This window comes from Streptomyces sp. CNH287 (assembly GCF_000424825.1).
Genome location: NZ_AUKQ01000018.1, coordinates 113,747 through 168,858 on the forward strand (window position 1 = coordinate 113,747; position 55,112 = coordinate 168,858).

General features: G+C 72.9%; 57 protein-coding genes, 1 pseudogene and 1 riboswitch (2 of these 59 running past the window's edge). Of the genes and pseudogenes, 32 read left to right on the forward strand and 26 right to left on the reverse strand.

Going from position 1 to position 55,112, the window contains the following annotated elements; all coding sequences use genetic code 11:
• The 5 genes from cobN to H299_RS35085 all read right to left on the reverse strand — a co-directional run.
• Nucleotides 1-1,226: the start of a cobaltochelatase subunit CobN gene (cobN, locus tag H299_RS0119435; RefSeq protein WP_078512874.1), read on the reverse strand. It extends 2,440 nt beyond the left edge of the window; only the first 1,226 of its 3,666 coding nucleotides appear in the window; the start codon lies at nt 1,224-1,226; its stop codon lies beyond the left edge, outside the window.
• Nucleotides 1,227-1,267: 41 nt separating this feature from the next.
• A complete protein-coding gene (locus H299_RS0119440) occupies nt 1,268-2,857 on the reverse strand; it encodes a cobyric acid synthase (protein ID WP_027749764.1) in 1,590 nt (529 codons plus the stop codon).
• A complete protein-coding gene (locus H299_RS35080; protein ID WP_051262637.1) occupies nt 2,854-3,864 on the reverse strand; it encodes a cobalamin biosynthesis protein in 1,011 nt (336 codons plus the stop codon). Before H299_RS35080 ends, H299_RS0119440 begins: the two co-directional genes overlap by 4 nt.
• 164 nt (nt 3,865-4,028) lie before the next feature.
• Nucleotides 4,029-4,156, reverse strand: a riboswitch (cobalamin riboswitch).
• A gap of 191 nt (nt 4,157-4,347) precedes the next feature.
• Nucleotides 4,348-4,560: a hypothetical protein gene (locus tag H299_RS0119450; protein ID WP_027749765.1), complete on the reverse strand. Its 213-nt coding sequence runs from the start codon at nt 4,558-4,560 to the stop codon at nt 4,348-4,350.
• Nucleotides 4,561-4,579: 19 nt separating this feature from the next.
• Nucleotides 4,580-5,920, reverse strand: a complete 1,341-nt coding sequence (locus H299_RS35085) for an inorganic phosphate transporter (protein WP_078512875.1) — start codon at nt 5,918-5,920, stop codon at nt 4,580-4,582.
• A 184-nt stretch (nt 5,921-6,104) separates the two neighbouring features.
• Here H299_RS35085 and H299_RS35090 point away from each other — a divergent pair, with 184 nt between their 5' ends.
• The 3 genes from H299_RS35090 (at nt 6,105) to H299_RS0119470 (ending at nt 9,659) form a co-directional block, all read left to right on the forward strand.
• The gene (locus tag H299_RS35090) at nt 6,105-6,845 is read left to right on the forward strand and encodes a class II aldolase/adducin family protein (RefSeq protein WP_078512876.1); all 741 of its coding nucleotides are present in this window, start codon (nt 6,105-6,107) and stop codon (nt 6,843-6,845) included.
• 40 nt (nt 6,846-6,885) lie between these two features.
• Nucleotides 6,886-8,106, forward strand: coding sequence for a prolyl oligopeptidase family serine peptidase (locus tag H299_RS0119465; RefSeq protein ID WP_027749766.1), 1,221 nt, complete (start codon nt 6,886-6,888; stop codon nt 8,104-8,106).
• A 110-nt stretch (nt 8,107-8,216) separates the two neighbouring features.
• Nucleotides 8,217-9,659 carry a hypothetical protein gene (locus H299_RS0119470; RefSeq protein WP_078512877.1) on the forward strand — a complete coding sequence of 481 codons (1,443 nt, stop codon included), beginning with the start codon at nt 8,217-8,219 and terminating at the stop codon, nt 9,657-9,659.
• A gap of 127 nt (nt 9,660-9,786) precedes the next feature.
• Here H299_RS0119470 and H299_RS0119475 read toward each other — a convergent pair whose 3' ends face one another.
• Nucleotides 9,787-10,200: a VOC family protein gene (locus tag H299_RS0119475; protein ID WP_037759729.1), complete on the reverse strand. Its 414-nt coding sequence runs from the start codon at nt 10,198-10,200 to the stop codon at nt 9,787-9,789.
• 217 nt (nt 10,201-10,417) lie between these two features.
• Here H299_RS0119475 and H299_RS0119480 point away from each other — a divergent pair, with 217 nt between their 5' ends.
• The 8 genes from H299_RS0119480 to H299_RS0119515 all read left to right on the forward strand — a co-directional run bounded on the left by H299_RS0119480 (nt 10,418) and on the right by H299_RS0119515 (nt 16,110).
• The gene (locus tag H299_RS0119480; protein WP_027749769.1) at nt 10,418-12,016 is read left to right on the forward strand and encodes an ABC-F family ATP-binding cassette domain-containing protein; all 1,599 of its coding nucleotides are present in this window, start codon (nt 10,418-10,420) and stop codon (nt 12,014-12,016) included.
• A gap of 417 nt (nt 12,017-12,433) precedes the next feature.
• Nucleotides 12,434-12,655, forward strand: coding sequence for a helix-turn-helix domain-containing protein (locus H299_RS0119485; RefSeq protein ID WP_027749770.1), 222 nt, complete (start codon nt 12,434-12,436; stop codon nt 12,653-12,655).
• Between the two features lie 70 nt (nt 12,656-12,725).
• Nucleotides 12,726-13,511 carry an enoyl-CoA hydratase/isomerase family protein gene (locus H299_RS0119490; RefSeq protein WP_027749771.1) on the forward strand — a complete coding sequence of 262 codons (786 nt, stop codon included), beginning with the start codon at nt 12,726-12,728 and terminating at the stop codon, nt 13,509-13,511.
• A gap of 127 nt (nt 13,512-13,638) precedes the next feature.
• On the forward strand, nt 13,639-14,136 hold the full coding sequence (locus H299_RS0119495; protein WP_027749772.1) for an Asp23/Gls24 family envelope stress response protein: 498 nt from the start codon (nt 13,639-13,641) through the stop codon (nt 14,134-14,136).
• A gap of 31 nt (nt 14,137-14,167) precedes the next feature.
• Nucleotides 14,168-14,374, forward strand: coding sequence for a hypothetical protein (locus H299_RS0119500; RefSeq protein ID WP_027749773.1), 207 nt, complete (start codon nt 14,168-14,170; stop codon nt 14,372-14,374).
• Nucleotides 14,375-14,391: 17 nt separating this feature from the next.
• The gene (locus H299_RS0119505; protein WP_051262648.1) at nt 14,392-14,805 is read left to right on the forward strand and encodes an Asp23/Gls24 family envelope stress response protein; all 414 of its coding nucleotides are present in this window, start codon (nt 14,392-14,394) and stop codon (nt 14,803-14,805) included.
• Entirely contained in the window at nt 14,802-15,452 is a 651-nt protein-coding gene (locus tag H299_RS0119510) for a DUF6286 domain-containing protein (protein WP_027749775.1), read from the forward strand. Before H299_RS0119505 ends, H299_RS0119510 begins: the two co-directional genes overlap by 4 nt.
• Nucleotides 15,453-15,462: 10 nt before the next feature.
• The gene (locus H299_RS0119515) at nt 15,463-16,110 is read left to right on the forward strand and encodes a hypothetical protein (protein ID WP_027749776.1); all 648 of its coding nucleotides are present in this window, start codon (nt 15,463-15,465) and stop codon (nt 16,108-16,110) included.
• Between the two features lie 68 nt (nt 16,111-16,178).
• Here the strand turns inward: H299_RS0119515 and H299_RS0119520 are convergent, their stop codons facing one another.
• From H299_RS0119520 to H299_RS35100, 3 genes are read right to left on the reverse strand one after another with little or no spacing between them, the layout of a single operon-like run.
• Entirely contained in the window at nt 16,179-16,934 is a 756-nt protein-coding gene (locus tag H299_RS0119520) for an SDR family oxidoreductase (protein WP_027749777.1), read from the reverse strand.
• A gap of 56 nt (nt 16,935-16,990) precedes the next feature.
• The gene (locus tag H299_RS35095) at nt 16,991-17,941 is read right to left on the reverse strand and encodes an SURF1 family cytochrome oxidase biogenesis protein (RefSeq protein ID WP_078512883.1); all 951 of its coding nucleotides are present in this window, start codon (nt 17,939-17,941) and stop codon (nt 16,991-16,993) included.
• A gap of 26 nt (nt 17,942-17,967) precedes the next feature.
• Nucleotides 17,968-19,032 carry a DEDDh family exonuclease gene (locus tag H299_RS35100; protein ID WP_037759672.1) on the reverse strand — a complete coding sequence of 355 codons (1,065 nt, stop codon included), beginning with the start codon at nt 19,030-19,032 and terminating at the stop codon, nt 17,968-17,970.
• Nucleotides 19,033-19,275: 243 nt separating this feature from the next.
• On the opposite strand from H299_RS35100, the gene H299_RS35105 reads away from it, so the two are divergent.
• Nucleotides 19,276-20,217, forward strand: coding sequence for a sterol desaturase family protein (locus H299_RS35105; protein ID WP_051262650.1), 942 nt, complete (start codon nt 19,276-19,278; stop codon nt 20,215-20,217).
• Between the two features lie 113 nt (nt 20,218-20,330).
• Here the strand turns inward: H299_RS35105 and H299_RS0119540 are convergent, their stop codons facing one another.
• On the reverse strand, nt 20,331-21,377 hold the full coding sequence (locus H299_RS0119540) for a M14 family zinc carboxypeptidase (RefSeq protein ID WP_027749778.1): 1,047 nt from the start codon (nt 21,375-21,377) through the stop codon (nt 20,331-20,333).
• A gap of 242 nt (nt 21,378-21,619) precedes the next feature.
• Nucleotides 21,620-23,185: a S8 family serine peptidase gene (locus H299_RS0119545; RefSeq protein WP_027749779.1), complete on the reverse strand. Its 1,566-nt coding sequence runs from the start codon at nt 23,183-23,185 to the stop codon at nt 21,620-21,622.
• Nucleotides 23,186-23,419: 234 nt separating this feature from the next.
• Here H299_RS0119545 and H299_RS0119550 point away from each other — a divergent pair, with 234 nt between their 5' ends.
• The 3 genes from H299_RS0119550 to moaA all read left to right on the forward strand — a co-directional run bounded on the left by H299_RS0119550 (nt 23,420) and on the right by moaA (nt 26,512).
• The gene (locus tag H299_RS0119550; RefSeq protein WP_027749780.1) at nt 23,420-23,770 is read left to right on the forward strand and encodes a DUF485 domain-containing protein; all 351 of its coding nucleotides are present in this window, start codon (nt 23,420-23,422) and stop codon (nt 23,768-23,770) included.
• The gene (locus H299_RS0119555) at nt 23,767-25,392 is read left to right on the forward strand and encodes a sodium/solute symporter (RefSeq protein WP_027749781.1); all 1,626 of its coding nucleotides are present in this window, start codon (nt 23,767-23,769) and stop codon (nt 25,390-25,392) included. Before H299_RS0119550 ends, H299_RS0119555 begins: the two co-directional genes overlap by 4 nt.
• 130 nt (nt 25,393-25,522) lie before the next feature.
• The gene (gene moaA / locus H299_RS0119560) at nt 25,523-26,512 is read left to right on the forward strand and encodes a GTP 3',8-cyclase MoaA (protein ID WP_027749782.1); all 990 of its coding nucleotides are present in this window, start codon (nt 25,523-25,525) and stop codon (nt 26,510-26,512) included.
• On the opposite strand, the gene H299_RS0119565 is transcribed toward moaA, so the two are convergent.
• Nucleotides 26,495-26,788 carry a hypothetical protein gene (locus tag H299_RS0119565; RefSeq protein WP_051262639.1) on the reverse strand — a complete coding sequence of 98 codons (294 nt, stop codon included), beginning with the start codon at nt 26,786-26,788 and terminating at the stop codon, nt 26,495-26,497. The two genes, moaA and H299_RS0119565, sit on opposite strands and share 18 nt — an antisense overlap.
• A 161-nt stretch (nt 26,789-26,949) precedes the next feature.
• Complete coding sequence (locus tag H299_RS0119570) at nt 26,950-27,306, reverse strand: DUF3099 domain-containing protein (RefSeq protein WP_027749784.1); 357 nt, start codon at nt 27,304-27,306, stop codon at nt 26,950-26,952.
• A gap of 193 nt (nt 27,307-27,499) precedes the next feature.
• On the opposite strand from H299_RS0119570, the gene H299_RS0119575 reads away from it, so the two are divergent.
• On the forward strand, nt 27,500-27,787 hold the full coding sequence (locus tag H299_RS0119575) for a GlsB/YeaQ/YmgE family stress response membrane protein (protein WP_027749785.1): 288 nt from the start codon (nt 27,500-27,502) through the stop codon (nt 27,785-27,787).
• A 145-nt stretch (nt 27,788-27,932) separates the two neighbouring features.
• Here the strand turns inward: H299_RS0119575 and tyrS are convergent, their stop codons facing one another.
• The 6 genes and pseudogenes from tyrS to H299_RS0119600 form a co-directional block, all read right to left on the reverse strand.
• On the reverse strand, nt 27,933-29,357 hold the full coding sequence (gene tyrS / locus H299_RS0119580; protein ID WP_027749786.1) for a tyrosine--tRNA ligase: 1,425 nt from the start codon (nt 29,355-29,357) through the stop codon (nt 27,933-27,935).
• A gap of 78 nt (nt 29,358-29,435) precedes the next feature.
• Nucleotides 29,436-30,818 carry a metallopeptidase TldD-related protein gene (locus H299_RS0119585; protein ID WP_027749787.1) on the reverse strand — a complete coding sequence of 461 codons (1,383 nt, stop codon included), beginning with the start codon at nt 30,816-30,818 and terminating at the stop codon, nt 29,436-29,438.
• Nucleotides 30,815-32,341 carry a TldD/PmbA family protein gene (locus H299_RS0119590; protein ID WP_027749788.1) on the reverse strand — a complete coding sequence of 509 codons (1,527 nt, stop codon included), beginning with the start codon at nt 32,339-32,341 and terminating at the stop codon, nt 30,815-30,817. Before H299_RS0119590 ends, H299_RS0119585 begins: the two co-directional genes overlap by 4 nt.
• A 127-nt stretch (nt 32,342-32,468) precedes the next feature.
• Nucleotides 32,469-34,403, reverse strand: coding sequence for a tetratricopeptide repeat protein (locus H299_RS0119595; RefSeq protein ID WP_027749789.1), 1,935 nt, complete (start codon nt 34,401-34,403; stop codon nt 32,469-32,471).
• 50 nt (nt 34,404-34,453) lie between these two features.
• Nucleotides 34,454-34,837 (reverse strand): annotated as a pseudogene (locus tag H299_RS40525) (hypothetical protein); the annotation flags it as partial.
• Nucleotides 34,838-34,983: 146 nt separating this feature from the next.
• Entirely contained in the window at nt 34,984-35,619 is a 636-nt protein-coding gene (locus H299_RS0119600) for a Uma2 family endonuclease (RefSeq protein ID WP_027749790.1), read from the reverse strand.
• A gap of 208 nt (nt 35,620-35,827) precedes the next feature.
• Here H299_RS0119600 and H299_RS0119605 point away from each other — a divergent pair, with 208 nt between their 5' ends.
• The 3 genes from H299_RS0119605 (at nt 35,828) to fabI (ending at nt 38,001) form a co-directional block, all read left to right on the forward strand.
• Nucleotides 35,828-36,337 (forward strand): DUF1203 domain-containing protein, encoded by a 510-nt coding sequence (locus H299_RS0119605; RefSeq protein ID WP_027749791.1) that lies wholly within the window; start codon nt 35,828-35,830, stop codon nt 36,335-36,337.
• A gap of 177 nt (nt 36,338-36,514) precedes the next feature.
• On the forward strand, nt 36,515-37,234 hold the full coding sequence (fabG, locus tag H299_RS0119610; protein ID WP_027749792.1) for a 3-oxoacyl-[acyl-carrier-protein] reductase: 720 nt from the start codon (nt 36,515-36,517) through the stop codon (nt 37,232-37,234).
• A gap of 5 nt (nt 37,235-37,239) precedes the next feature.
• Nucleotides 37,240-38,001 (forward strand): enoyl-ACP reductase FabI, encoded by a 762-nt coding sequence (gene fabI, locus H299_RS0119615; RefSeq protein WP_027749793.1) that lies wholly within the window; start codon nt 37,240-37,242, stop codon nt 37,999-38,001.
• A gap of 106 nt (nt 38,002-38,107) precedes the next feature.
• On the opposite strand, the gene H299_RS0119620 is transcribed toward fabI, so the two are convergent.
• Nucleotides 38,108-38,515: a YciI family protein gene (locus H299_RS0119620; RefSeq protein ID WP_027749794.1), complete on the reverse strand. Its 408-nt coding sequence runs from the start codon at nt 38,513-38,515 to the stop codon at nt 38,108-38,110.
• A gap of 152 nt (nt 38,516-38,667) precedes the next feature.
• Nucleotides 38,668-39,354 (reverse strand): FCD domain-containing protein, encoded by a 687-nt coding sequence (locus tag H299_RS0119625; protein WP_027749795.1) that lies wholly within the window; start codon nt 39,352-39,354, stop codon nt 38,668-38,670.
• 76 nt (nt 39,355-39,430) lie between these two features.
• On the opposite strand from H299_RS0119625, the gene H299_RS0119630 reads away from it, so the two are divergent.
• The 4 genes from H299_RS0119630 to H299_RS0119645 all read left to right on the forward strand — a co-directional run bounded on the left by H299_RS0119630 (nt 39,431) and on the right by H299_RS0119645 (nt 41,847).
• Entirely contained in the window at nt 39,431-40,762 is a 1,332-nt protein-coding gene (locus tag H299_RS0119630; protein ID WP_486587346.1) for a CynX/NimT family MFS transporter, read from the forward strand.
• A 17-nt stretch (nt 40,763-40,779) separates the two neighbouring features.
• Nucleotides 40,780-40,896 (forward strand): SGM_5486 family transporter-associated protein, encoded by a 117-nt coding sequence (locus tag H299_RS40530; protein ID WP_486587347.1) that lies wholly within the window; start codon nt 40,780-40,782, stop codon nt 40,894-40,896.
• A gap of 163 nt (nt 40,897-41,059) precedes the next feature.
• Complete coding sequence (locus H299_RS0119640; protein ID WP_027749797.1) at nt 41,060-41,263, forward strand: hypothetical protein; 204 nt, start codon at nt 41,060-41,062, stop codon at nt 41,261-41,263.
• 65 nt (nt 41,264-41,328) lie between these two features.
• On the forward strand, nt 41,329-41,847 hold the full coding sequence (locus tag H299_RS0119645) for a SixA phosphatase family protein (protein WP_027749798.1): 519 nt from the start codon (nt 41,329-41,331) through the stop codon (nt 41,845-41,847).
• Nucleotides 41,848-41,901: 54 nt separating this feature from the next.
• Here the strand turns inward: H299_RS0119645 and serB are convergent, their stop codons facing one another.
• Complete coding sequence (serB, locus tag H299_RS35110; protein WP_051262640.1) at nt 41,902-43,176, reverse strand: phosphoserine phosphatase SerB; 1,275 nt, start codon at nt 43,174-43,176, stop codon at nt 41,902-41,904.
• 266 nt (nt 43,177-43,442) lie between these two features.
• Here serB and H299_RS0119655 point away from each other — a divergent pair, with 266 nt between their 5' ends.
• The 4 genes from H299_RS0119655 (at nt 43,443) to H299_RS0119670 (ending at nt 48,502) form a co-directional block, all read left to right on the forward strand.
• Nucleotides 43,443-46,097, forward strand: a complete 2,655-nt coding sequence (locus tag H299_RS0119655) for an FHA domain-containing protein (protein WP_078512879.1) — start codon at nt 43,443-43,445, stop codon at nt 46,095-46,097.
• A 176-nt stretch (nt 46,098-46,273) separates the two neighbouring features.
• Nucleotides 46,274-47,485, forward strand: a complete 1,212-nt coding sequence (locus H299_RS0119660; protein WP_037759678.1) for a GAF domain-containing sensor histidine kinase — start codon at nt 46,274-46,276, stop codon at nt 47,483-47,485.
• Nucleotides 47,478-48,122, forward strand: a complete 645-nt coding sequence (locus H299_RS0119665; RefSeq protein ID WP_027749801.1) for a response regulator transcription factor — start codon at nt 47,478-47,480, stop codon at nt 48,120-48,122. Before H299_RS0119660 ends, H299_RS0119665 begins: the two co-directional genes overlap by 8 nt.
• Before the next feature lie 137 nt (nt 48,123-48,259).
• Nucleotides 48,260-48,502, forward strand: a complete 243-nt coding sequence (locus H299_RS0119670) for a chaplin (protein ID WP_037759738.1) — start codon at nt 48,260-48,262, stop codon at nt 48,500-48,502.
• A gap of 76 nt (nt 48,503-48,578) precedes the next feature.
• Here H299_RS0119670 and H299_RS0119675 read toward each other — a convergent pair whose 3' ends face one another.
• Nucleotides 48,579-49,478: a hypothetical protein gene (locus H299_RS0119675; protein ID WP_027749803.1), complete on the reverse strand. Its 900-nt coding sequence runs from the start codon at nt 49,476-49,478 to the stop codon at nt 48,579-48,581.
• A gap of 104 nt (nt 49,479-49,582) precedes the next feature.
• Here H299_RS0119675 and H299_RS0119680 point away from each other — a divergent pair, with 104 nt between their 5' ends.
• The 4 genes from H299_RS0119680 to H299_RS0119695 all read left to right on the forward strand — a co-directional run bounded on the left by H299_RS0119680 (nt 49,583) and on the right by H299_RS0119695 (nt 52,710).
• Complete coding sequence (locus tag H299_RS0119680) at nt 49,583-50,374, forward strand: ABC transporter ATP-binding protein (RefSeq protein ID WP_027749804.1); 792 nt, start codon at nt 49,583-49,585, stop codon at nt 50,372-50,374.
• Nucleotides 50,375-50,395: 21 nt separating this feature from the next.
• On the forward strand, nt 50,396-50,818 hold the full coding sequence (locus H299_RS0119685; RefSeq protein ID WP_027749805.1) for an NfeD family protein: 423 nt from the start codon (nt 50,396-50,398) through the stop codon (nt 50,816-50,818).
• Nucleotides 50,819-50,914: 96 nt separating this feature from the next.
• Complete coding sequence (locus H299_RS0119690) at nt 50,915-51,847, forward strand: SPFH domain-containing protein (protein WP_027749806.1); 933 nt, start codon at nt 50,915-50,917, stop codon at nt 51,845-51,847.
• A gap of 95 nt (nt 51,848-51,942) precedes the next feature.
• Complete coding sequence (locus tag H299_RS0119695) at nt 51,943-52,710, forward strand: sulfite exporter TauE/SafE family protein (RefSeq protein WP_027749807.1); 768 nt, start codon at nt 51,943-51,945, stop codon at nt 52,708-52,710.
• A gap of 46 nt (nt 52,711-52,756) precedes the next feature.
• On the opposite strand, the gene H299_RS0119700 is transcribed toward H299_RS0119695, so the two are convergent.
• Complete coding sequence (locus H299_RS0119700) at nt 52,757-53,275, reverse strand: HNH endonuclease (RefSeq protein WP_027749808.1); 519 nt, start codon at nt 53,273-53,275, stop codon at nt 52,757-52,759.
• A 401-nt stretch (nt 53,276-53,676) separates the two neighbouring features.
• Complete coding sequence (locus H299_RS0119705; RefSeq protein ID WP_027749809.1) at nt 53,677-54,216, reverse strand: YbhB/YbcL family Raf kinase inhibitor-like protein; 540 nt, start codon at nt 54,214-54,216, stop codon at nt 53,677-53,679.
• 265 nt (nt 54,217-54,481) lie between these two features.
• Between H299_RS0119705 and H299_RS0119710 the strand changes: the two genes are divergently transcribed.
• Nucleotides 54,482-54,913 (forward strand): barstar family protein, encoded by a 432-nt coding sequence (locus H299_RS0119710; protein WP_027749810.1) that lies wholly within the window; start codon nt 54,482-54,484, stop codon nt 54,911-54,913.
• A 40-nt stretch (nt 54,914-54,953) separates the two neighbouring features.
• On the opposite strand, the gene H299_RS0119715 is transcribed toward H299_RS0119710, so the two are convergent.
• A protein-coding gene (locus tag H299_RS0119715; protein WP_027749811.1) for a sporulation protein crosses the window boundary here: on the reverse strand, nt 54,954-55,112 show its 3' end. The gene runs 624 nt beyond the window's last position; 159 of the gene's 783 nt are visible here — the last part of the coding sequence; its start codon lies off the right edge, out of view — the gene reads right to left on this strand; its stop codon occupies nt 54,954-54,956.

Consider the following 55,112-nt stretch of genomic DNA (forward strand, 5'->3'; position numbering starts at 1 on the left):
ACCCGCGCGGTGGAGGCGGCCAGCTGCTCCTCGGTCAGCCACTCCACGTCGTGGCCGCCCGCCGCGATCAGCCGGTGGATCAGCTCGTCGCCGCCGTCCGGGTACCCGCTGATCCCGTACCCGGCGGCGCGGAGCGCGTCCAGCAGGGCGACGGCGGAGGCGGGCGTGTCCAGGCCCACCGCGTTGCCGACCCGCGAGTGCTTGGTCGGGTAGGCGGTGAAGACGAGCGCCAGCCGCTTCTCGGCGTTCGGGGTGTGCCGCAGCCGGGCGTGCCGTACCGCCGTACCCGCGACCCGCCTCGCCCGCTCCGGATCGGCGGCGTAGACCGGCACGCCGTCCGGGCCGTCCTGCTTGAAGGAGAACGGCACGGAGATCAGCCGCCCGTCGAACTCCGGGATCGCCACCTGCATCGCCGCGTCCATGGGCGAGAGCGCGGCGTCCGAGTCCTGCCACGCCTCGCGGGAGGTGGTCAGGCACAGGCCCTGGATCAGCGGCACGTCCAGTTCGGCGAGCGCGCCGATGTCCCACGCCTCGTCGTCGCCCCCGGCGGAGGCGTCGCTCGCGCGGGTGCCGCCCGCCGCCAGGACGGTGGTCACCAGGGTGTCGGCGCGGGCCAGCAGCTCGTACAGCCCCGGATCGGCGCCGCGCAGCGAACCGCAGTACACCGGCAGCGCGTTGGCGCCCGCCCCCTCGATCGCCTCGCACAGCACGTCGACGAACGCGGTGTTCCCGGACAGCTCGTGGGCACGGTAGAAGAGCACCCCCACGGTCGGCCGCGCGGCGTCGTACGCCCGCGCCCCGTGCAGCCCGTACGCCGGCATCCGGTGCGGCGGGGCGAAGCCCTCCCCGCTCATCAGCACCGTGTCGCTGAGGAAGCGGGCCAGCTCGGCGAGGTTGTCCGGGCCGCCCTCCACCAGGTAGCGCAGCGCCTCCGCGACGACCCCGGCGGGCACGCTGGAGTCGGCCATCAGCTCCGCGTCCGGCACCGACTCGCCGCCCAGCAGCACCGTGGGGATGCCGGAGGCGCGCAGCGCGGCGAGCCCGTCCTCCCAGGCCCGCTTCCCGCCGAGCAGCCGTACGACGGCCACCCCCGCGCCGTCCAGCAGCCGGGGCAGCTCCTCGGCGACGTCGAGGCGGTTCGGGTTCGCGATCCGGTACGGGGCGCCGGACGCGCGCGCGGCGAGCAGGTCCGTATCGGCGGTGGACAACAGCACAACGGTGCTCATGCGGCTCCCAGGAGGGTCGGTCGGCGGGTGAGCGGTGGCGTTCATGGCGCGCCCGGGGGGACGAACGGCAGCCCGGCGGGCGCGCCGTGCTCGATCAGCCGCAGCAGCGCCGCCGTGTCGGCGTGCTCCTCGATCAGATCCCCGAGGCGGTCGAGCTGTTCCTCGCGCAGTACGGCGAAGCAGGTGTCGGGCGCGGGGGTGAAGTCCCGTCCGGCGTCGCGGGCGATCCGGCTCAGGAAGGCACGCCGGAAGCCGTCGCTCTCCAGCGAACCGTGCCAGTGGGTGCCCCAGACGGAGCCGCTGCGGCAGCCGTCCAGCGGCGTGCCGCGCGCGTCGCGCAGGAAGCTTTCGCCGCCGAGGACCTCGGCGACGCCGTGATGGATCTCGTACCCCTCCACGCGCTCGCCCAGCGCCTCGCCCACCGGCCGGGCCAGCGTCTTGGCCGCCTCGAACCGTACCCGCACCGGCAGCAGACCCAGCCCCGGCACGACGCCCGCGCGGGACTCCACCTCGTCCTCGATCCGCTCGCCCAGCAGTTGGAAGCCGCCGCACACGCCCAGCACCGGGCGGCCCTCGGCGGCCCGGTGCGCCAGCGCCCGCGCCAGCCCGCGCTCGCGCAGCCAGGCCAGCGCCCGTACGGTGCCCCGGGTGCCGGGGACCACCACGAGATCGGCGTCCGCCAGCTCCTCGGGCCGGTCGGTGAAGCGCACCGAGACGCCCGGCTCGGCGGCCAGCGCGTCCACGTCGGTGAAGTTCGACATCAGGGGCACCGGCAGCACGGCGACGCGCAGCACGTCCGCCCCGTACGGTGCGGCGACGCCGCTCTCGCGCACCGTGCCGCGCAGCGACAGCCGCAGGCCGTCCTCCTCGTCGATGCCCAGCCCGTGCGCGTAGGGCAGCACGCCCAGCGGCTGCCGGCCGGTGAGCCGCCGCAGCATCTCCAGGCCCGGCTCCAGCAGGCTGACGTCGCCCCGGAACTTGTTCACCAGATAGCCGGCGACCAGCTCCTGGTCCTCGGCGGAGAGCAGCGCGGTGGTACCGAAGAGGGAGGCGAAGACGCCGCCGCGGTCGATGTCGCCGACGACGACCACCGGCAGGCGGGCGGCGCGGGCGAGGCCCATGTTCACGATGTCGCCGTGCCGCAGGTTGATCTCGGCGGGGCTGCCCGCTCCCTCGCAGATCACCGCGTCGTGGGTGGCGCGCAGCTGCTCCAGGCAGTCGGTGACCGTGCCCAGCAGCGCCCGCCTGCCCTCGGGGCGCGGGCCGTGGGAGCCGCCGGGGCTGGCAGCGCTGCCGGGGCCGCCCGGTCCGAAGTAGCCGCGGGCGCTCAGCTCGCCGACCGGCTTCCCCATCAGCACGACCTGACTGCTGTGGTCACCGCCGGGCTTGAGCAGTACGGGGTTCATCAGGGCGCTGGGCTCGACGCGCGCCGCTGCCGCCTGCATCGCCTGCGCCCGCCCGATCTCGGCGCCCTCACGGGTGACGTACGAGTTCAGCGACATGTTCTGCGCCTTGAACGGCGCGACCTTGAGGCCCTGGCGGGCGAGCCAGCGGCAGATGCCGGCCGTGACGACGCTCTTGCCCGCGTCCGAGGTGGTCCCCGCGACCAGCAGTCCGTGCGCGCCCCTCACCGCCGTGCCTCCCCGGGCTGCGCCTTCGGCGGGCACGGGGCCGGGGGCCGCGCGGCCGGGAGCCGGGCCGCCGCCGCGCGGGCGGCGAGGGTCACCGCGAGTGCCAGCGCACCGACGCGCCGCCCCAGCGCCACGGCCCGCTCGATGTCGGCCGGAGTGACCGCCCGGCCACCGGGGTTGAGCAGCGGCCGGTGCTCGACGCGGCCCCCGTACGCGAGGGTGCCGCCCAGCCGGACGCCCAGCGCGCCCGCGAACGCGGCCTCCACCGGCCCCGCGTTGGGGCTGGGGTGGTGCCGGGCGTCCCGGCGCCACGCGCGCAGGGCGCCCCCGCCGTCCGGTCCGGCCAGCGCGGCGAGCGCCGCGGTCAGCCGGGCGCCGGGGCAGCCGAGCACGTCGTCCAGGCGGGCCGCGGCCCAGCCGAACCGGCGGTAGCGCGGGGACTTGTGGCCGACCATCGCGTCCAGGGTGTTCGCCGCGCGGAACGCGGCCAGGCCCGGGACGCCCGCCAGCGCGCCCCAGAACAGCGCGCCGACCACCGCGTCCGAGGTGTTCTCCGCGACGGACTCCACCACGGCGCGCGCGAGCGCGTCCGCGTCCAGCGCCTCCGGGTCCCGGCCGCACAGCCGGGGCAGCAGCGCGCGGGCCGCCGCCAGGTCGCCGGCCTCGAGCGCGGCGCCCACGGCCCGCGCCTCCCGCGCCAGCGAACTGCCGCCCAGCACGGACCAGGTGACCGTCGCGCTCACCGCGGCGGGCCACACCGCCCCGGCCCCGGCGGTGCCCTTCGCCGCGGCGGTCGCCGCGGCACGGGCCAGCGCGGCGGCCCCGCCCACGCACAGGGCGGTGTGCAGCGTCCCGGCGCCGCGGTGGTCACGCCACAGCGCGCGCTCGGCCCGTGCCGCCGCGCGCCCGAAGGCCGCCACGGGATGGCCGCGTCGAGGGTCGGCGAACACCAGATCGGCGAGGTAGCCCACGGCGGTTCCCCAGCCGTGGGCGGTGTGAGCCCGCATCCGTCAACGCGCCGTCGCGCCCCGGCGGAACGGGCCCGGCGCGCGCCGGCGTGGCGGCGTACCGGGGGAGGGGGCGGCTTGGGCAGGGCGTGCGGCGGGGAAGCCACGCATGGCGTTTGTCCTCACTCAGGGTCCGCGCCCTGGTTCGACGTGACCGGCGACGAGAGTCTCCTGGCTCCCGGATCGACGCGTCCCCCGGCCTTCCAGCCCCTGACGGGACCGTGACGCTGGGTGGGGGAGCGCTCCCCGGTGACAGTGGCGGGACCGCGCCGGATTCACACCGGACTTCCTCTCCTGCCGCCGTATGGCACGGGAAGTTCACCACGTGCGCCATCGGCCGTCAACTCGGCCTTGACCTGCGACGGGAGAGTGTGAGGAGGCACACGGGAAGGGGTACGGGCGATGCCCGTACCCCTTCGTGCCGTGTCCTCGCCGTGCCTCAACCGTGCTCCGGACCGTGCTTCAGGCCGTGCTTCCGGCCGGTCAGGCGGCGATCAGATAGATCCCGTACGCCACGGCCAGCGCGCAGACGGCGAAGCAGACGTACGCCCCCGTGCGGGGCAGCGCGGCGGCGGAGGTGCCGTCCGCCTTGGAGGCGGTCCCCATGATCCCGAGGGTGAAGATGCCCACCAGGCCGACCGTCGCCACCAGGCTGACGCCGAAGACCTGGCCGAGGGCGGCCCAGTCGATGTCCATAGCTGTGTCCCTGCTTCTTTCAGGAGAGGCTGGAGGCGGGTGAGGTGGAGTGCGAGACCGTGCCGGCCTGGTGCGGAATGCCTTCCGCCCCCTCCGGTCCCGCCTCGGGCTGCGGCTGCTGCGCCTCGGCGTCGGGCAGCGGCGCCGACTGCTCGGCGCGGCCCGCGGTGGGAGGCGGTGCGACGGCCTGCATGGCCGTGGTGACCACGCCCGCGGGCTCGGTGCCGCCTGCGGGGGAGCCCCCGTCGGTGTCCTCCGGCAGGTCGTTGACGTTGGTGTGGTCGACCACCTCGCGGCGCGAGGCGATCCAGATGGCGGCGCTGCTGACGACCAGGAGCACCGCGACCGTGGTGACACCCCAGTCGCCCTGCTCGGCCAGCACCGCGGAGGCGCCCGCGATCAGACCGGCCGCCGGGATGGTCAACCCCCAGCCCGCGACCATGCGGCCCGCCGTCGACCAGTGCACGACGCCGCCCTTGCGGCCCACTCCCGAGCCCATCACCGCACCGGAGCACACGTGGGTGGTGGAGAGGGAGAAGCCGATGTGCGAGGAGGCCAGGATGGTGGCCGCCGCGCTCGTCTGGGCGGAGAAGCCCTGCGGCGGCTTGATGTCGGTGATGCCCTTGCCCATGGTGCGGATGATGCGCCAGCCGCCCAGGTAGGTGCCGGCCGCGATGGCGATGCCGGCCGAGGCGACGACCCACATGGGCGGGTCGGCGTCGGCGCCCAGGGCGCCGCCGGAGATCAGCGCGAGCGTGATCACACCCATGGTCTTCTGCGCGTCGTTCGTGCCGTGCGCCAGCGAGACCAGCCCGGCGGAGGCGATCTGCCCGGCCCGGAAGCCCTTGGCCGTCTGCTTCTCGTCCACACGCTGGGTCATCCGGTAGGTGAGCCGCGTCGCGAACAGGGCGGCCAGACCGGCCACCAGCGGCGCCGCGAGGGCCGGGATGAGGACCTTCATGATGACGACCTCGCCGTTGACGGCGCCGAAGCCCACCGAGGCGACGGTCGCACCGAGGAGGCCGCCCATGAGGGCGTGCGAAGAACTGGAGGGGAGCCCGGCGAGCCAGGTCAGCAGATTCCAGATGATCGCGCCGACGAGCGCGGCGAAGATCACTTCGGGTTGGATTCCGGAACCTTCGTCGATCAGTCCGGAGGAGATGGTCTTGGCGACCTCGACGGACACGAAGGCGCCGATGAGGTTGAGGACCGCCGACATCGCCACCGCCGTCTTGGGCTTGAGAGCCCCGGTGGAGATGGTGGTGGCCATGGCGTTGGCTGTGTCGTGGAAGCCGTTCGTAAAGTCGAACACCAAGGCCGTGACGATCACGATCCCGATGAGAAGCGTGATGTGTTCCATTCACCCAGGCAATCAGTTCGAAGGTCAGTGACTTGGTGAACGTAAGGATCGTGAGTGAACGGAAGATGAACTCAGGCGGGCATCGGGGTGTCACTCGGCGAGGCTTGTTGTGACCAAGCTGCTACATAGCGTAACAGGAGATTCACGGAGCGCCGCCCGCTAGTCTGCGGGGCTGGAGGTGCACATGCGACGAACCCTCGCGGACGCCTGGGAAGCAGTGGTGGAGACGGCCCGCAGGACGGTCACCGACGGCCTGGTCGTGGGGACTTCGGGGAACGTCTCGGTGCGGGTCGGGGACACGGTGCTGGTGACGCCGACCGGGGTGCCCTACGACCGGCTCGGCCCGGACGACCTGTGCGCCGTCGATCTCACCGGCGCCCCCGCGGGCCCGGCGTCCGGGCGGCAGCCGCGGCCCACCAGCGAACTGCCCATGCACCTGGCCGTGTACCGCAGCTCCGACGCCCGCGCCGTGGTGCACACGCACGCCGTGCACGCCACCGCGGTGTCCACCCTCGTCGACGAACTCCCCGCCATCCACTACATGGCCGCCGCACTGGGCGGCGTGGTGCGGGTCGCGCCCTACGCGCCGTACGGCAGCGACGAGTTGGCCGCACACATGCTCGCGGCGCTGGAGGGTCGCAGCGGCTGCCTGCTGCGCAACCACGGCACCGTCGCGTACGGCGCCACGCTCGACCAGGCGTACGACCGCACCGCGCAGCTGGAGTGGATGTGCCAGGTCTGGCTCACCGCCGCCTCCGTACCGGGGCACACCCCGGCCCTGCTCACCCGCGCCGAGATCGACCGCACGGTCGTCCGGCTGCGCGGATACGGCCAGCCGGGGCCGCCCCGCGCGGAGCCGGCGCAGCCCGCCTCGGACGGCCCGGCCGCACCCCCGCCCGCAGCCGCCTCACCCGACCGCCGCTGACCGCTGGCCCTCGCGCGCCCGCGGGCCGACACTGGTGAGGATGCGCCTGCTGACGAGGGCGGCCCTGGCCGCCACCACCGTGCTGGGTGCCGGGGCGGCCGTGGTGGCCGCCGGACGGTGCGCCGCCGACGCTGCCCTGAGACCGGCCCGCGCCCGTCCGGGCCACCCGCCGCTGCCCGCGGGCTTCGCCGGACCGCCGCTGACCGTGCACTCCTTCACCGAGGGCGGCCCCGCCGCGGACCCTGCCGTCGGCGAGGGCCAGGGCGAGGGGCGGATCGCCCTCACCCGCTCGCTGACCGCCCTCCTGCCGGGCGTCTACGGCTTGACCGGCCGCGGCCTGCACGCGGTCGCGGGCCCGGTGCTGGACGCGTCCGCGCCCCCGGCAGGCGCGCGCGAGCCGGGTACGGCGGCGGACACCGTCGTACGCCGCCTGGTGCGCGTGACGCACGGGAGCATCACCACCGGCACCAAGGTCCGCGTCACCCCGCTCGTCCACCTGGGCGACCCGCGCGGCGCGCTCGGCCTCGACTACGCCGAGGTGGCCGTCCCCGGGGACACCGGCGAACTGCCCGCCTGGTTCGTACCCGGCGACCGCGACACCTGGGTCATCACCGTGCACGGCCTCGGCGCGACCCGCGAGCAGCCGCTGTGCGTCCTGCCCTTCCTGCACGCCCAGCGCTTCCCCGTCCTGGACCTCGCCTACCGGGGCGACCGCGGGGCCCCCGGCACCGCGAACGGCACCGGGCATCTCGGCGACCGCGAGTGGCACGACCTCGACGCGGCGATGCACTACGCGGTCAGCTACGGCGCCGAGCGCCTCGTGCTGCACGGCTGGTCCACCGGCGCCACCATGGCCCTGCACGCCACCGCCAACTCCGCCCTGCGCGACCGCGTCAGCGGACTCGTCCTGGACTCGCCCGTCCTGGACCGGCGGGCCACCCTGCGCGCCTTGGCCGCCGCACGTGGCGTTCCCGGCGCGCTGCTCCCGCTGGCGGTACGGGCGGCCGAGGGGCGCGCGGTGCTCGGCCAGGGCCCGCCGCCCGAACTCGCCGATCCGGCCCGGCTCGCCGTGCCCACCCTCCTCTTCCACGGCCCCGACGACACCGTCGCCCCCTGGGAGCCCGCCCGCCGGCTGGCCGGCCGGCACCCGGAACTGGTCACCCTGCACACGGTGCCGCACGCCCCGCACGGCGCGATGTGGAACGCCGACCCGGCAGGCTACGAGGAGGCACTGCGCCGCTTCCTCACCCCGCTCATGTGACCCCGCCCGCGCCCGGCACGCGCCCGGGCCCGCAGCCCCGTGAGCGCCGCTCAAGTGAGCGGAAAAGACTTCCGTTTGGGTTTTCCCCTCCCAGGATGAAGACTGCCCCTGTGACGTCCCGTACTCCGCGAGACACCCGGCTGCGCCTTGTCCCCCGACGACCCATCGCCGCCGCCCGCCGCACCGCGACCTCGGCCGGCCGCGGGCGCGCCTGGCCCGCGCCCGGTGCCTCCGGGCCCAGGCCGCCCGAAGGCACCCCACCGCCCGCCGTGCTCGCCCGACAGGCCCGGGCCGTACTGGGCGGCGCGGTCCGGATGGCCCGCTGGGCGGCGGGCGAACCGCCCAGCGCGGGCGTGCCCACGGCCGAGGCGTTCGAGCGGGCCGCCGCCCAGCTGCGGCTCACCCCGGACCAGGTCCGCGCCGACTGGGACCGCGCCCGCCTCGCCGGGCTCATCGAACTGCACGGGGACACCGCGCGCCCCGGCTGGCGGCTGCGCGCCTGGGAACGCGACGACAGCGCCGTACTGCGCGGCTGGGTCGCCCTCTTCGACGGCTGGTCGCTGGCCCGGCCCGCCCCGGCCGAGGCGGCCGACCCGCTGCTCGTGGGCGAGACAGTGGTGGCCATGCCGCAGCTCCTCTCGCTGCTGCACCTGTCCGCCGGGCCGGTGACCGTACCCGCGCTGCTGGACCTGCTCGTCCAGCGGATCACGGAACTGCGCGCCGAACTGCGTACCGACCGCGATCCGGGCCAGGCCGATCCGGACCAGGAGGCGGACGACCCCGCCGTGCTGCTGCCCGTGCTGCTGGACTGGGCGCTGGACGGCCTCGTCGCCGTCGGCGCCCTGACCCGCTGCTCCGACGGCGACGACGCGCGGGCCGACTCGGCCGTGCTCACCTCGCTGGGCAACTGGGCGGTGTGGACCAAGCTGGAGCAGATCTGCGTGGCCGCCCAGAGCCCCGCGGGGAACATCGAGCAGTCCGCCGAGGACATGCTGCGCGGCTGCGCCCGGCTCACCCCCGGCCCCGCGCGGGCCGAGTACCGCGCCTGGCTCGCCGCCCGCACCTCCGGCCCGGCCGTCACCGGCCTGCTGGAGGCCGCCCGTGGCGAGGACGCCCTCATCCGCGGCCTCGCCTTCGAGGCGCTGCGCGTCGTCGGAGCGCCCGCCGAGCCCGACGTACGCGCCGCGGCCGAGGAGCCGACGCTGCGCCCGTACGCGCTGCTCTGGCTCGCCGAGCAGGAGGGCGCCGACCCGGAGGAGCTGGCCGGGGGCGCGCACGGCGTGCTCACCAGGGAAGAGGCCACCTGGCTGTGGGTGGACACGGCCGCCGCCGTGACCGACCACGGCGAGGGGCGGCTGCTGGTCGACCACCTCGACACGGCGGTGCAGGGGAGCGTGCCGCAGCTGCTGGAGGAGGTACGGGCGGCCGGGCATCCGCGCACGGTGCAGGTGCTGGTCGCGCTCGCCGCGGCGCACCCGGACCCGGCGCTGGCCAAGGCGGTCCGGCGGGCGGCGTTCCAGGTGCACACGGGGCACGCGGACGACCGACGCTAGGGCGTGCCGGGCGTTTGGGGGCACCCGTCCCCAGGCCCAGGGGAGGCCCCCGTCTCGCTGCCTTGTCGGAGTCGGCTTCCCGGGGGCGGGACGAAGCGGGTGGAGCGGGCGCAGTGCACCCGACGCTTCAGCCCGCCCCGTCCGCCCCGGCGCCCGGCGCGTACGTGCCGAAGCTCCAGATGTTGCCCTCGGCGTCCCGGGCCATGAAGTCGCGGGAGCCGTAGTCCTGGTCGGTGGGCGGCACCAGGATCTCCGCGCCCGCCCGCTCGGCCCGCCGGTAGGCCGCGTCGCAGTCCTCGACCACGAGATACACCCCCGCGGGCCCGCCCCCGGCCATCGCCGCGTCGAACGCGCCGCCACGGCCCCTGGTGCCGAGCATCACGGTGCCGTTGCCGAACGTCAGCTCAGCGTGCTCGACCACACCGTCCTCGTTCTCGTACACCACGTGCTCGGTGAAGCCGAAGGCCTCCGTGAGCTGCCGGATCGCCGCCTTCGCGTCGCGGTAGAGCAGGGTCGGACACACGGCGGGGACTTCACTCATCCCACTCACCACCTTTCCGTCGGGGATCGTGCCGGCGGCGGGAGCCGCCATGGTCACTCCCGTGTCGGGTACCGGGCACCGCCTGGGGGAAACGCATTTGCCTGTCGCCGCTAGACTTGCCCCCATGGCTTCTCTCCTTGTGCATTGACGTCCGTACGTCTGCGCCGCCCGGTCCCCTCGTACGTACGTCCTTCACACCTGCCCTGGAGCTAGTCCCGTGATCACCGTTTCCGGCCTCGAACTGCGTGCCGGCGCACGCATGCTCATCGAATCCGCCACCTTCCGCATCGCGCAGGGCGACCGCATCGGCCTGGTGGGCCGCAACGGCGCCGGCAAGACCACCCTCACCAGGTGCCTGGCGGGCGAGGCCACCCCCGCCGCCGGCACCATCACCCGTTCGGGCGAAGTGGGGTATCTGCCGCAGGACCCGCGCACCGGCGACCTCGACGTGCTCGCCCGCGACCGCATCCTCTCCGCGCGCGGCCTCGACGCGGTCATCCGCAGGATGCGCGAGAACGAGCAGCGCATGGCGACCGGCCAGGGCGCCACCCGCGAGCGCGCGATGAAGAAGTACGAGCGCCTGGAGACGGAGTTCCTCACCCGCGGCGGGTACGCCGCCGAGGCCGAGGCCGCCACCATCTCGGCCAGCCTCGGGCTGCCGGACCGGGTGCTCGGCCAGGCGCTGCACACCCTCTCCGGCGGTCAGCGCCGCCGCGTCGAGCTGGCCCGCATCCTCTTCTCCGACGCCGACATCCTGCTGCTGGACGAGCCGACCAACCACCTCGACGCCGACTCCGTGGTCTGGCTGCGGGACTTCCTGCGGACCTACCGGGGCGGCCTCGTGGTGATCTCCCACGACGTCAACCTCGTGGAGACCGTCGTCAACAAGGTCTTCAACCTGGACGCGAACCGCTCCCAGATCGACCTCTACAACATGGGCTGGAAGCAGTACATCACCCAGCGCGAGTCGGACGAGAAGCGGCGCAAGCGCGAGCGGGCCAACGCCGAGAAGAAGGCCGCCTCGCTGAACTCGCAGGCCGACAAGATGCGCGCCAAGGCCACCAAGGCCGTGGCCGCGCAGAACATGGCGCGCCGGGCCGAGAAGCTGCTCTCCGGGCTGGAGGCGGAGCGCCAGTCGGACAAGGTGGCCAAGCTGCGCTTCCCGGACCCGGCGCCGTGCGGCAAGACCCCGCTGATGGCGCACGAGCTGTCCAAGTCGTACGGCTCACTGGAGATCTTCACCGACGTCGGGCTGGCCATCGACCGGGGTTCCCGGGTCGTCATCCTCGGCCTCAACGGCGCGGGGAAGACCACCCTGCTCCGGCTGCTGGCCGGGGTGGAGAAGCCGGACACCGGCACGGTCACCCCGGGGCACGGGCTCAAGCTCGGGTACTACGCGCAGGAGCACGAGACGCTCGACGCGAACCGCACGGTCCTGGAGAACATGCGGTCGGCTGCGCCGGACATGGACCTGGTGGCCATCCGCAAGACGCTCGGCTCCTTCCTCTTCTCCGGCGACGACGTGGACAAGCCCGCCGCCGTGCTCTCGGGCGGCGAGAAGACCCGGCTGGCGCTGGCCACGCTGGTGGTCTCCTCCGCCAACGTGCTGCTGCTGGACGAGCCGACGAACAACCTGGACCCGGCCAGCCGCGAGGAGATCCTCGGCGCCCTGCACAGCTTCACGGGCGCGGTGGTGCTGGTGACGCACGACGAGGGTGCGGTGGACGCACTCGAGCCCGAGCGGATCATCCTGCTGCCGGACGGCGTCGAGGACCTGTGGGGCCAGGAGTACGCCGATCTGGTCGCGCTCGCCTGAGCCCGGCACCGCCGCGCGGCGGTGCCGGAGGGCGCGGGGGCCGGTCCGCCTGGACCGGCCCCCGCGCGCTTGATCATCTCCGCTGGATCATTCGGCCTACGGGTGATCCATCATCTGAGTGAGAGCGGCTCGTACCACGGCGCCGTCCGTCCCCCGGGCGCCCCGTGCCGTGCAGGCCCGCCCGCCGGCCCCGCCGCCGCGCCCGCCGCCGGCCCGCCGCAAGCCGCTGACCTGCCCGTACGTGCCGCACCTCGCGCGCTCGCTCGCGCGCGAGGGCCGACGGCGGGGCGCTGGGGAGCCCCGTCCCGGGCGCGGCGCGTCCACCGAGTTGCACGGACCTTGCCGAATGGGTGGCCAGATGCCGGTGGAGGGGTGATCATGAGAGTCACAGAGCGCACTTCCCATGAGGAGGCACGGGTGGCCGAGACTCTGAAGAAGGGCAGCCGGGTGACCGGCGCTGCACGCGAGAAGCTCGCGGCAGACCTCAAGAAGAAGTACGACTCCGGAGCGAGCATTCGGGCGCTGGCCGAAGAGACCGGTCGCTCCTACGGCTTCGTGCACCGGATGCTCAGTGAGTCCGGTGTGTCCCTGCGCGGTCGTGGCGGGGCTACCAGGGGAAAGAAGTCCGCCTCGTCCTGACGAGGTTTCCGGGGCTCCGGGCCGGTGGTTACTCTTCAGTCAACTGCTGAGTAACCACCGGAGGATTTTCATGTCCGACCCTCTGCTCGACCAGGACGGCGTGCTGCTCACCACGGACGGCGAGGTCGCCACCGTCACGCTGGCGAACCCGGCCAGGCGCAACGCCCAGACGCCCGCGATGTGGCGGGCCCTGACCGAGGCGGGGCGCCTGCTCCAGGGCGGCGTCCGCGTCGTGGTGCTGCGGGCCGAGGGGCCGTCCTTCTCCGCCGGGCTGGACCGGCAGGCGTTCACTCCGGAGGGGTTCGAGGGCGAGCCGTCCTTCCTGGAGATGGCGCGCGGCTCCGAAGCGGAGCTGGACGCGCTGATCGAGGAGTACCAGCGGGCGTTCACCTGGTGGCGCCGCAGCGACGTGGTGACCATCGCGGCTGTCCAGGGGCACGCGGTCGGCGCGGGCTTCCAGCTCGCGCTCGCGTGCGACCTGCGGGTGTGCGCGGAGGACGTGCAGTTCGCGATGCGCGAGACCAGCCTGGGGCTCGTCCCCGACCTGGCCGGTACGAAGCCCCTGGTGGACCTGGTCGGCTATGCCCGGGCCCTGGAGATCTGCGCGACCGGCCGCTTCGTGCACGCCGAGGAGGCCGAGCGCTGCGGCCTCGCCAACCTGACGGTGCCCGGCGCGGAGCTGGACGCGACCGTCGCCGACCTCGCCGCCGCACTGCTCGCCGCCCCCCGGGACGCGGTGATCGAGACCAAGGCGCTGCTGGCGGGCGCGGGCGACCGTACCCATCAGGAGCAGCGCGTCGCCGAACGGGCGGCTCAGGGGCGCCGGCTGCGCGACCTGGCGGGTCTCTCGGACTGACGGCCCCTCCCGGGGGCAGGGTCACCCGTTCGGTGCCGTGTGTGCCAGGCGGGGTGCAGCGGGCAGATCTAACGTGGGTGGGGGAGTGGCGGAATCTGCCATTCCACCCCGAGGTGAGGTGAAGGCCATGTCCGATACGGAACAGCGCAGGCCCAAGGAGCCCCAGACCGCGCAGTCCTCCGGCGCGAGCACCCAGCAGACGGTCGGAGGGCGGGGCGCACAGGACGCTCCGGCCGACCGGGGGCGGACGACCATCGCGGACGGCGTGGTCGAGAAGATCGCCGGGCTCGCGGCCCGCGACGTCGTCGGCGTACACGCCATGGGCAGCGGCCTCGCCCGTACGTTCGGCGCGGTCCGCGACCGGGTACCCGGCAGCGGCAAGGCCGTCGCCAGAGGCGTCAAGGCAGAGGTCGGTGAGGTGCAGACGGCCCTCGATCTGGAGATCGTGGTCGAATACGGCGTCTCGATCGCTGAAGTGGCGCGCTCCGTCAGGGAGAACGTGGTCTCCGCGACCGAACGGATGACCAGCCTGGAAGTCGTCGAGGTGAACATCGCCGTCAGTGACGTGAAGCTCCCCGACGAGGAAGATGAGGACGAGGAACCGGACAAGCCGCGCCTCCAGTAAGGCCGGAGTCCGCTGAGCGAAGGAGCGCACGATGAACATGGCCGTGGTCGGTCTGATCACAGGTATGGCGCTGGGCTTCGCCGGATACTTCGGCGGTTTTGGCGCCTTCCTGCTGGTGGCGGCGCTGGGCGCCGTGGGTTTCGTCGCGGGGAGGCTGCTGGAGGGAGATCTCGAACTCGGAGACTTCTTCCGCCCCCGCGACGGCTCGCGCGGCGATGACCGGCGCCGGACGCGGTGACGGGCCAGGACGCGGCGGTGAGCCAGAACGCCGCGGCGCAGACGGAGACGGCGGGGACGGCGGCGGCGCCCGTGGTGCCCGCCGCGGAGCGGGGCGCGCTGCGCGTCGCCGACCGGGTGGTGGCCAAGGTCGCGGCGCAGGCGGCGAGTGAGGCCCTGCGGGCCGGTCCCGAGGCGCACAAGCTGCCGCCCGGCAAGGGCTCCGCTCCCCAGGCCACGGTCCGCGTCCGGGACCGCTCCGCGCGGGTCAAGCTCTCCCTCGCGCTCGGCTACCCGTCGGACATCGCCGCCCAGTGCCGCGCCGTGCGCCGGCACGTCGCCGCTCGGGTGGCGGAGCTGGTCGACCTGGAGGTGCCGGAGGTGGCTGTCGGCGTGGACCGGCTGCACCCGCCGCAGGCGGAGGGCGCGGACTCGCCCAGGAGGGTCCGGTGAAGGCGCCGGAGCCGGCGGCGCGGCCCGCCCTGGAGCAGTCCGCCTCCGCCGCCGCGTACGACGCGGGGAGCCGCCGCGGGCAGGACGACGGGCAGAGCGGCGGGCACCGCGCCGGCAGGTTCTGGTCGACCCGGCGGCTGCCCGCCCTGATCGTGGCCGCGCTGCTGCTGGCGGGCGTGGGCGTGCTGCTGTTCGACCTGGTGTCCGTACGGGCGGACCGGCCCGGCATGGCCTGGCGCCGGACCCTGGCCGACGAACTGGCCGGCCGGCCGCTGGACGACGTCTGGGTGCGGGTGGGCGCGGCCGCGGCCGTGCTGCTCGGCCTCTGGCTGATCGTGCTGGCGGCGACCCCGGGCCTGCGCGGCCTGCTGCCCATGCGCCGGGACGAGCCGCGGGTGCGCGCCGGACTGGAGCGCACCGCTGCGGCGCTGGTGCTGCGGGACCGGGCCATGGAGGTGGCCGGGGTGCGGTCCGTACGGGTCGCCGTCGGGCGCCGCCGAGTCCGCGCCCGCGCGCAGGCCCACTTCCGCGATCTGGACGAGGTGCGCGGAGACTTGGACACGGCGCTCGGGGACGGCATCCGGCAGCTCGGCCTGGCCCGGCAGCCGGGCCTGTCCGTCCATGTCCGACGCCCGGCGAAGGGATGAGGTGGCCGCCGTGCTGCGGACGGTGAACCGCGTACTGCTCGGCCTGACCGGCGTGCTGCTGCTCGCGGTGGGCGTGGTGGTGTTCGCGGGCAGCCTGGACCTCCCGCAGCGCTGGAACCTGGGCCTGGGCTCGGACTGGCGCTGGGCCACACCGGACGACGTGCTGCTCACCGACGCGGACCGCACCCGGTGGCGCGCGGAGGGCTGGTGGTGGCCGGTCGTCTTCGCCTCGCTGGGCGTCCTGCTGGCGCTGCTGCTGTGGTGGCTGCTCGTCCAGCTGCGGCGCCGGCGGCTGGCGGAGGTGCTCGTCGCGCCCGCCGGTCCCGAGGGGGCGGGCGAGCCGGACGGGGAGGACGAGGACCCTCCCGGCGACGCCCTGGGCGCGCTGCTGCGCGGGCGGGCGCTGGAGGAGGCGCTGGCGGCCGAGGCGGAGACCCTGGAGGGCGTCGAGCGGGCGCGCGTCGCCCTGCGCGGGCGCCGTACGGAGCCGCGCGTCCGGGTGAGCCTGCTGCTCGCCCCGCACGCGGAGCCGGACCTCGCGCTGGAGCAGCTGCGCACGGTCGCGCTGGAGCACGCACGGACGTCGGTCGGCCTCGCCCGGCTCCCGGCCGAGGTGCGGCTGCGCTGCGTACGGCACCGCGCCGAACGGGTCAACTGACCGGCGCTGCTCCGTTCGTCCGACCTGCGCTCCCGGCGGGGCGCCGCCGCGTTCCCGGCCGCGCTCCGTCAGAAGCCGTGCCCGGCGCCGCCGTCGACCGGCACCATCACCCCGGTCAGATAGGACGCGGCGGGCGAGAGCAGGAACGCCGCCGTACGGCCGAACTCCTCCAGGGTGCCGTAGCGGCGCAGCGGGATGGTGGCGCAGTGGCGGGCGCGGGCCGCGTCGGCGTCGCCGGAGAGTCCGTCCAGCTCCCGCACGCGGTCGGTGTCGATGCGCGAGGGCAGCAGGCCCAGCACCCGGATGCCGCGCGGGCCGACCTCGCCGGCCAGTGTCTTGGCGAAGCCCGCCAGCCCCGGCCGCAGGCCGTTGGAGACGGCCAGCCCCGGGATCGGCTCGTGCACCGAGCCGGAGAGCACGAAGCCGATCACCCCGCCCTCGCCGAGTTCGGCGGCGGCGCTACGGGCGAGACGCACCGCGCCCAGGAAGACGGACTCGAAGGCCGTCCGCCACTGCTGGTCGGTGATCTCCTCGCCCGGCCCCGCGGGCGGGCCGCCGACGCTGATCAGGACCCCGTCGAAGCCGCCGAAGCGTTCGCGCGCCGCCTCGACGAGCCGGGCGGCGGTGGCCGGGTCGGCGTTGTCGGCGGCGAGGCCCGCCGCGCCCGCGCCCAGCCGCGCGGCGGCGCCCGCGGCGGACTCCGCCGTACGGCCGGTCACCACCACCTTGGCTCCCTCGGCGGCCAACTGCTCCGCGGCGGCGAAGCCGAGCCCGCGGGTGGCTCCGGTGACGACATAGACACGGTTCTTCAGCCCAAGATCCATGGGCCCAGTCTGCCGTGCGGGGAGCCGGGTGTCTGGGGGCGGGACGGGGGCGGGTCCTACTCGACGGTGGTCCGTGCGGGGGCCGAGGGGGTGGTGGCGGGGATGCCCTGGTGCTCGTCGGGAGCCCCCTGTGGGCCCCGCTCCCTGTCCGCCCCCGCCCCGTCCGGCCCGTCCGCCTCGGCTGCGGGCTCGGCGCCGGTCACCCCTGGCTCGTCCCGGGCCTCCGCCCCCTCCGCAGCGGCCTTCGCCTTCGCCGCCAGCTGGTCCCGGCGTTCGCGGCGGACCAGGATCACCCAGCCGACCGGGACGAAGGCGGTCAGGAGCCACCACTGCACGGCGTACGCCATGTGTGCGCCGATACTGCCGTGTTCCGGCTCGGGCAGGCGCTGCGGCTGCTTGCCGGCGGGTGCCGGCACGGACTCCGTCAGCTGGATGTGGCCCCGCAGCACCGGCTTGTCCAGCGCCTCGGACTGCTGACGGCTGTTGATCAGCATCACCTGACGGTCCGGCAGGCCGGGCCTGTCCTTGATGCCGCTGTCTCCGGTGGTCTCGTCGGCCATGATCCGGCCGGTGACCGTGATCTCCCCCCGGGGCGCGGCGGGCACCTCGGGGAACTTCGTCAGGTCGCCGCCCGCCTCGATCCAGCCGCGGTTGACCAGAACGGCGCTGCCGTTCCGCTGGATCAGCGGGGTGACCACGAAGTAGCCGATGGACTGCTCGTCGGCGGCCGTCCGCTGCCGGACCACCACCTCGTGCTCCGTGTCGTAGCGGCCGGTCGCCGTCACCGAACGGAAGCGTGCGTCGTCGGCGGGTCCGCGGCGGACACCGGTCAGCTCGGCGACCGGCACGGCGGGGGCGTCGAGGCTCTCGGCGATCAGGTCGTTGTGCGCCACCCGCGCCTCGTGCCGGTGGAGCTGCCAGAAGCCCAGCTCGACCGTCACGGGGACGAGCGCGAGGGCGAGCAGGGTGAGACACACCCACTGCCGGGTCAACAGGAAGCGGTACACGGTCACCGACGGTATCGCGCGGCCCCTCAGCGGCCGGGCGCGGGGGCCACCTCCCGCAGCAGCTGGCTGAAGGCGGCCTCGTCGATCACCGGGGTGCCGAAGGCGCGCGCCTTGTTGACCTTGGAGGTGAAGGCGTCCGGGTCGTTGGTGACGACCACGCTGGTGAGCCGGGACACGCTGCCGGCGATGTGCAGCCCGGCCTCGGTGGCGCGGTCCTCCAGCAGCTCGCGCTCCACCGAGGTGTCTCCGGAGATGGCCACCCGCATGCCCTGGACGAGCGGCCCACCCGGCTCGTACCGCCCGGGATTGGGGTAGGGGCACGCGGGCCGCCTGCGCGCGGGGCGCCAGGTCCCGTACGCCCGGGAGCCAGTACGGGCGGCGGAGCCGCCGCCGGTGCTGAGGGCGTCCGTCCACTCGGTGAGCGGCTGGCAGGCGAGCAGCGGGAGCTGCACCCGGGTCTCCGCGGCCAGGTGCAGGCTCGGCCGGAAGGACTCGGCCAGCACCCGGGCGTCGTCGAGCGCGTGGTGCGCGCGCTGCTGGACGACGCCGTAGTGCGCGGCCAGCGACTCCAGCTTGTGGTTGGGCAGCGGGAGGCTCAGCTCCTTGGAGAGCGCGATGGTGCACAGCCGCTGGCGGACGGGCGCGGTGCGCCGCGCCCGCGCGTACTCCCGCGCGATCATCGACCAGTCGAAGATCGCGTTGTGCGCGACCAGCACCCGGCCGTCGAGCCGCTCGGCGAAGTCGTCGGCGACCTGCTCGAAGAGCGGGGCCTTGGCCAGCACGTCCGAGGTGAGGCCGTGAATCCAGGTGGGGCCGGGGTCGCGCTGCGGGTTGACCGGCGTGTACCAGTGGTCTTCGACGTTGCCGCGGGCGTCCAGCCGGTAGACGGCCGCGGACACTATCCGGTCGTCGCGCGCGAGGCCGGTGGTCTCCACGTCGACCACCGCGTAGCCGTCCGGATAGCCCGACGGCCAGTCGGCGCCTGGGGGCGTGGTGGCGCCGTACGCGCTGTCGCTGCCGGTGGTGGACTGCGCGGGAATGTGTGCCGCCCCCGCGCTCTCATCCGGACGTGCCGTCTGGTCTTCGAGCATGGTCCCAGAGGATACGGCCCGGCACTGACAGTGCCGGACACGAGCCCGGCCCGAAGCGGCCCCGGCGGCGGGTGATGCGAACGCCCGTGCTATTGGCGGCTGTTCGCGCGCATCGCCCCGGCGCGGCGGCGGCCTGGTGCCCGCCCCTCGGCCGCGTCGGCGGGGCGGGGTGCGGGAAAGCATCTTCCTACTTCTCGGTAACAACCTCTGGCCGTGGGCCGGGAGGAGTCCTACCGTGTGCAGATGGCTCCCCATCTGCCCGATGTCGTGCTGTGGTCGATCCCCGCCTTCCTGCTGCTGGGCGTCGTCGAGGTGGTCAGCTACCGGCTCCGCCCGGACGAGGAGGCGGCGGGATACGACGCCAAGGACGCGACCACCAGCGTCACCATGGGGCTGGGCAGCATCGCCTTCGACGCGCTGTGGAAGATCCCCATCGTCGCGGTCTACTCGGCGGTCTACGAGCTGACGCCCCTGCACATCCCGCTGCTGTGGTGGACGCTGCCGCTGCTGCTGCTCGGTCAGGACTTCTGCTACTACTGGTCGCACCGGGGGCACCACGTCATCCGGATTCTGTGGGCCTGTCACGTGGTGCACCACTCCAGCCGCAAGTTCAACCTCACCACCGCGCTGCGGCAGCCGTGGACGACGTGGACGGTCTGGCCCTTCTACCTCCCGCTGATCGCGCTCGGCGTGCATCCGGCCGTGCTGGCGTTCCTGTCCGCCGTCAGCCTCGTCTACCAGTTCTGGATTCACACCGAGCGGATCGGCACGCTGCCGCGCCCGGTCGAGTTCGTCTTCAACACGCCGTCACACCACCGCGTCCACCACGCCTCGCAGGGCAGCTATCTGGACCGCAACTTCGGCGGCATCCTGATCGTCTGGGACCGCCTCTTCGGCTCGTTCGTGCCGGAGACGGAGGACTGCGTGTTCGGCCTCACCAAGAACATCACCACGTTCAACCCGCTCCGGGTGGCCACCCACGAGTACGCGGCGATAGCGCGGGACGTCCGGGCCGCCCGGGGCTGGTCCGAGCGTGCCGGGCGGGTCCTGCGCGGTCCGGGATGGCAGCCGGGGGAGCGGGGGCACCCAGGGGAGCCGGGGCGGCGGCCTCCCGGGCTCCCGTCATCGGCGCCCTCTCCGGCGCCGGTGACGTCCGCCGTGCGGCTGCCCGAGGACACCCCCTAGAACCCCGTCCGACAAGTGGCGCCGTACGCCCGCAGGGCGTCGCACGCCGGGCGGCGTGTGTCGGACGCGGCCTGGCGTCGTCCGGCGCGGGGAGGCGGGCCGCGGCGCCCGGTTCAGCAGGGCGGCTCGACCTTCTCGCCGCGCTCCGGCCAGAGGTCGGCCCGCGCCGGGTCGGCGTCGTCGAAGGAGCCGTCGGCCATCGATTGGGCGACCGCTTCCATCGAGGTCTGCGCCTCCCGGATCAGCGGTCCGGCACCCTTCTGCCCGGCCTCCTGCTGCCCCCTCTGCTCGAGCAGCAGGGTCGGGTACCCCTCCAGCGCGAGGCCGTTGCGGCCGGTGCTGGCCGTGTCGCTGCGCGGGTACAGGGTGAGGTTGGACCGCTGGTTTCCGGCGAGTGAGTCCCCGACGACGACGGCCGCGCGGCGTCCGTCGGCCGCGACCTCGGGCGCGACGCCGGGATGGGTCGCCCACAGCATGGACATGGTCACCATTCGCCCGTCCGGCGTCGCGTAGGTGACCTGGTGGTGGTAGTCGAGGACCAGATCGGGTTCGACCCGCTTGATCACCTTCTGCACGGCGGCCGCCTCGGGGGCGAGCGCGAGGTCGTACTCGGGCTCCGGGCCGAACATGCGGTTCAGGTCGACCCCGTTGGAGTTGCGGCGCGGGTCGATGCCCTCCCGGAAGTCGGGGTCGTGATAACGCTCCCAGCCGTCCGGGTTGACGCGCGGCAGGACCACGAGGGTGACCTCCTCGCGCAGTTCACGCGCCTCCCGGCTGTTCCCCGCCACCTTCTTGAGCATCCGCAGCGCCGCCTCGGTGCCCAGCGGCTCGTCGCCGTGCGCCTGGGTCATCACCAGCAGCTTGCGGTCGCCGGTGCCGACGGTGGCCGAGTACAGCGGGCGGCCGTCGACCGAGCGTCCGATGGTCTCGAGGTCGACCGTACGGGGGTGCTTGAGCGCGAGCTTCCACAGCTCCAGCGACAGTTCGAGGTTGCTGGTCAGCTTGTCCAGCTTGATCTCTTCGTCCGCGCAGACCCAGGGTCCCGGGGTGAGCGGCGGCCGGGTGTCCGAGCCGGGGGCGGCGCTGGCGGGCAGCGCGGCGAGTGGTGCGGCCAGCAGCGCGGTGGCCAGCACGAGGGCGGCACGGCGTCTCGTTCTCACAGAGTTCTCCTGTAGGTATCGCTGTGTGTCAGGCGGAGGCCGTCCCCTCGCACCCCGGCACATGCCAGCCCTTCCGCCGGTTCGGAACTGTGTCATCCGCCTGTTGCACCGTCAATGACCTGCGCAGAACGTGATCCGGGTACCACGACCGCCCCGCCGGGCGCATCCGGCGGGGCGGTCGGCGGTCGGCGGTCCGTGGGTTCCGCCGGCTCAGCGCGGCCGGTTCGCCGCGTGAGCGCGCGTCACTTCCGTACGGCGTCCAGCGCGTCGACGATGCCGTAGCCGTAGAAGCTGTTGATCTTCTGGTGGCCCGTGCACTCCGCGTTGACCTCGCCGTCGCCGTCCGGGTCGTACGGCTCGGTCGGGCAGCCGGGGTTGTCCGCCCATGCCTTCATCCGCCACTGGAGTTCGTGCGGGGTGGCCTTGCGGTGCTTGCTCTTGATCAGCGCGGCCACTCCGGCCACGTGCGGGCCGGCCATCGAGGTGCCCTGGAGGAAGGCGTAGTCGCCGTCCGGCATGGTGGAGAGGATGCCGCCGTTCTTGGCGTCGCCGCCGGGAATCTGGTACTTGTCGCCGCCGGGCGCGGCGACGTCGATGACGCCCTGGCCGTAGTTGGAGTAGTACGACTTCAGCGGCTCGGCGCCGGTCGCCGAGACGGTGACCGCGCCGGGGAGCTGGGTGGGCACGTCCGTGCACTCGGACGGGTCGATGGTGCGGGTGACCGGGGTGGAGTCGTTGGGGCTGGTGTCGTCGGTGATCTCGTCGGCGGCCAGGTCGTGGCTGGAGTTGCCGGCGGAGGTCACGTTGAGGACGCCGCCGCGCTGGGCGTACTGGGCGGCGCGGCCGACGGCGTCCGCGATGGCGGCCTGGTCGGCCTGGTCCGGGCAGTTGAACAGCCAGGGGTCGACGTAGTAGCTGTTGTTGGTGATCTCGACGCCGTGCTCGGCGGCGAAGGTGAAGGCGCACACCACGGCCTCGGCGTAGAAGAGGCTCGTGTCCTGCTCCGACACCTTGATCGAGGAGACCTGGACGCCGGGCGCCACGCCCGCGACGCCGACCCCGTTGCGCGGCGCGGCGATGGTGCCCGCGACGTGCGTGCCGTGGTAGCTGCCGCCCTCGGCGTACGGGCGCCACGCGCCGGGCGTGGTGTCCGCGGTGCCGCCGACGCAGCTGGCGGACTGCCGCTCGGAGAAGTTCGGCTTCAGGTCGGGGTGCGTGTCGTCCACCCCGGTGTCGATGACCGCGACGGTGACCTTCTTGCTGCCCTGGCTGACGCGGTGCGCCTTGTCGGCCTTTATGGCCGGGATGTTCCACTGGAGGGACTCCAGCGGCTCGGTCCGCGCCCCCCCGCCCCGCAGCGAGCTGTCGGCGCCGTCCCCGCCCTTGCCGCGCGCGAGCTTCCTCGCGAGCGCCTCGGGGTCCTTGATGTACTGCGGCTCGCCGACGTCGGTGCTGGACGCGGCCTTGAGCGGCGCGGTACGCGTGGCCCCGGCCGAGTCGACGCCCTCGATGCCGCGCAGTGTCTCGCCGAACTCCGGATTCGCGGAGTGCGCGACGATGACGCCGATCCGGTCGTACGACGTGACGACGGTGCCGTCGGCGGCCGAGATCTCGCGCTGGACTCGTTCGAGGGTCTCCTCGGCCGTGTCGGTGTTGACGACATAGCTGAGTTTCTCGCCGGATTTCGCCGTGGACGGCGCCTGGGCGAGCGCCGTGCCGGCGCCCGGCAGTACGGCGAGCGAGGCGGTCAGAGCCAGCCCGAGCGGCAGCGCCAGTGCGCGCCGTCCTCTGAAGGGCTTTGAATCCATGGGGTCTCCATGTCCTTGAGGGAGCCAAGCAGGTGACGGGAAGTTATCGCTGTTGTGTACGTGACAGCAATGGAGTCGCAAAGCGGCCCGCCGCGACTGTGCGTGCCCACTACAGATTTTCGACCACCGACCTCTGGTTGCGCGGACCTCCGTCCCTCTACGATGCGCGGACGGTGTGGCCGAAAGTGATCCAGGACACACCACTCGTCCCCTCTTGTTCTGTCTGGAGTCGCAGTGGGCACCCCACCGCAGAAAGCGAGTTCCGGTCCGCCGCCGGAGCGCCCTGATTTCCTCGAGGTACAGCAGAGCACCGAGTTCGGCGAACTGCGCCGGGCTCAGCGCTCGTTCGCCTTTCCCGTCACCGTCGCGTTCATCGTCTGGTACCTCCTCTATGTCCTGCTGTCGAACTACGCGGGCGATTTCATGGGGACCAAGGTGCTGGGCAACCTCAATGTCGCCTTTGTGTTCGGTATTGCCCAGTTCGTGACCACGTTCGCCATTGCCTGGTGGTACTCCCGGCACGCCGAGGCCAAGCTCGACGCCCGTGCCGAGGCCATCAAGAAGCGTCTGGAGGGCGGCGCATGAACTCCGTCGTACAACTGTCCGCCGAGGGTGCCGGCGAGCACCGCACCCTGATCATCACGCTCTTCTCGGTCTTCGTCGCCGCCACCCTCGGCGTCACCGTGTGGGCCGGCCGGCGTACGAAGGACGCCACCGACTTCTACGCGGGCGGCCGGTCCTTCACCGGCTTCCAGAACGGCCTCGCCATCTCCGGCGACTACATGTCCGCGGCGTCCTTCCTGGGGATCGCCGGCCTTATCGCCCTGTCCGGATACGACGGCTTCCTCTACTCCATCGGCTTCCTCGTCGCCTGGCTGGTCGCCCTGCTGCTGGTCGCCGAGCCGCTGCGCAACTCCGGCCGCTTCACCATGGGCGACGTGCTCGCCTACCGGATGCGCCAGCGCCCGGTGCGTACGGCGGCCGGCACCTCGACCATCGTGGTGTCGATCTTCTACCTGCTGGCCCAGATGGTCGGCGCGGGCGCCCTGGTCGCCCTGCTGCTCGGGGTCACCGGCGACCTGGGCAAGAACCTCATCGTGGTGCTGGTCGGCATCGTGATGATCCTCTACGTCACGATCGGCGGAATGAAGGGCACCACCTGGGTGCAGATGATCAAGGCGTGCCTGCTGATCGTCGGCACCCTGCTCATCACGGTCCTGGTGCTGCACAAGTTCAACTGGAACATCTCCACCCTGCTCGGCGCCGCCGCGGACAACAGCGGCATGGGGGCGGCCTTCCTGGAGCCGGGGCTGAAGTACGGCGTCAGCACCACCTCGAAGATCGACTTCATCTCGCTGGGCCTGGCCCTGGTCCTGGGGACCGCCGGCCTGCCGCACATCCTGATCCGCTTCTACACGGTGCCCACGGCGAAGGTGGCCCGCAAATCGGTCAACTGGGCGATCGGCATCATCGGCGTGTTCTACCTGATGACCATCGCCCTGGGCTTCGGCGCGGCGGCGCTGCTGTCCAACAAGGAGATCACCGACTCGGACGCGGCGGGCAACACCGCGGCTCCACTGCTGGCCCAGGAGATCGGCGGCGGCGCGGACTCGGCGGGCGGCGCGACACTGCTCGCCCTGATCTCGGCGGTGGCCTTCGCCACGATCCTCGCGGTCGTCGCGGGGCTGACCCTCGCCTCCTCCTCGTCCTTCGCGCACGACATCTACGCCAACGTCATCCGCAGGGGCAAGGCCAAGGAGAAGGAGGAGGTCGCGGCGGCCCGGCTGGCGGCGATCGCCATCGGAGCGGTCGCCATCGTGCTCGGCATCTTCGCGGGCAAGCTGAACGTGGCCTTCCTGGTGGCGCTCGCCTTCGCCGTCGCCGCCTCCGCGAACCTGCCCACGATCCTCTACAGCCTCTTCTGGAAGCGGTTCAACACCCAGGGCTCCCTGTGGTCCATCTACGGCGGCCTCTTCTCGTCCGTCTTCCTGGTGTTCTTCTCGCCGGTCGTCTCCGGCAGTGAGAGCGCCATGTTCTCGGGCGTCGACTTCCAGTGGTTCCCGCTCAGCAACCCCGGCCTGATCTCCATCCCGCTCGGGTTCCTGCTGGGCTGGCTGGGGTCGGTCCTCTCCAAGGACGAGGACCCGGACGGCAAGAAGTTCGCCGAACTGGAGGTGCGCTCCCTGACCGGTACCGGCGCGCACTGAGTCCGGCCCCGGCCTTCGGCGCCGGGGCGGCCCGGCTCCCGCGGACACCTGTGACATTCAACAAGCTGTTGAATGTCACAGGTGTCCCGTACGCTGCGAAGCACGTAGCAACCCCTGGGAGGGCCGCCGCATGCTGCTCGACACATACGGCAGGGTCGCCACCGACCTGCGCGTCTCGCTGACAGACCGCTGCAACCTGCGCTGTACCTACTGCATGCCCGAAGAGGGGCTCCAGTGGCTGGCCAAGCCCGATCTGCTGACCGACGACGAGATCGTCCGGCTGATCGGCCTCGCCGTCACCCGGCTGGGCATCGAAGAGGTCCGCTTCACCGGCGGCGAGCCGCTGCTGCGCCCCGGGCTGACCGGCATCATCGAGCGCTGCGCCCGGCTCGACCCGCGCCCCGCGATGTCCCTCACGACCAACGGCATCGGCCTGGAGCGTACGGCCGAGGCCCTGCGCGCCGCCGGCCTGGACCGGATCAACGTCTCGCTCGACACCCTCCGCCCCGAGGTCTTCCAGAAGATGACCCGCCGCAAGCGGCACGCCGACGTGCTGCGCGGTCTCGCCGCGGGCCGCGCGGCCGGGCTCGACCCGGTCAAGGTCAACGCCGTGCTGATGCCCGGGCTCAACGACGACGAGGCTCCCGAGCTGCTCTCCTGGGCCGTCGAGCACGGCTACGAGCTGCGGTTCATCGAGCAGATGCCGCTCGACGCGCAGCACGGCTGGCATCGCGAGGGCATGGTGACTGCGGGCGACATCCTGGCCTCGCTGCGCACCCGCTTCACGCTGACGCCCGAGGGGGAGGGGACGCGCGGCTCCGCCCCCGCCGAGCGCTGGCTCGTCGACGGCGGGCCGCACCGCGTCGGCGTCATCGCCTCGGTGACCCGCCCCTTCTGCGCCGCCTGCGACCGCACCCGGCTCACCGCCGACGGTCAGGTGCGTACGTGCCTCTTCGCACAGGAGGAGTCGGACCTGCGCGGTGCCCTGCGCGGCGGCGCGTCGGACGAGGAGATCGCCGCGCTGTGGAAGCGCGCGATGTGGGGGAAGAAGGCCGGCGCGGGGATCGACGACCCGTCGTTCGTCCAGCCCGAGCGGCCGATGTCAGCCATCGGCGGCTGAGCCGCCGCCCGCACCGCCGGTGCCGTCCGCCGACTCCCAGTCGGCCAGAAGCACGACGTCCTTGAGGAAGCCGCGCATACCGAGGAACGACGACAGGTGCTCGCGGTGCTCGTCGCAGGCCAGCCAGGTCTTGCGCCGCTCGGGCGTGTGCAGCTTGGGGTTGTTCCAGGCGAGCACCCACACGGCGGACGCGCGGCAGCCCTTGGCGGAACAGAGAGGCACTTCGGGATTTTCGGCAGGGATCACGGCCCCATCCAACACCCGGGCCCCACACATGGCGACGCCGGGCAGCCACGGGGGGAGCCGCCCGGCGTCGGTCCGTCGCTCCGACGGGGGATGCGGAGCGCTCCAGAAGTATGGCACGCGGGGGCATGCGGAGTGCACCGGAACCGCACTATTACTCCGAGGTTTTCGGGCTTCTCGCAGAAGTCCGCAGCTCAACGCCCTTCATCCGGCGCCCTGTTGGGCCGGTCACCCACGGTCTCGTGGGGGAGGACCGTCCCTTCGAGCGCCGGGCGGACGGGCATCGGGACGTAGGCGGAGGGCAGCGCGGGAGCGTTCTCCCGGCCCGCGTTGGCGATCACCACGGCGATGTACGGCAGCAGCACGCCGAGCGCCAGGGTGCCGATGGCGAGGGGGCGCTGGACATTCCACAGGAGGACTGTCAAGACCACGGAGAGTGTGCGGATGAGCATGGAGATCACATAGCGCCGCTGCCTGCCGCGCACGTCGTCGACCAGTCCCTGCCGGGCTCCGGTGATCCGGAAGACCTCGGGACTCTTCTGCTTCCGCATCGTGATCCACCACCTGATCGAGCGCGGCCATCTGGCATCCGGACGACTCCTACCGTACGCCGCACCCCGGACATCCTCACGACCGGGGCGGGGCTCCCGCCGTGCGCCGCGGCCTTTGCCGTACGACACTGGCGGTGTGTGCGCAGGCAGGTGCACGGATGCGTACGCGAGCCCGCTGAACGCGGAGGCGAACATGAGCTGGCTGTGGGCGATCCTCGTGGGACTGGTGCTGGGCATCCTCGCCCGGGCTGTCCTGCCCGGCAAACAGGACATCCCGATCTGGCTGACGGCGATCTTCGGCATCCTGGGCAGCATCCTGGGCAATGCGGTCGCCGCCGGGATCGGCGTCGACGACACCAAGGGAATCGACTGGATTCGGCATCTGCTCCAGCTGGCCGGAGCGGTGCTGGTGGTGGCCCTGGGGACGCCGCTGTGGGCGATGGTCAGGGGGAAGGGCAAGGGCGGCAGACAGCGAGCCTGACCACCGCCCCGGCACCCCCCCCGTCCGCTCCACGGCCGCCCGCGTCTGCGGGCGGCCGTGGGTGAGGGGAAGGCGCGCCCAGGGCCCCACGCCCGGCCCGCCGCCCGTCCGCATCGGGAGCCGGCCGCGCCGCCACCCGCCGGGCTCAGGCCCCGGGCTGCACGGCCCCCCGCACCTCGGCGATCTTGCGCCCGGCCTTGAGGTACACCGCGCCGCCCCCGCCCGCCTCGGCCAGCTTCTCCGGCACCACCTCGCCCAGCGGACGCAGCGCGTCCGCCTCCGCCAGCACGAACGCCTGCTGCGCGCCGCCGGTCTCCACGACCAGCCGCAGCCCGTTCTGCTTGGCGATCCGGCGGGCGGCCGACGCGCTCGGGGTGAACTCCAGCACCTTGCTCAGCAGCGCGGCGATGCCCTCGCCGCCGTGCTCGGCGAGATCCACCGACGGCAGCGCGCCCACCTCCGCGAAGGACTTGCGGGAGAACTGCGCGGCGAAGCCCGCCCGTGCCGCCATCGCCGCCTTGATGCCGTGCAGCGCGCTGACGACGTCACCCGCCAGGACGCGCTTGAGGTCCATCGGGTGCAGCGTCTTCGCCTCGATGCGGGCGAGCGCGGCCTCGATCTCGGGGTCGGTCCACTCCGTCCAGGCCCGCAGGTACGGGGCCATCAGCCGGTCCGGGATCGACATGATCTTGCCGAAGACCTCCTCGGCGGAGGCGTTCAGCGCGACGTAGTTGCCCTTGGACTTGGACATCTTGGCACCGGACCCGTCGGTGCCCTCGATCAGCGCGTTGGTCACGATCAGCTGCGGCCGCTGCCCGTAGATCTCCATCACCTTGCGGCCCATCTGCATGTTGAGCAGCTGGTCCATGCCGCCCAGTTCGATGTCGGTCTCGATCTCCGCCGAGTCCACCGCCATCGCGACCGGGTAGATCAGCTCCGACATCGTCAGGCCCGAGCCCGCCGCCAGCCGGGTGCGGAAGTCGTCCCGCTGGAGCAGCTGGGAGGCGGGCACCTGGGAGAGGATGCCGATCAGCTGGGGGAAGGTGAGCCGGGCCAGCCATTCGCTGTTGTGCCGGAAGCGCACCTTCTCGAAGTCGAAGAACGGCTTGACCTGGTCGCGGTAGCCCGCGAGGTTCTCGGCGATGTCCTCGTCGGTCAGCGGCGGGCGCTCGGCCGTACGGCCCGAGGGGTCGCCGATCTTTGCGGTGATGTCGCCGATGATCAGCGTGACCTCGTGGCCCATGCGCTGGAAGCGGCTCAGCACGATCACCGGCACCGCGTGTCCCAGGTGCACCTCGGCGCCCGTCGGGTCGATGCCCAGCTTGACCTGGAGGCCCTTGCCCTCGGCCCGCTTGGCCGCGATCGTCTCGGCGAGCTTCTCCTGCGACGGCAGCACGTCCACCGCGCGGGCGGTGATCAGCGCGGCCTGCTCCGCGGGTGAGAGGTCGCTCAGGTCCAGGGAGCGCCGCGCGCCGGTCTCCGCGAGCAGCCGCTCGACGGTGGTGTCGGAGGAGAGGTCCTGGGCCAGCAGTGCGCTGGCGCGCGATACGGAGTCGCCGAGGCGTGTCACGTCTGTCGTCCTGGGGATAGCGGGGCGGGTGGGGCGGTCCGAGTCTATTCGCGGTGCCGGTCCGGCGGGACCGCCGCCTCACACGCCCCGGCTGACCGAACTCATGTTGAAGTCGGGCACCCGCAGCGCGGGCATCGCGGCACGCGGGGCGTAGTCCGACCACTCGCGCGGCAGCGTACGGACGGTGCGCCCCGCCTCCGTGGCGCGCGCCAGCAGGTCGACGGACGACTCGTTGAAGCGGAAGTTGTTGACCGCGCCCCGCACCTCGCCGTCCTCCACCAGATAGACGCCGTCCCGCGTCAGGCCCGTCATCAGCAGCGTCGCCGGGTCCACCTCGCGGATGTACCACAGGCAGGTCAGCAGCAGCCCGCGCTCGGTGCGGGCGACCATGTCCTCCAGCGACGCGGTGCCGCCGCCCTCCAGCAGCAGGTTGTCGATCGGCGGGTTCACCGGCAGCCCCGTGAGGGCGGCGCTGTGCCGGGTGGTCACCAGCCGCTCCAGCCTGCCCTCCCGCACCCACTCGGTGGGGGCCAGCGGCAGGCCGTTGTCGAAGACCGACGCGTCTTCGGCGGAGGAGTGCGTCATGAAGAACGGCGCCGACTCCAGGCCCGCCGCCGCCGGATCGCTGCGCAGCGTCAGCGGCAGCGCGGAGAGCGTGTCGCCGACCCGAGTGCCCCCGCCGGGCCTGCTGAAGACCGTCCGCCCCTCGGCGGCGTCCCGGGCGCCGGAGGACCACAGCTGCCAGATGAGCAGGTCCGCCACCGCGCTCGGCGGCAGCAGCGTCTCGTACCGCCCGGCGGGCAGCTCGATCTGCCGCTCGGCCCAGCGGAGCCGCTGGGCCAGCTCGGCGTCCAGCTCGCCGGGATCGACGTCGGTGAAGTCACGGGTGTACCGGCCCGCCCACGCCGACCGCGCGTGGTCCGCGGACTTGGCGTTGACCTCTACGGTGCCGGTGGGCTGGTCGTGCCGCAGCCGCAGCCCGGCAGAGGTGCCCAGGTAGCTGGAGACCGTCTCGTGGCTCGCGAAGCCGTACAGCTCGCGGTCCTCGGCGCGCGCCCGCGCGAACGCCTCGCCCAGCGCGGGGGCGAAGCCCGCGAAGACCTGCGGGGAGGTCTCGGCCGGAGGGCCGGCGAAGTCGGCGGCGGCGGGCACCCCGGTCACCAGCGGCTGGGCGTCCTCGGCGGGACCGGCCGTACGGGCCGCCGCCTCCGCCGCCCGTACCAGCGGCTCCAGCTCCTGTGCCGTCACGGCGGACCGGGACACCACCCCGGAGGCGGTGCCCTGCCCGCCGTCGACGGTGGCGATCACGGTGAGGCTCCGGCCGCGCGTCACGCCGTTGGTGGTCAGCGCGTTGCCCGCCCAGCGCAGGTTGGCGGTGGACCGCTCGTCGGCGATGACCACACAGCCATCCGTACGGGACAGCTCCAGCGCCCTCTCGACGATCTCGTGCGGCGTGCTCATCGGCCGGCCTCCTGGGTGGTGTTGAGGATGTTGACGCCGCGGAAGAGCGCGGACGGGCAGCCGTGCGAGACGGCCGCGATCTGCCCCGGCTGTGCCTTGCCGCAGTTGAACGCCCCGCCGAGGACGTAGGTCTGCGGGCCGCCGACCGCCTCCATCGACCCCCAGAAGTCGGTGGTGGTCGCCTGGTAGGCCACATCGCGCAGCTGCCCCGCGAGGCGGCCGTTCTCGATACGGAAGAAGCGCTGGCCGGTGAACTGGAAGTTGAAGCGCTGCATGTCGATGGACCACGAGCGGTCACCGGCCACGTAGATGCCGCGCTCCACGCCGCCGATCAGCTCCTCGGTCGACGGGCCGTCCGGCGCGGGCCGCAGCGACACGTTCGCCATCCGCTGCAACGGCACGCGGCCCGGCGAGTCCGCGAACGCGCAGCCGTTGGAGCGGCCCAGGCCGGTCAGCCGGGCGATCCGGCGGTCCAGCTGGTAACCCACCAGGGTGCCGTCCCGCACCAGGTCCCAGGACTGCGCCGCCACGCCCTCGTCGTCGTAGCCGATGGTGGCCAGGCCGTGCCCGGTGGTGCGGTCGCCCGTCACGTTCATGTGCGGCGAGCCGTACCGGAGCGTGCCCAGCTGGTCGAAGGTGGCGAAGGAGGTGCCCGCGTACGCCGCCTCGTAGCCCAGCGCCCGGTCCAGCTCGGTGGCGTGGCCGATCGACTCGTGGATGGTGAGCCAGAGGTTGGACGGGTCCACCACCAGGTCGTACGCCCCCGGCTCGACGCCGGGCGCGCGCATCTTCTCCGCCAGCAGCTCCGGCATCCGCGCCAGCTCGGCGTCCCAGTCCCAGCCGGTGCCCCGCAGGTACTCCCAGCCGCGCCCGACCGGCGGCGCCAGCGTGCGCATCGAGTCGAACTCCCCGGAGTCGGCCACCGCCACGGCCGTCAGCTGCGGCTGGAGCCGCACGCGCTGCTGGGTGGTGACCGTCCCGGCGGTGTCCGCGTAGAACTTGTTCTCCTGGACGGTCATCAGCGTCGCGTCGGCGTGGCTGACGCCCTCGGCGCGCAGCAGCCGCTCGCTCCACTCCGCCAGCAGCCCGGTCTTCTCCGCGTCCGGCACGTCGAACGGGTTGGTCTCGTACGCGGACACCCACGTCTGCTCGCCGTGCGACGGCTCCTCGGCCAGCTCCACCCGCTCGTCCGAACCGGCCGCGCTGATCACCTTCGCCGACAGCTTCGCCATCGCCACGGCCTGCGCGGCCACCCGCGCCGCCGCGTCCATGCTCAGGTCCACGCCGGAGGCGAATCCCCAGGCTCCGCCGTGCACGACCCGTACCGCGTAACCGGAGTCGGTGCTGTCGGAGGACCCCGTGGGCCGCGCGTCCCGCAGCCGCCAGGAGGCGTCCCGGATGCGTTCGAACCTGAAGTCCGCGTGCTGGGCCCCCAGCGCGCGCGCCCGCGCGAGCGCGGCATCCGCGAGCGGCCGCAGGGGGAGTGCGAGGAAGGACGGATCGATCTCGTGCGCATGCGTCATGGGCGCCTCCCGGTCTCGGACTGTGTGCGCACTGCATCATGCGCCACCGGTGTACGGTCCGTCCGGAATTCCGGGCAGGGGGCGGCGGGGTACCAGCCCGATGCGACGGCGTGCCGGCCCGGCGCGCTCAGAAGCCGATCTCGCTGCGGGCCGTGCCCTGCCGGAGGCGGCCGACCGTCGGCACCGCCCCCATCAGCGGCAGCAGCAGGCCGAGCACGGCCCACCACGTCCCCCAGGTGTAGGGGACGGTGATGCCGCCGACGATCCCGTACAGCACCAGCCGTGGTCTGCCGCTGACACCGAGGACCAGCGGCACGGTGCAGCAGGCCAGCAGCCACCAGGTGCCCCCCCCCAGGGCGAGTGTGGCCGCGGCGAACAGGGTGAAACTGAAGGAGAGGCACCCCTTCGCCGCGTGCAGGGTGCGTTCCGTCTCGGCCGTGGTGAGGTCGATGCTGCGCTTCTCCACCGGGAAGGTGACGACCAGGACCCGTTGGAGGAGCGGTGCGAGGACGGCCCAGCCCGCGAAGATCCACCAGGGGCCGCCGAAGGTGTGGGCGACCGGGATACCGATGAGCGTCAGCAGCGTGTAGCAGCCGTCCAGGTTCCGGACGTCCTCGGTGACCGTGGTGCCGGAAGGGGGGTCCTGGGGGTTCGACACCACGTGCGCGGTCTCGGGCAGCTCGCCGAGCCACTCCCCGGTGGCGGCGGCCCGCGCCGGGTCGCCGCTGTCGAGCAGCGCCTCGATCGCCTCCTCGGCGGTACGCCGCGCGGCGGCCGGACGCCCGGCGTCGACGTACGCACGTGCCAGGGTGGCCAGTTCGACGCCCTCGCGGTGGCGGTTCCCGATCTGCTCCCAGAGGTCCGCCGCCTTGCGGTGCGCCGTGCACGCCGCGCTGACCTGGAGACCCTCGGCCAGATACACCCCCAGCCGCGACAGCGCCTCCGCTTCGGCGTGCCGGTCCCCGGCGGCGCGGAAGACGTCCACCGCCTGCTGGTAGGCGGCGACCCCCTTGCTCAGTCCGCCCAGCTGGCTGAGCACGGTGCCGATGTTCACCAGCAGGTTGCTCTCGCCGTCCTGGTCCCCGAGGGCGCGGTAGAGCCGGAGCGCGTTGCCCTGCGCCTCGGCCAGGCTGCTGTGCCGCCCGAGCTGGGCGTACATCACTGCGAGCTGCGTCCACGCACGGGCCTCGAAGAGCTGGTCGCCCGAGGAGCGGCAGAGCCGGGTCGCCCGGTCGAGCGCGTCGAACGCCTCCCGGGCCAGGCCCGCGCTCACCGAGACCGTGCCCAGGTTGGTGAGCAGCTGGCCCTCGCGCAGCTCGTCGCCCCGTGCGCGCGCCAGGCTGATCGCCCGCCGGACCGCCTCAAGCGCCTCCTGGTGCTGCCGAGTTCTGGAGAGCGACTCGGCCAGGAACGCGAGCGCGTCGACCTCTCGCTCCGCTGACCGGAGCGTCTCGAGGTGCCGCACGGGGTCCCCCAGTTGCCCGGCCGCCTCGAGGGCCTGTCCGACCAGCGCGATGCCGGTCTGGAACGCGGACCTCTCCGACAGGCACCGCGGTGCCTCCCGGTCCCTGACGTACAGCCGGACCAGGTCGTGCAACTGCCAGCGCCCGTCGGCGAGCTGGAGCAGGCGGGCGTGGCGCAGGGCCCGCAGCAGCGGCCGTACGGCAGCCGGACTCCGGCCGCTCAGGGCCGCCGCGGCCTCCGTGCTCGCGCTCGGGCCGGGGTTGAGGATCAGCAGCTTCAGCAGGCCCGCGGCGGCCGGATCACGGAGCTGTAATCGCCGCCAGGACACGTCGAAGGCGAGGCCGACGGCCGAGGCGCCCTGCTGAAGGGTGGCCAGCCGGGTGGCCGCGCCGTTCAGCTCGGCGACCAGCTCCGGCACCCCCAGCTCCGGGTCCTCGGCCAGGATCGAACCGGCGATGACCACGGCCAGCGGCAGCCGCCCGCACAGCCGCACCAGCAGCTCGGCGGCTCCCGCGGCCTCGCGCACGCGCGGATCGTCGCCGACGACGGACAGCAGCAGCGCACGGGCGTCCGCGCATGTCGACGGTGAACGCGCCACCGGCGTAATCCGTACTGCCGCCGCGCGAGGGCCGCGGCACGCCCGACGAGCGTGGTCTTGCCCACGCCGCCCAGGCCGGCCACCACGGTCACCGTGTTCGCCGACGGACGGCTCTCCGGGTCCCACCGGGCGAGCAGCTCCTCCAGCTGTGCGGCACGGCCCACGAAACCGTCGGCGGGCTCCCCGTCCCCGTCCCCCTCCCCGTCCGCCGCCGGGACCGGGGCGATCACGGGCACCGGGCCGACGTCCCGGTGGTGTACGTGGACGCTGCCGTGGATCTGCCCGGCCTGCACGAGGACTCCGTGGACGTCACCGGTGAGTGAGTTGCTCACCTGGATACGGGCGTCGCCGCCCCGCCGCTGCTCGTCCTCCTCCGGCCGACGGCCGCTCCCGCCGTGTGAGTCCACGCCGATCCCTCCCCTGGAACGCCGCACGGAATGGGTGTCGGAACGAGTGTGCCGCGTGGCGCCGCCCGGAGGCAGAGGTGTGCCGAACTGGCATGCCTGCGGGGCGGTTTCCCCTGGCAAGCGAGAGACCGCGAGCGGCCTGCGCAGACCCGCCCCTGGGGCCTGCCGGGGAACTACGCCTCCGTGTCCAACTGCTCGGCCGGCTCCTCCTGGGCGGGTGCCCGGAAACCGGAGGTGTCCAGCTCGCAGCCGAACGGCTCGGGCAGACGCAGCGGCTCGCCGAACGGCAGGGTCAGCCGGGAGTCGTAGCCCTGACTGGTCGGCTGCCAGAACACCGTCGCAGTCTCCTCCTGCATGTCGAGCAGCAGGTAGACCGGAACGCCGCTCTTGCCGTAGACCGGAGTCTTGTCGTCCCAGTCCGCGTCCCGGGTCGAGGAGGAGGTCAGCTCGGCGACCAGCGAAAGGGCCTCACCGTCGACGTAGCGGCCACGACCGTGAAACGCGCTCTCCTGCGCGACGTAGACGTCAGGCCCGTACGCCCGCTCGGCGTCGGGGAAGGCGAACAGGAACGGTGAGCTGTCGGCGATGTGTCCGCTCGGAGCGTGCGGCTCCAGCTGTGCGCGGAGCGCTCGCATGATCGGCAGGTAGAACTTCTGCGACCACGGTGACGTGACGATGTTCTCCCCGACGATCTCCGCCCGATAGCCGACGGGCACATCCATGGTGAGCAGCGTGCGGCACAGCGCCTGGAAGCGGGGCGGTCCGGGCGGGACACTTATGGTCATCGGGCGTTCGAGCATCACGGTCATGATGCGCCTCCCTGCGCGTGAATGCCATCTGCGCCACAGCGTAGGCGGGTGCTCGCCCGCCGGAGGGCGGAAAGTCGGTGTGATCACCTGTTCGTGTGACGCGAGGCTCGGGTGGTGCGAGGTGGTGGTGCGAGCGGGTGGCGCGCGCGCCGGACGCGAGGTCGGATTCCCGCCAGCGGCGCCCGGCGGCGCGGCCGAGACTGGCGGCATGACGACCTACCGCGCGCGGCCCGTCGAGGCGGCCGCGCTGAAACAGCTGAGGCAGACCGACGACGCGGACCGCGTCCCCCGCCCCTTCACGGACGAGGAGGGCGGCGCGCCGCTGCGCTGCTGCCTGCGGGCCAGCCGCGCCGGCGAGCAGCTCATCCTCGTGTCGTACGCGCCGCTGCGCCGCTGGGCCGCCGAGACGGGCGCCGATCCGGCGGCGTACGACGAGCAGGGGCCGGTCTTCCTGCACGCGCGGGAGTGCGACGGCCCGGCCGATCCCGCGGCGGGCGGCGAGCCGTACCCCTTCGCCCGGCCCGGCGCGCTGCGGGCGCTGCGCCGCTACGACCGGCGGGGGCACATCGCGGGGGGCCGGATGATCGAGCTGCCGTTCGACACCTGCGAAGCGTTCGACGCGGCGCTGGACGAGGCGTTCGGCGATCCCGAGGTGGTCCTCGTCCACGTACGGGCGGTGGAGTACGGCTGCTACCACTTCGAGGTCCGCAGGCCGTGACGCCCCGGTCCCTTGGCCGCTGTGGGGTTCCCACAGGGACCGCCGCCGCCTGCTGTCAGCGCCCGATTCCCCGGAACGCGAGGCCACCCGATAGTTTTCACGGGACAGCAGGCGGTCCGCGCTCACCGGCGGGCTGTGCTCCTCGTACGAAAGGGTGGTCCCTTGAGTCGCTCGGACTTGAATCGTTCGGTGCTCGTCACCGGAGGTAATCGGGGTATCGGCCTCTGCATCGCGCGGGCGTTCGCCGAAGCGGGCGACAAGGTCGCCATCACGTACCGCACCGGAGAGCCGCCCGCCGAGCTGACCGAGCTGGGGTGCCTCGCCGTCAAGTGCGACATCACCGACACCGAGCAGGTCGAGCAGGCGTTCAAGGAGATCGAGGAGAAGCAGGGCGCGGTCGAGGTGCTGGTCGCCAACGCGGGCGTCACCCGCGACCAGTTGCTGCTGCGGATGTCCGAGGAGGACTTCAGCACGGTCGTCGAGACCAACCTCACCGGCACCTTCCGCGTCGTCAAGCGCGCCACCCGCACCATGCTGCGCGCCCGCCGCGGCCGCGTCGTGCTGATCTCGTCCGTGGTGGCGCTCTACGGCTCGCCCGGGCAGTCCAACTACGCCGCGTCCAAGGCCGGGCTCATCGGCTTCGCCCGCTCGGTCGCCCGCGAGCTGGGCTCGCGCAACATCACCTGCAACGTCGTCACCCCCGGGTTCGTCGACACCGACATGACCCGGGTGCTCACCGACGAGCAGCGGTCGGACATCGTGGCGCAGGTGCCGCTGGGCCGCTACGCCCAGCCGGAAGAGGTGGCCGCCTCGGTCCGCTTCCTGGCCTCGGAAGAGGCCGCGTACATCACTGGAGCCGTCATTCCTGTCGACGGCGGAATGGGCATGGGTCACTGATCGTCATGAGTGGAATCCTCGCAGGCAAGCGCATCCTGGTCACCGGCGTCCTCACCGAGTCGTCCATCGCCTTCCACGCGGCGAAGATCGCCCAGGAACAGGGGGCCGAGGTCGTCCTGACCGGCTTCGGGCGCGTCACCCTGGTGGAGCGCATCGCCAAGCGGCTGCCCACCCCCGCCCCCGTCATCGAGCTGGACGTGACCGACCAGGAGCACCTGGACGGTCTCGCCGACAAGGTGCGCGAGCACGTCGACGGGCTGGACGGCGTCGTGCACTCCGTCGCGTTCGGCCCGCAGGGCGCGTTCAACTTCCTGGCGGCCGACTGGGCCGACGTCAGCACGGCGGTGCACGTCTCGGCGTACTCGCTCAAGTCGCTGACCACGGCCTGCCTGCCGCTGATGCCGCAGGGCGGCTCGGTGGTCGGGCTCACCTTCGACGCGCAGTTCGCCTGGCCCAAGTACGACTGGATGGGCGTGGCCAAGGCGGCCCTGGAGTCGACCAGCCGCTACCTCGCCCGCGACCTGGGCAGCCGGAACATCCGCTGCAACCTGGTCTCCGCGGGGCCGGTCAAGTCCATGGCCGCCAAGTCGATCCCGGGCTTCGAGGAGCTGGCGGACGTGTGGAACCACCGCGCGCCCATCGGCTGGGAGCTGGCCGACCCGGAGCCCGCCGGGCGCGGCATCGTCGGCCTGCTGTCGGACTTCTTCCCGAAGACGACCGGTGAGATCGTGCATGTCGACGGCGGCGTCCACATGATGGGCGCCTGAGCGCAGCCGTACGCGCCCCGCCACCGCGCAGTGGCGGGGCCACGGGATGTCCAGCGTCTCCCGTGCCGGCGGCCCGGGCCGCGGGCCGCCGCCCTCCACCCGGAGGTCACTCCGTGCCGGGGGAGTGCTCCGTCAGGAAGGGACGCAGCTCGAGCCACTCGTGGATCGGCTGCCCGCCCGCCCCCGGGGCGGCCGACAGTTCGCCGGCCAGTTCGAGGGCGCGTGCGCGGCTGGCGACATCGATCACCATCCAGCCGGCGACGAGGTCCTTGGTCTCGGCGAACGGGCCACCGGTGAGCGGCGGGCGCCCCTCGCCGTCGTACCGCACGAAGGTTCCCTCGGGGGCCAGCGCCTGGCTGTCCACGAACTCACCGCTCTCCTCGAGCCGGGCCGCGAAGTCGTTCATGTACTGCACATGGGCCGCGATCTCCTGCGGCGTCCACCGGTCCATCGGCACGTCGTTCACCGCGGCCGGGGCGCCGCGGTAGTGCTTGAGCAGCAGGTACTTGGCCATCGTGTTCCTCCTCGCTGGTGCGGCCCATTGTGGCCGCCCGCACCACGGGGACGGCGCCCGCCACGGCTGCCCGGCCTTCCCGGTCCGGAGTTTCGGTCCAAAGTCTCCTGGCCCGCGCGGACGAGCGCCCGTACCGGGCGGTGCCGGTGCCCTCAGAGCGCCGCCCCGCGCACCCCGCAGCCCCACTGGCGCGTGTACGAGCCCGCCTCGTGCGCCGCCGCCTCCTCGTCGCCCGCCCGGATCGCCGCGACCATCCGGGCGTGGTCCTGGTGGTTCTCCGGCAGCAGCCGCTCGCCGACGTCGATGCGCAGGAACGCGCGCAGCACGTCCCCGAGGTCGGCGTAGACGGCGGTCAGTACCTCGTTGTGCGAGGCGGCGACGACGGCCTGGTGCAGATTCGCGTCCGCCTCCACGAACCGGCCCACCTCACCCGACTCCCAGGCCGCCTCGCGCACCTCCAGCAGCGCGTCCAGCTGCGCCAGGTCCTGTGCGGTGCGGCGCCGCGCCGCCAGCCGGGCGCCGGACGCCTCCATCGTGCTGCGCAGCTCCGCCACGTGGCGCGGGTCGGCCGCGGCGAAGCGCCGGTGCATCACCCCGGCGAGTTCGCTGGTGGCCAGCACATAGGTGCCCGAACCTTGGCGGATGTCCAGCAGGCCGTTGTGCGCGAGGGCGCGTACCGCCTCGCGCACGGTGTTGCGGGCCACACCCAGCTGCTCCACCAGCTCCGCCTCGGTGGGGATGCGGGAGCCGACCGGCCACTCGCCGGAGGAGATCTGGGCACGGAGCGAGGTGATCACCTGGTCCGCGAGCGCGGAGCGGTGCGGCGAGTTCAGCGGCATGGCTCTCCCCGGCGGCGGTGACGGGGGAGACGGGTGAATTGGCGAACATTCATCCCATGATTCTATGATGCACTTCATGGCTATGGCGGAGGATGACGTGAAAAGTGATGCGCGGCCGAACCGGGCACCCCGCGTCCCCGCTTCGGGCTGCGCCGCTCCGGCGTCACAGATCGCGCCGCCCGCCGCGTCTGCGCCGTCCCGCTGGACGCTGCGGCTGGTCGTCATCGGCCTCGTGCTGGCCGGGGTCAACCTCCGCCCCGCCATCTCCGGGCTCGGCCCGCTGCTGGAGGAGGTCCAGCGCGGCCTGGGGATGAGCGGTACCGTCGCCGGGCTGCTCACCTCCGTCCCCTCGCTCTGCTTCGCGGTCTTCGGCGGTCTCGCACCGCGGCTGGCCCGCCGCTGGGGGGCGGCGGCCGTCGTGCTGGCGGGGATGGCGGCCATCAGCCTGGGCCTCGCGCTGCGGCCCCTCGCGGGCGGCACCGCCTTCTTCCTGCTGGCCAGCGCCCTCGCACTGGCCGGGATCGCGGTGAGCAACGTCCTGATGCCGGTCGTCGTCAAGCAGTGGTTCCCCGACCGCGTCGGGTCGATGACGGGCCTCTACTCCATGGCGCTCTCCCTCGGCACGGCCGGTGCCGCCGCCGTGACCGTCCCGATGACCGAGGCGCTCGGCGGCAGCTGGCGGCTCGGGCTCGGTGCCTGGGCCCTGGTCGGCGCGCTGGCGGTGGTGCCCTGGGCGGCCGTACTGCGTGCGGGCCGTAGGCGGGACCGCGGCGCGGCGGGCGCGGGCACCGCGGCGCCCGTACCCGCCGACCCGTCGGACGCCCCGCCGATCCGCATCACCCGCTCGGCCACCGCCTGGTCGCTCGCCGTCTTCTTCGGCCTCCAGGCCTCCGCCGCGTACATCACCATGGGCTGGCTGCCCCAGATCTTCCGCGACGCCGGGGTCTCCGCCTCCACCGCGGGCATGATGCTCGCGCTGACCATGGGCATGGGCATCCCGCTGTCCTTCGTCCTGCCCCGGATAGCCGCCAGGATGAGCCACCAGGGGCCGCTGGTGCTCACGCTCGGGATCTGCGGCCTGTCCGGTTATGCCGGGCTGTGGTTCGCCCCGGCGGGCGGCGCCTGGGCCTGGGCGCTGCTCCTCGGCGTCTCCAACTGCGCCTTCCCGCTGGTCCTCACCATGATCGGGATGCGTTCGCGGAGCAACGCCGGAGTGGTCAAGCTGTCCGCGTTCGCGCAGAGCACCGGCTACCTCCTCTCCATCCCCGGCCCCCTGCTGGTCGGCGCGCTGCAGCAGCACAGCGGCGGCTGGCACGCGCCGCTGCTGCTGATGGCGGGGCTGATGCTGGCGCAGATCTCCGTCGGCGTGCTCGCGGGCCGGGACCGGTGCGTGGAGGACGGCGGCTGAGTGCGACACTGAGGGGCATGCCAGTACTTGACCCCAACCCCCAGCACGGGCAGAAGAAGCTGCTCCAGGTCTTCGGCCTGATCTTCGCCATCCTGATCGTCATCGGCGTGATCGCCTCGATCGCCGCGCCCTGAAGGCCCTGGTGCGGCGGCGTTGGTGGGGCTAGCCCCACCATCCCCTAGGGGGCCAGGCTCAGGGGGAACTGGGTGGGTCACCGGATGGGTTCGCGCACCGCGCGCCCGTAGCTTCGAGGTACAGCGAACGACGAGCTACGGACGACTCACGGAGGCGAGCCCCATGGCGGCCCTGACGGACATCACCAGCCCTCCGCGCCGCCGTGCCGTCGCGGTGACCCGGCTGCCCTGGTGGGCGGTGGCCCTGCCCGCCGCCGCCTTCCTCGCCCTGCTGGCGCTCGCCGTCGGCGGCGGCGCGCACGCGGCCGGCACGGACGACACCGGCACGCGGCTGCTGGAGCGGATCGCGACGGCGCTGCCGGGCTGAGGGGCGGTCCGGGGCGTGCCCAACCGCTCGCGCCCGGTGGCGCGTTTCATGCGAAGCTGGAACGCATGAGCGTCGATGTGGCCCGCAGTATCGTCCTTCTCCGGCACGCGAAAGCCGACTGGCCCGATGTGGCCGACCACGACCGTCCGCTCGCGGACCGGGGCCGCAAGGACGCCCCGGGCGTCGGCGAGTGGCTCGCGGCGAACGGCATCAGTCCTCAACTCACCCTGTGCTCCACCGCGGCGCGCACCCGGGAGACCTGGAAGCTGGTCGTACCCGGCCTCCCCCACCGCCCCCGCACGGTCTACGAGGACCGGCTCTACGAAGCCTCCGCGGGCGACATCATCGCGCTGATCAACGAAACCCCGGCCGAGACCGCGGACCTGCTCGTCGTCGGCCACAACCCCGGGATGCACACCGTGGCCGACCTGCTGGCCGGCCGTGCCGAGGGCGACGCGCTGGAGCGCATGGCGCGGGGCGGGTTCCCCACCTCGGCGCTCGCGGTGATCCGGTTCTCCGGTCCGTGGAAGTCCGTCGAGCCCGGCTGCGGCACTCTCGCCGTCTACCACGCGCCGCACGAGTAGGCCGCGCCCGGCCCGTCCGGCGCCCGCGGAGCTCCGGCCCGGCGCCCGCCCGGTTCAGTCCGCCTCGCCGGCCGCCGGGCCGGGCGCCATCGCCTCCGCGGCCTCCGCCGCCTCCACCTCCTCGCGGGTGATGCCCAGCAGATAGAGGACGGTGTCCAGGAACGGCACGGTCACCGCCGTGTGCGCGGCCTCCCGTACGACGGGCTTGGCGTTGAACGCGACACCCAGGCCCGCGGTGTTGAGCATGTCGAGGTCGTTGGCGCCGTCGCCGATGGCCACGGTCTGCACGAGCGGCACGCCCGCCTCCTCGGCGAAGCGGCGCAGCAGCCGGGCCTTGCCCGCCCGGTCGACGATCTCGCCGGTGACCCGGCCGGTGAGTTTGCCGTCCACTATCTCCAGCGTGTTCGCGGAGGCGAAGTCCAGGCCCAGCTCCCGCTGGAGCGCGTCGGTGACCTGGGTGAAGCCGCCGGAGACCACGCCCACCTGGAAACCGAGCCGCTTGAGCGTACGGACCAGGGTGCGGGCGCCGGGCGTGAGCCGTACCTCCTCGCGGACCTTGTCCACCACGGACGCGTCGAGCCCCGCGAGCAGCCGCACCCGTGCGTGCAGTGACTGCTCGAAGTCCAGTTCGCCGCGCATGGCCCGCTGGGTGACCTCGGCGACCTCCGCCTCGCAGCCGGCATGGGCGGCGAACAGCTCGATCACCTCGTCCTGGATGAGGGTCGAGTCGACGTCCATGACCACCAGCCGCTGCGCGCGGCGCTGGAGGCCGGAGGCGACCACGGCCACGTCGACGCCGTACCGGGTGGCCTCCAGGGCGAGGGCGGTGCGCAGGGCGGCGGTGTCGGCGCCGGAGACGTCGCACTCCACGGCGGTCACCGGGTATTTCGCGAGCCGGAAGATGCGGTCGATGTTGCCGCCGGTCGCGGTGATGCTGGCCGCTATGGCGGCGGTCGACTCGGCCGTCAGCGGATGCCCCAGGATGGTGACGTGCGAGCGCCCGGTGCCGCGCGGGCGGTTGTCGCCGGTGCCGGAGATGATCTCGGCCTCCAGCTTCATGGACTCGGCCCAGCTGTGCACGGTGGCGCGCAGCGCGCCCTCGTGCGTGCCGCTGATGCTGGGGCCGCTGGCGGGAGCGGTGACCAGGGCGCACAGGGTGATCCGGCCGCGGGTCACCAGCTGCTCGATGTCGACCACGTCGACGGCGTACGCGGCGAGCGTGTCGAAGAGTCCGGCGGTGATGCCGGGGCGGTCCTTGCCGAAGATCTTGACCAGATACGTCGGGGTGTCGGGCGAGAGCGAGGCGGGAACCGGCTGCGATGTGGTCATGGTGCGTTCACGTTATCGCTGTGGCCTCCCGGTCTCATGCGGGGGCCGTATGGTGGACTCGGGTGAGCCCGGGTACGTAGGGTTCGCTTTCTGCGCGGAGCGGTGGAGCCGACCGGCTTCCACGGGGGTTTGGATTGATTTCGTCGTGCCTGACGAGGGCATTTCACGGGGCGGCTTCCTGTCAGGCCAGGGAGCCTGAAATAGTTCCCCACGATGTTCACCATCCCTAGACCCCCTTCGCGGGGGGTAGCTCGGGGGACAACTTTGTGGGGCATGGAGTGCCGGAACTCGTACTGGAACTGAACGGACAGACCTGGACGCTCGACGCGTCCAGGGCGTACAACCTGGGGCGCGATCCGCAGGGGGACGTGGTGATCGAGGACGCCAGAGTTTCCTGGCGGCATGCCACGCTGCGATGGGGGGGACGTGCCTGGCTCATAGAAGACCACGGCAGCACCAACGGCACGTATGTGCACGGTCAGCGGATTCAGCAGATGGAGGTCGGCCCCGGTACCAGCGTGTACCTGGGGAACGCCACGGACGGTCCGCGCATGAGCCTCTCCAGCCCCCAGGCGGCGGCAGCCGCACCGGCGGGGGCCGGACCCGGGATGCAGGCCCAGCAACAGGCGCCCCACCAGCAGGTCCAGCACCAGGCCCCGCCGCAGCACGCCCAGCAGCACCAGGCCGCACCTCCCCAGCAGGTCCCGCAGGCGGCACCGCCGCAGCAGGGCGCGCCCGCGGGCTGGGGCCAGCAGCCCGCGCCGGCGCAGCAGCCCATGCAGCCGCCGTACGGCCAGCAGCCGGGCCAGCCGCCCGGCTGGCAGCAGCAGGCCCCGCCGCAACAGCCGCAGCAGGTCCCGCACCAGCAGCCCCCGCAGCACCACCAGCAGGCCCCGCCGCCGCAGGCCGGCGACCACCGCAGCCCGACCACGTTCCACCAGCTGGCGCTGGGCCGCGTGATGCGCATCGGCCGTGCGCTGGAGAACGAACTGGTCGTCTCCGACCTCCAGGTCTCCCGCCACCACGCCGAGTTCCGCGCCTCGCCGGACGGCCGCTTCGAGATCCACGACCTCGGCAGCCACAACGGCACCTACGTCAACGGCCAGCCGCTGGCGAAGGCCGGGTCGGCGGTCCTGACGCCGCACGACACGGTCAGTGTCGGTCACTCCACCTTCCGGCTGGTGGGGGACAGGCTCGAGGAGTTCGTCGACACCGGTGAGGTCTCCTTCTCGGCCCGCCACCTGACGGTCAAGGTCGACAACGGCAAGGTCATCCTCAACAACGTCACCTTCGGCATACCGGAGAAGTCGCTGGTCGCGGTGATCGGCCCGTCCGGCTCGGGCAAGTCGACGCTGCTGCGCGCCCTCACCGGCTACCGCCCGGCGAACTACGGCGACGTCCTCTACGACAACCGCAACCTCTACAAGCATTTCGCCGAGCTGCGCCAGCGCATCGGACTGGTCCCGCAGGACGACATCCTGCACAAGGAGCTGACGGTCCGCACCGCCCTGCGCTACGCCGCGCGGCTGCGCTTCCCCGGCGACGTCGCGGAGGCCGAGCGCAACGCCCGCATCGAGGAGGTGCTGGCCGAGCTCAAGCTCGACATCCACGCGACCAAGAAGATCACCTCGCTCTCCGGCGGCCAGCGCAAGCGGGTCTCGGTCGCCCTGGAGCTGCTGACCAAGCCCTCGCTGATCTTCCTGGACGAGCCGACCTCGGGCCTGGACCCGGGCATGGACCGCGACGTCATGCAGCTGCTGCGCGGCCTGGCGGACGACGGGCGCACCGTCTTGGTGGTCACCCACTCCGTCGCGGAACTGGCACTGTGCGACAAGCTCCTGGTGATGGCCCCGGGCGGCGGCGTCTCCTACTTCGGCCCGCCGGAGGAGGCGCTCAACTTCTTCGGCTACGACAGCTGGGCGGACGTCTTCTCGGCCTTCGAGAACTACCGGGACTACGACTGGATGGGCCGCTGGCAGGGCTCGCAGCACTACCAGATGTACGCCGCGGACATCGACGCCGTGGAACCGCAGGCCCAGCAGTTCATGCCGCAGGTACCGACCAGGATGCAGAAGCCGCAGAGCTGGGCCTCCCAGCTGTGGACGCTCACCCGCAGATACGTCTCCGTCATCGCCTCCGACAAGGGCTTCATGGCGCTGATGCTGGCCCTTCCCGTCCTGCTCGGCGTGGTCAGTACGGTCATTCCGGCGGACTACGGCTTCACCAAGCATCCGCAGGACCCGAAGCTCTCCAACTCGGCCGCGGGAACCATCCTGCTCATCCTCGCGGTGGGCATGTGCTTCTCCGGCGCGGCCAATTCGGTCCGCGAGCTGATCAAGGAACGCGTCATCTACGAGCGGGAACGGGCGACCGGCCTCTCCCGCTCGGCCTACCTGATGTCCAAGGTGCTCGTCCTCACCTGCATCACGGCCTTCCAGGGCGTGATCCTGTGCGTCATCGGCTTCTCGGTGCGGGACCTCCCCGAGGAGGGCCTGGTCGTGCCCGCCGCGGTGGAGATGTGCGTGGCGATCATCGCCCTCGGCTTCACCTCCATGGCGTTCGGGCTGATCATCTCCTCCCTGGTCAAGACCGCCGAGAAGACCATGCCGCTGCTGGTCATGTTCGCGATCGTCCAGGTCGTCTTCACCGGCATCCTCTTCCAGCTCTACGACTCGCTGGGCGTCGAGCAGGTCGCCTGGCTGATGCCCTCGCGCTGGGCGATCGGTGCGGCCGGCTCCTCCATGGACCTGGCGACCGTCATGGCCCCCTGGGAGCCCGGCGGTGACCCGGACCCGCTGTGGGAGCACAGCGTCGGCATCTACGTGCTGGACATGACGATCCTGGTGGCCATGGGCGTCGTGTGCTGCATCGTGGTCGCGCGGCTGCTGCGCCGCCACGAGCCGGAGGTCATGCGCAAGTAGCACGTCCCCGCCCTCGTACGGGGGCGCACGGGAGGGCGGCACCCACGCGGGTGCCGCCCTCCTGCCGTACGCCGCCCGGCCCCGCCCCGTACGTCCGGGGACCTACGCCCACCGGACCGCCCCGCCCCCGCGCCGGGCCGATACGCCGGGGCCCCCGCGCCGGTACCGTGATCGGCATGGTCCCCCGTACCGGGCTGGCCGCCGTCAGCGCGGCGCTGCTCGCGATGAACCGGCATCTCGAGGTGCGCGACGTCCTCCAGACGATCGTCGCCTCCGCCCGCGAACTGCTCGACGCCGAGTACGCCGCCCTCGGCGTGCCCGACGACCACGGCGGCTTCGCCCAGTTCGTGGTGGACGGCGTCACCGACGAGCAGTGGCGCGCCATCGGCCCCCTGCCCCGCCAGCACGGCATCCTCGCCGCGATGCTGCACGACGCCACCCCGCAGCGCCTCGCCGACGTCCGCGACGATCCGCGCTTCGGCGGCTGGCCGGCGGCCCACCCGGACATGTCCGACTTCCTCGGCATGCCCATCGCCGCCGCCGACGAAGTGCTCGGCGCGCTTTTCCTTGCCAACAAGAGGGGCCTTGCCAACAGGAGGGGCCTGGCGGACAAGGAGGGCCCCGCGGGCGACGAGGGCGCGCCGGAGCCCGGCCGGTCGTGCGCCGCCGGGGTGTGCGGCTTCACCGAGGAAGACGAGGCCCTGCTGCGCGTGCTCGCCCAGCACGCCGCCCTCGCGCTCACCAACGCCCGGCTCTACGAACGCAGCCGCGAGCTGACCATCGTCGGCGAGCGCACCCGCATCGCGCACGAACTGCACGACGCCGTCTCCCAGAAGCTCTTCTCCCTCCGGCTCACCGCCCAGGCCGCCACCGCCCTGGTCGACCGGGACCCCGCCCGCGCCAAGGAGGAGCTGCACGAGGTCTCCCGGCTCGCCGCCCAGGCCGCGGACGAACTGCGTGCCGCCGTCGTCGAGCTGCGCCCGGCGGCCCTGGACGACGACGGGCTCGTCGCCGTGCTGCGCTCGCAGGCCCAGGTGCTCGACCGCGCGCACTCCGCCCGCGTCAGCTTCGTCTGCGAGGGCGTGCGCGCGCTGCCCGCCGCCCAGGAGGAGGCGCTGCTGCGAGTGGCCCAGGAGGCGATGCACAACGCACTGCGGCACGCCGCCGCCGGCCGCCTGGACATCACCCTCACCCGGCGCGGCGCCGGCGCCGTCCTGCGCGTCGCCGACGACGGGCGCGGCTTCGACACCACCGTCGTACGGCGCGCGGGGCGCCATCTGGGCCTGGTCTCGATGCGCGACCGTGCCAGGGGCGTCGGCGGCAGGCTCACCGTCGCATCGGAGCCCGGCAAGGGCACCACGATCGAGATGGAGGTACCCGGTGGCTGAACCGGGCACGATCAGGGTCCTGCTGGTGGACGACCACCAGGTCGTGCGGCGCGGACTGCGCACCTTCCTGGAGATCCAGGACGACATCGAGGTCGTGGGCGAAGCCGCCGACGGCGCGCAGGGCGTGGCGTGCGCCGAGGAACTGCGCCCGGACGTCGTCCTGATGGACGTGAAGATGCCCGGCACCGACGGGATCGACGCGCTGCGGCAGCTGCGCGAACTCCACAACCCCGCCCGCGTACTGGTCGTCACCAGCTTCACCGAGCAGCGCACCGTCGTCCCGGCGCTGCGCGCGGGTGCGGCCGGGTACGTCTACAAGGACGTCGACCCGGACGCGCTCGCCGGCGCCATCCGCTCCGTCCACGCCGGGCACGTGCTGCTCCAGTCCGAGGTGGCCGGGGCGCTGCTCTCGGACAGCGGCGCGACCGGCGGCGGACGGGGCCAGTCGCTCACCGAGCGCGAACGCGAGGTGCTGGCGCTCATCGCCGACGGCCGCTCCAACCGGGAGATCGCCCGCGCGCTGGTGCTCTCGGAGAAGACCGTGAAGACCCATGTGTCGAACATCCTGATGAAGCTCGATCTCGCGGACCGCACCCAGGCCGCGTTGTGGGCGGTACGGCACGGTCTGACCGGCTGACGGGCGGGCGGGATTCATTCAGTCGTGTGGTTCTCGGCCGTATGGCGCACCCTGCCGGGCGGTCGGGCCGTTCTCCATGGCGCAGTGCGGCGATTGGCCGCGGTGCTTCGTACCAGGAGGATGTCGTAGTGAAGAACATGAAGAGGATCGCCGCCGTCACGATGGCCGCCGGTGGGCTCGTCGTCGCCGGTGCCGGTGCGGCCACGGCGGCGGGGGCGCCGGACGCCGCCGCGCAGGGCGTCGCCAAGCACTCGCCGGGCGTCGCCTCGGGCAACCTCGTGCAGGTGCCCATCCACGTGCCGGCCAACGTCTGCGGCAACACGGTCAACGTGATCGGCGTGCTGAACCCGGCCGTCGGCAACACCTGCGTCAACGCCTGAGCACGGCCCTGGAGTGCCCCGCCGCCCGCACCGGGCCGCGGGGCACTCCGCTGTCCGCGGCCCGCCCTCGCGGACCTCAGCCGCCTCTGCGCTCCAGCTCCTCCGTGTACGCGTTGTACGCGGCCACCTGGGCCCGCCGCGCCGTACGCTCCACCGGGCGCAGCGCCCGCGCGCGTACCTCGATCTCGGACGCGCTCACCGCGCCCCCGTGCTCCCGCCCGTCGCCGCCGCGCGCGTGGGCGATCGCGACCAGCGCCCCCACCCGCTGCGCCAGTTCCAGCACCCGGACCGCCCGCGGCGGATAGCCCGGGGCCAGCAGCTGCCGGCCGGCCTCCATCCGGGCCCGGTAGGCGGCCAGCGCCGCGTCCGAGGCGGGCCCGGAACCGGCCACGTCCAGCCGGGTCAGAAGCTCCGTCGCCTCCCGCATCGCCTCCGCCAGTTCCCGCTCCGCCTCGCCCAGCGAGGGCACGTCGGCGGGCGGCGCCTCCCGTACGGGCAGGCAGTGCCACACGACCTCGACATGCGTGTCGTCCGGATGCACGCCGTCCCCCGCGGGCCCGGCGGCCAGCACCTCGGGCACCAGGCCGAGCCCGGCGCCGGAGGCGAGCACGGCCTCGCCCGCCTCCAGGGCGCGGCTGTTGAACTCCGGCGGGCCGCTGAGCCCGAGCGGGTGCCCCGGTACGGGCAGCGCGACGCGCAGCCCGGCGGCGCCCAGCGTGCGCAGCCGGCCCAGCGCCATGGTGAGGCCGACCGGCGGCGCCCCGTCCGGCTCAGGCGGCTGCGGCGGCTGCGGCGGGGTGTGCGGCGGCCCGCCGCCGGCACCGTCCTGCGGTCTGCTCCCCTCGGGCAGTGCGGCGACCCGGTGCACCGCGTCGTCCCCCACGATCCGCAGTGCGGCCTCGTCGGGCGAGATCTCTCCGGCAAACAGGGCGTTTCCCCAGGCGGCCAGCCGCCCCGAACGCGGTTCCTCAAGCATGACCCCAGCCTAGGGAACGTCCTCGTGACGGTGTGGCGTAGGTTTTCCCTGGGGACTGTGCCGGTTGGCACGGGCAACACGACTGCAATGGGAGACGCGCGCTCATGAGCGATGTACTGGAGCTGGTGGACGTATCCGTGGTCCGCGAGGGCCGTGCTCTGGTGGACGAGGTCTCCTGGTCGGTGAAGGAGGGCGAGCGCTGGGTGCTCCTCGGCCCCAACGGCGCCGGCAAGACGACCCTGCTCAGCATCGCGTCCAGCTATCTCTTCCCCAGCTCCGGTACGGCCACGATCCTGGGCGAGCGGCTCGGCAGCGTCGACGTGTTCGAGCTGCGCCCCCGTATCGGCGTCGCCGGGATGGCGGTCGCGGAGAAGCTGCCGCGCAGCCAGACGGTGCTGGAGACGGTGCTCACCGCCGCGTACGGCATGACCGCGCACTGGCGCGAGCGCTACGACGCGGTGGACGAGGAGCGGGCGCTCGCCTTCCTCGACCGGCTGGGCATGAGCGAGTACCTGGAGCGGAAGTTCGGCACCCTCTCGGAGGGCGAGCGCAAGCGCACCATGATCGCCCGCGCGATGATGACCGACCCCGAGATGCTGCTCCTGGACGAGCCCGCCGCCGGGCTCGACCTCGGCGGCCGGGAGGACCTCGTCCGGCGGCTCGGGCGCCTCGCGCGTGACCCCTACGCACCCTCGATGCTGATGGTGACCCATCACGTGGAGGAGATTGCGCCGGGCTTCACCCATGTTCTGATGATCCGTCAGGGAAAGGTGCTGGCCGCCGGACCGGTGGAGACCGAGCTGACCTCCCGCAACCTCTCGCTCTGCTTCGGTCTGCCGCTCGTCGTCGAGCAGCGCGGAGACCGCTGGACCGCACAGGGTCTGCCGCTGCGCTGACCGCACGCCTACCATGGACTCGTGGACGCATGGGTGTGGTGGCTGATCGCCGCCGTAGGACTGGGAATCCCCCTCGTACTGACCGCCATGCCTGAATTCGGCATGCTCGCGGTGGGCGGCGTGGCCGCCGCCGTCACGGCCGGGCTCGGCGGCGGCGCCGTGGCGCAAGTGGTCGTCTTCGCCGTCGTCTCGACCGCGCTGATCCTGGTCGTGAGACCGCTCGCGAAGCGCTCGACCAGCGCGCGGCCGGGGCTGCGCAGCGGTGTCGACGCGCTCCAGGGGCGCCGTGCGCTGGTGCTGGAGAAGGTGGACGGGCAGGGCGGGCGGATCAAACTCGCCGGCGAGGTCTGGTCGGCGCGCGCGCTCGATCCGGCCCAGGCATACGAGCCGGGAAGCCAGGTGGACGTGGCCGAGATCGACGGGGCCACCGCCGTCGTGATGTGATGGTCGGGTAACGGCCGTACGACTGAGGGTTCCCGCGCGGATCTCACGCAGCGCACCGCCACAGCGAATCTCTACCGACGAGCAGGGGGACTGGCGATGGACGCCATCATCATTGTCCTGATTATCCTCGTGGTGCTGGTGTTCATCGCCCTCATCAAGACGATTCAGGTCATCCCGCAGGCCAGCGCCGCCATCGTCGAGCGCTTCGGCCGGTACACCCGTACGCTCAGCGCCGGGCTCAACATCGTCGTGCCGTTCATCGACACGATCCGCAACCGCGTCGACCTGCGCGAGCAGGTCGTGCCCTTCCCGCCGCAGCCCGTCATCACCCAGGACAACCTGGTCGTCAACATCGACACGGTGATCTACTACCAGGTGACCGACGCCCGCGCCGCGACGTACGAGGTCGCCAGCTACATCCAGGCGATCGAGCAGCTCACCGTCACCACCTTGCGGAACATCATCGGCGGCATGGACCTGGAGCGGACCCTGACCTCCCGTGAGGAGATCAACGCGGCCCTGCGCGGCGTGCTGGACGAGGCCACCGGCAAGTGGGGCATCCGCGTCAACCGGGTCGAGCTGAAGGCGATCGAGCCGCCCACCTCCATCCAGGACTCGATGGAGAAGCAGATGCGCGCCGACCGCGACAAGCGCGCGGCCATCCTCCAGGCGGAGGGCGTGCGGCAGTCCGCCATCCTCACCGCCGAGGGCGAGAAGCAGTCGGCGATCCTGCGGGCGGAGGGCGAGTCGAAGTCCGCCGCGCTGCGGGCCGAGGGCGAGGCGCAGGCGATCCGTACGGTGTTCGAGTCCATCCACGCCGGCGACCCGGACCAGAAGCTGCTCTCCTACCAGTACCTCCAGATGCTGCCGAAGATCGCCGAGGGCGACGCGAACAAGCTCTGGATCGTGCCCAGCGAGATCGGGGACGCGCTCAAGGGCCTCGGCGGCGCGCTCGACGGCTTCCGCGGCGGCGGGAACAGCGGGGGCAACAGCGGCGGGGACGGCGGCGGCACCCCGATGACGAAGTAGCGGCGCCGGACCGACGGCGACCCGGACGCGTGTCCCGAGCACCTCTCGGGCATGATCGGTGCACTGAGCACCGACTGTTCGAGAGGCGCTGACGCGTGAGCATCTGGGAGGCACTGGCCGTCGCTCTCGCCGGAATCGGCGCGGGCACCATCAACACCATCGTCGGATCCGGGACGCTCATCACCTTCCCGGTCCTCCTCGCCGTCGGCCTGCCGCCCGTCACCGCCAACGTCTCCAACGCTCTGGGCCTCGTGCCCGGCTCCATCAGCGGGGCCATCGGCTACCGGCGGGAGCTGAGCGGGCAGCTCGCCCGGGTGCTGCGGCTCAGCGCCTTCTCGTTCCTCGGCGGGCTGGCCGGCGCGATACTGCTGGTCACCCTGCCGTCCAGCGCGTTCGACCTGATCGTCCCCGCCCTCATCGGGCTCGCGCTGATCCTCGTGGTGCTCCAGCCCCGCCTCGCCCGCGCCGTCCAGCGCCGGCGGGAGCGCAACGGCGACCGGTCGCACCCCGACGGCGGACCGGGCCTGATGGGCGGCATCGCGGCCTCCAGCGTGTACGGCGGCTATTTCGGCGCCGCACAGGGCATCATCTACATGGCCCTGATGGGGGCACTGCTCCGCGAGGACCTGCAACGGCTCAACGCCGTCAAGAACGTCCTGAGCGCCATCGTCAACGGCACCGCCGCGCTCTTCTTCCTCTTCGTCGCCGACTTCGACTGGACCGCGGTCCTGCTGATCGCGGTGGGGTCGGCGGCCGGCGGCCAACTCGGCGCCCGTATCGGACGCAAGCTGCCGCCGGCCGCGCTGCGCGGGGTCATCGTCGCAGTCGGGATCGTGGCGATCCTCCAACTGCTGCTGGGCTGACGCCCGGACCCGCCCGGACCCCGCCGGGCCTCTTCCGCCCCGCCGCTCAGGCCGCCGGCGCGGGCGCGGGCAGTGCCAGCCACTCCGGCAGCGTGTCGCCGTCGCGCAGTCCGAGCGCCAGCAGCAGCGCGTCGGCGGGCGTCGGCTCGAAGGGCTGGACCAGCAGCCGCATCCCCGCCTGCGCGGGAGTACGGTCCGCCTTGCGGTGGTTGTCCGGCGCACAGGCCGCGACGGTGTTCAGCCAGGTGTCCCCGCCGCCGTGCGAGCGCGGCACTACGTGGTCCACCGTGGTCGCCCGCCGGCCGCAGTACGCGCACCGGTGCCGGTCACGTACCAGGACCCCCCGCCGCGACCACGGCGCCCGTTGTCGGAAGGGGACCCGTACGTATCTGCGGAGCCGGATCACCTGCGGCACGGGCAGGTCGACCGTCGCGGCGCGGAGCCGAACTCCGGGGTGCGCGTGCTCGACGACGGCCTTGTCCTGCATCACCAGGACGACCGCGCGCCGCAGCGACACCGTCGACAGCGGCTCAAAGCTCGCGTTGAGGACCAGCGTCTCGCGCATCCTCTCCACCTCCCCGGTCGGCCCCGCTCAGATCGCGAGGTGGCTCCACTGTGCCGGTGCGCGCACTCCCGTACAACGCAATTTCCCTTTCCTGTACGGCAGGTGAAGAGACCCGGTCATCGAAAGGCACACCGGAGGAATGACGACCGGCAACACTGTGCGGCGCGCGGAGAAGGGGAAAAGGAAAGGGTTAGGGAAGAGGAAAGGAGAAGCAGGCGCGGGGAGACACCACCGCGTGAGGCGGGCAGTCGGCGCGGCCGTCCGGCCCCCGGCCGGACTCCGGCGGGCGGCTCGCGCGCAGACACAGGCGCGCCGCCGCCCCCGCGGATTCGCGGTACCGACTGCCCAGGGCACCACAGTGCGCGCGGCACCCAGGCAGCCGCAACGCGTTTTCGCCTCCCTCAGCCCGCCGCGGGCGTCTCGTGCTCACCGATCAGCTGAGCCCGCGCGAGGGTGTGGAACCGCAGGTTGAAGCCGACCACCGCGGGCGCCGCCTCGGCGTCGGGGCCCAGCTTCTCGGTGTCCACGGCGTAGACGGTGAAGACGTAGCGGTGCGGTCCGTCGCCGGGCGGGGGCGCCGCACCGCCGAAGTCCCGGGTGCCGTAGTCGTTCCGTACGTGCACCGCGCCCTCCGGCAGCCCCTTCATCTCCCCCGACCCGGCTCCGGTCGGCAGCTCGGTCACCGAGGCCGGGATGTCGAAGAGGGACCAATGCCAGAAGCCGCTGCCGGTCGGCGCGTCCGGGTCGAAGCAGGTGATGGCGAAGCTCTTGGTGCCCGCCGGGAAACCCTCCCAGCGCAGGTGCGGGGAGGTGTTCCCCTGCGCGTACACCTGCGCGGACCCGAGCCGCTCACCTTCGCCCACCTCGTCGCTGACCACGGTGAAAGCCGGGACGGGGGGATGGAAGGCATGGGGGAGCGGACGCCGCTCGTGCTCGGTCACGTGGAACCTCCAGGTCCGAAGAATCGCTGTATCGGCCAGCCTAACCAGGGCGGGTCGGCCCGGCAGGCGGCATCGCCGGGTGCTACCAAGGAAGCCCGCGAGCCCCTGTGCCCCTGCCGGCGAGGACCGCTGCCCGCCGGTGCGCGAGAGCCTTCGCGCGGCGGCTGCCGCGGCCTCGGCATGGGTACGACGAGGGGCACACGCGAGGGGCGAGCGCCAAGACACCAGTGACCACTACGAGACCTTCAAAGCGGGTGGTGCAATCGTGACCAGCTCTGTGGACCTGCCCGAACTGCCGGACGACGGCCTGAGCGGCATCTTCGACGGCACCGTGCCGCCGGGGGTGTACCGGGTCGCCTCGGTGGGGCCGGAGGCGCTGCTCCAGGCCCAGGCGGAGGACTGGCAGGCCGCGGTGATCGATCTGGGCGGGGTCACCGACAAGGCCGCATTCCTGGACAGCTGCGCCACCGGGCTGGAACTGCCCGACTGGTTCGGCCGGAACTGGGACGCCCTCGCGGACTGCCTCACGGATCTGTCCTGGTGGGGTGAGCCCCGCGGCTATCTCGTGCTGACCAGCGGCTGGGTGGAGTTCGCGGCCGCCGCTCCGCAGGAAGCGGAGACGGCCGCCGAGATCCTCTCGGCGGCCGTCGGCTACTGGACGGTGAGGGACGCGCCCCTGGCCGTGCTCCTGGGCTGACCGGCGCGGCCGACCGCCCGCCGCACCCGGGGCCGCGGCCTCAGAACCAGTTGCGCTTGCCCCCGACCTCGGCGAGCCACTGGTTGAGGTAGGCGCTCCAGTCGGTCTCCTGGAAGTTGGCCAGCCCCATGGTGAAGGAGCGGTACGAGTCGCTGCCCTCGCTGAACAGGCCGGGCTTCTTGTCCATCTCCAGGACGAC

Excerpts from the sequence above, each read along its gene's own strand:
- H299_RS35080 (WP_051262637.1), bottom strand. The coding sequence starts at position 3,864 with ATGCGGGCTCACACCGCCCACGGCTGGGGAACCGCCGTGGGCTACCTC.
- H299_RS0119450 (WP_027749765.1), bottom strand. The coding sequence starts at position 4,560 with ATGGACATCGACTGGGCCGCCCTCGGCCAGGTCTTCGGCGTCAGCCTG.
- H299_RS35085 (WP_078512875.1), bottom strand. The coding sequence starts at position 5,920 with ATGGAACACATCACGCTTCTCATCGGGATCGTGATCGTCACGGCCTTG.
- H299_RS35090 (WP_078512876.1), top strand. The coding sequence starts at position 6,105 with ATGCGACGAACCCTCGCGGACGCCTGGGAAGCAGTGGTGGAGACGGCC.
- H299_RS0119465 (WP_027749766.1), top strand. The coding sequence starts at position 6,886 with ATGCGCCTGCTGACGAGGGCGGCCCTGGCCGCCACCACCGTGCTGGGT.
- H299_RS0119475 (WP_037759729.1), bottom strand. The coding sequence starts at position 10,200 with ATGAGTGAAGTCCCCGCCGTGTGTCCGACCCTGCTCTACCGCGACGCG.
- H299_RS0119490 (WP_027749771.1), top strand. The coding sequence starts at position 12,726 with ATGTCCGACCCTCTGCTCGACCAGGACGGCGTGCTGCTCACCACGGAC.
- H299_RS0119495 (WP_027749772.1), top strand. The coding sequence starts at position 13,639 with ATGTCCGATACGGAACAGCGCAGGCCCAAGGAGCCCCAGACCGCGCAG.
- H299_RS0119500 (WP_027749773.1), top strand. The coding sequence starts at position 14,168 with ATGAACATGGCCGTGGTCGGTCTGATCACAGGTATGGCGCTGGGCTTC.
- H299_RS0119520 (WP_027749777.1), bottom strand. The coding sequence starts at position 16,934 with ATGGATCTTGGGCTGAAGAACCGTGTCTATGTCGTCACCGGAGCCACC.
- H299_RS35100 (WP_037759672.1), bottom strand. The coding sequence starts at position 19,032 with ATGCTCGAAGACCAGACGGCACGTCCGGATGAGAGCGCGGGGGCGGCA.
- H299_RS35105 (WP_051262650.1), top strand. The coding sequence starts at position 19,276 with ATGGCTCCCCATCTGCCCGATGTCGTGCTGTGGTCGATCCCCGCCTTC.
- H299_RS0119545 (WP_027749779.1), bottom strand. The coding sequence starts at position 23,185 with ATGGATTCAAAGCCCTTCAGAGGACGGCGCGCACTGGCGCTGCCGCTC.
- H299_RS0119555 (WP_027749781.1), top strand. The coding sequence starts at position 23,767 with ATGAACTCCGTCGTACAACTGTCCGCCGAGGGTGCCGGCGAGCACCGC.
- moaA (WP_027749782.1), top strand. The coding sequence starts at position 25,523 with ATGCTGCTCGACACATACGGCAGGGTCGCCACCGACCTGCGCGTCTCG.
- H299_RS0119565 (WP_051262639.1), bottom strand. The coding sequence starts at position 26,788 with ATGTGTGGGGCCCGGGTGTTGGATGGGGCCGTGATCCCTGCCGAAAAT.
- H299_RS0119570 (WP_027749784.1), bottom strand. The coding sequence starts at position 27,306 with ATGCGGAAGCAGAAGAGTCCCGAGGTCTTCCGGATCACCGGAGCCCGG.
- H299_RS0119575 (WP_027749785.1), top strand. The coding sequence starts at position 27,500 with ATGAGCTGGCTGTGGGCGATCCTCGTGGGACTGGTGCTGGGCATCCTC.
- H299_RS0119585 (WP_027749787.1), bottom strand. The coding sequence starts at position 30,818 with ATGAGCACGCCGCACGAGATCGTCGAGAGGGCGCTGGAGCTGTCCCGT.
- H299_RS0119590 (WP_027749788.1), bottom strand. The coding sequence starts at position 32,341 with ATGACGCATGCGCACGAGATCGATCCGTCCTTCCTCGCACTCCCCCTG.
- H299_RS0119600 (WP_027749790.1), bottom strand. The coding sequence starts at position 35,619 with ATGACCGTGATGCTCGAACGCCCGATGACCATAAGTGTCCCGCCCGGA.
- H299_RS0119605 (WP_027749791.1), top strand. The coding sequence starts at position 35,828 with ATGACGACCTACCGCGCGCGGCCCGTCGAGGCGGCCGCGCTGAAACAG.
- fabI (WP_027749793.1), top strand. The coding sequence starts at position 37,240 with ATGAGTGGAATCCTCGCAGGCAAGCGCATCCTGGTCACCGGCGTCCTC.
- H299_RS0119620 (WP_027749794.1), bottom strand. The coding sequence starts at position 38,515 with ATGGCCAAGTACCTGCTGCTCAAGCACTACCGCGGCGCCCCGGCCGCG.
- H299_RS0119625 (WP_027749795.1), bottom strand. The coding sequence starts at position 39,354 with ATGCCGCTGAACTCGCCGCACCGCTCCGCGCTCGCGGACCAGGTGATC.
- H299_RS0119630 (WP_486587346.1), top strand. The coding sequence starts at position 39,431 with ATGGCTATGGCGGAGGATGACGTGAAAAGTGATGCGCGGCCGAACCGG.
- H299_RS40530 (WP_486587347.1), top strand. The coding sequence starts at position 40,780 with ATGCCAGTACTTGACCCCAACCCCCAGCACGGGCAGAAGAAGCTGCTC.
- H299_RS0119640 (WP_027749797.1), top strand. The coding sequence starts at position 41,060 with ATGGCGGCCCTGACGGACATCACCAGCCCTCCGCGCCGCCGTGCCGTC.
- H299_RS0119645 (WP_027749798.1), top strand. The coding sequence starts at position 41,329 with ATGAGCGTCGATGTGGCCCGCAGTATCGTCCTTCTCCGGCACGCGAAA.
- serB (WP_051262640.1), bottom strand. The coding sequence starts at position 43,176 with ATGACCACATCGCAGCCGGTTCCCGCCTCGCTCTCGCCCGACACCCCG.
- H299_RS0119660 (WP_037759678.1), top strand. The coding sequence starts at position 46,274 with ATGGTCCCCCGTACCGGGCTGGCCGCCGTCAGCGCGGCGCTGCTCGCG.
- H299_RS0119670 (WP_037759738.1), top strand. The coding sequence starts at position 48,260 with ATGAAGAGGATCGCCGCCGTCACGATGGCCGCCGGTGGGCTCGTCGTC.
- H299_RS0119675 (WP_027749803.1), bottom strand. The coding sequence starts at position 49,478 with ATGCTTGAGGAACCGCGTTCGGGGCGGCTGGCCGCCTGGGGAAACGCC.
- H299_RS0119680 (WP_027749804.1), top strand. The coding sequence starts at position 49,583 with ATGAGCGATGTACTGGAGCTGGTGGACGTATCCGTGGTCCGCGAGGGC.
- H299_RS0119690 (WP_027749806.1), top strand. The coding sequence starts at position 50,915 with ATGGACGCCATCATCATTGTCCTGATTATCCTCGTGGTGCTGGTGTTC.
- H299_RS0119700 (WP_027749808.1), bottom strand. The coding sequence starts at position 53,275 with ATGCGCGAGACGCTGGTCCTCAACGCGAGCTTTGAGCCGCTGTCGACG.